Annotated in this window: 45 protein-coding genes (1 of these 45 running past the window's edge); 18 read left to right on the top strand and 27 right to left on the bottom strand. The window is 67.5% G+C overall.

The window, feature by feature from the left end:
• Positions 1-4,732 carry the 3' portion of a S8 family serine peptidase gene (locus KA419_03385; GenBank protein MBP7864969.1) on the top strand. 227 nt of this gene lie to the left of the window's left edge, so only the last 4,732 of its 4,959 coding nucleotides appear in the window; its start codon lies off the left edge, out of view; it ends in the stop codon at positions 4,730-4,732.
• A 471-nt stretch (positions 4,733-5,203) separates the two neighbouring features.
• Here the strand turns inward: KA419_03385 and KA419_03380 are convergent, their stop codons facing one another.
• From KA419_03380 to KA419_03320, 13 genes are all read right to left on the bottom strand, one after another.
• The gene (locus KA419_03380; GenBank protein ID MBP7864968.1) at positions 5,204-7,600 is read right to left on the bottom strand and encodes a xanthine dehydrogenase family protein molybdopterin-binding subunit; all 2,397 of its coding nucleotides are present in this window, start codon (positions 7,598-7,600) and stop codon (positions 5,204-5,206) included.
• A gap of 337 nt (positions 7,601-7,937) precedes the next feature.
• On the bottom strand, positions 7,938-8,405 hold the full coding sequence (locus KA419_03375; protein MBP7864967.1) for a (2Fe-2S)-binding protein: 468 nt from the start codon (positions 8,403-8,405) through the stop codon (positions 7,938-7,940).
• Between the two features lie 16 nt (positions 8,406-8,421).
• On the bottom strand, positions 8,422-9,312 hold the full coding sequence (locus KA419_03370) for a xanthine dehydrogenase family protein subunit M (protein ID MBP7864966.1): 891 nt from the start codon (positions 9,310-9,312) through the stop codon (positions 8,422-8,424).
• A 48-nt stretch (positions 9,313-9,360) separates the two neighbouring features.
• On the bottom strand, positions 9,361-9,816 hold the full coding sequence (locus KA419_03365; protein ID MBP7864965.1) for a GxxExxY protein: 456 nt from the start codon (positions 9,814-9,816) through the stop codon (positions 9,361-9,363).
• 7 nt (positions 9,817-9,823) lie between these two features.
• Complete coding sequence (locus KA419_03360; protein MBP7864964.1) at positions 9,824-10,642, bottom strand: cyclase family protein; 819 nt, start codon at positions 10,640-10,642, stop codon at positions 9,824-9,826.
• Positions 10,643-11,075: 433 nt separating this feature from the next.
• Positions 11,076-12,482, bottom strand: a complete 1,407-nt coding sequence (locus tag KA419_03355; protein MBP7864963.1) for a DUF1116 domain-containing protein — start codon at positions 12,480-12,482, stop codon at positions 11,076-11,078.
• Positions 12,483-12,499: 17 nt separating this feature from the next.
• Entirely contained in the window at positions 12,500-14,065 is a 1,566-nt protein-coding gene (gene fdrA, locus KA419_03350; GenBank protein ID MBP7864962.1) for an acyl-CoA synthetase FdrA, read from the bottom strand.
• A 154-nt stretch (positions 14,066-14,219) separates the two neighbouring features.
• Positions 14,220-15,041: a DUF2877 domain-containing protein gene (locus KA419_03345; GenBank protein MBP7864961.1), complete on the bottom strand. Its 822-nt coding sequence runs from the start codon at positions 15,039-15,041 to the stop codon at positions 14,220-14,222.
• Positions 15,038-15,385: an OB-fold domain-containing protein gene (locus KA419_03340; protein ID MBP7864960.1), complete on the bottom strand. Its 348-nt coding sequence runs from the start codon at positions 15,383-15,385 to the stop codon at positions 15,038-15,040. The genes KA419_03345 and KA419_03340 overlap by 4 nt, the downstream gene beginning before the upstream one ends.
• A 1-nt stretch (position 15,386) precedes the next feature.
• Positions 15,387-16,562, bottom strand: a complete 1,176-nt coding sequence (locus KA419_03335; protein MBP7864959.1) for an acetyl-CoA acetyltransferase — start codon at positions 16,560-16,562, stop codon at positions 15,387-15,389.
• Between the two features lie 2 nt (positions 16,563-16,564).
• A complete protein-coding gene (locus KA419_03330) occupies positions 16,565-17,314 on the bottom strand; it encodes a hypothetical protein (protein MBP7864958.1) in 750 nt (249 codons plus the stop codon).
• Between the two features lie 111 nt (positions 17,315-17,425).
• Positions 17,426-18,601: an ATP-binding protein gene (locus KA419_03325; GenBank protein MBP7864957.1), complete on the bottom strand. Its 1,176-nt coding sequence runs from the start codon at positions 18,599-18,601 to the stop codon at positions 17,426-17,428.
• A 105-nt stretch (positions 18,602-18,706) separates the two neighbouring features.
• A complete protein-coding gene (locus KA419_03320) occupies positions 18,707-19,834 on the bottom strand; it encodes a TonB family protein (protein MBP7864956.1) in 1,128 nt (375 codons plus the stop codon).
• Between the two features lie 323 nt (positions 19,835-20,157).
• Between KA419_03320 and KA419_03315 the strand changes: the two genes are divergently transcribed.
• Positions 20,158-22,014, top strand: coding sequence for a radical SAM protein (locus tag KA419_03315; protein MBP7864955.1), 1,857 nt, complete (start codon positions 20,158-20,160; stop codon positions 22,012-22,014).
• 368 nt (positions 22,015-22,382) lie between these two features.
• On the opposite strand, the gene KA419_03310 is transcribed toward KA419_03315, so the two are convergent.
• Positions 22,383-23,921, bottom strand: coding sequence for a right-handed parallel beta-helix repeat-containing protein (locus KA419_03310; GenBank protein ID MBP7864954.1), 1,539 nt, complete (start codon positions 23,919-23,921; stop codon positions 22,383-22,385).
• Positions 23,922-23,991: 70 nt separating this feature from the next.
• Entirely contained in the window at positions 23,992-24,573 is a 582-nt protein-coding gene (locus KA419_03305; GenBank protein MBP7864953.1) for a hypothetical protein, read from the bottom strand.
• Between the two features lie 780 nt (positions 24,574-25,353).
• Between KA419_03305 and KA419_03300 the strand changes: the two genes are divergently transcribed.
• Positions 25,354-28,134, top strand: a complete 2,781-nt coding sequence (locus KA419_03300; GenBank protein ID MBP7864952.1) for a carbohydrate binding domain-containing protein — start codon at positions 25,354-25,356, stop codon at positions 28,132-28,134.
• A gap of 41 nt (positions 28,135-28,175) precedes the next feature.
• Here the strand turns inward: KA419_03300 and KA419_03295 are convergent, their stop codons facing one another.
• Positions 28,176-28,511 carry a hypothetical protein gene (locus tag KA419_03295; GenBank protein MBP7864951.1) on the bottom strand — a complete coding sequence of 112 codons (336 nt, stop codon included), beginning with the start codon at positions 28,509-28,511 and terminating at the stop codon, positions 28,176-28,178.
• A 570-nt stretch (positions 28,512-29,081) separates the two neighbouring features.
• Between KA419_03295 and KA419_03290 the strand changes: the two genes are divergently transcribed.
• The 3 genes from KA419_03290 (at position 29,082) to KA419_03280 (ending at position 31,708) form a co-directional block, all read left to right on the top strand.
• Positions 29,082-29,843, top strand: a complete 762-nt coding sequence (locus KA419_03290) for a hypothetical protein (GenBank protein ID MBP7864950.1) — start codon at positions 29,082-29,084, stop codon at positions 29,841-29,843.
• Between the two features lie 9 nt (positions 29,844-29,852).
• Positions 29,853-31,004, top strand: a complete 1,152-nt coding sequence (locus KA419_03285; GenBank protein ID MBP7864949.1) for a hypothetical protein — start codon at positions 29,853-29,855, stop codon at positions 31,002-31,004.
• Between the two features lie 209 nt (positions 31,005-31,213).
• Complete coding sequence (locus KA419_03280) at positions 31,214-31,708, top strand: MgtC/SapB family protein (GenBank protein ID MBP7864948.1); 495 nt, start codon at positions 31,214-31,216, stop codon at positions 31,706-31,708.
• Positions 31,709-32,011: 303 nt separating this feature from the next.
• Here the strand turns inward: KA419_03280 and KA419_03275 are convergent, their stop codons facing one another.
• Together KA419_03275 and KA419_03270 are read right to left on the bottom strand one after the other, a co-directional pair.
• Positions 32,012-33,217 (bottom strand): beta-lactamase family protein, encoded by a 1,206-nt coding sequence (locus KA419_03275; protein ID MBP7864947.1) that lies wholly within the window; start codon positions 33,215-33,217, stop codon positions 32,012-32,014.
• 83 nt (positions 33,218-33,300) lie between these two features.
• Positions 33,301-34,038, bottom strand: a complete 738-nt coding sequence (locus KA419_03270) for a hypothetical protein (protein ID MBP7864946.1) — start codon at positions 34,036-34,038, stop codon at positions 33,301-33,303.
• A 267-nt stretch (positions 34,039-34,305) separates the two neighbouring features.
• Between KA419_03270 and KA419_03265 the strand changes: the two genes are divergently transcribed.
• From KA419_03265 to KA419_03255, 3 genes are read left to right on the top strand one after another with little or no spacing between them, the layout of a single operon-like run.
• The gene (locus KA419_03265) at positions 34,306-34,677 is read left to right on the top strand and encodes a GntR family transcriptional regulator (GenBank protein MBP7864945.1); all 372 of its coding nucleotides are present in this window, start codon (positions 34,306-34,308) and stop codon (positions 34,675-34,677) included.
• Positions 34,670-35,410: an ABC transporter ATP-binding protein gene (locus KA419_03260; GenBank protein MBP7864944.1), complete on the top strand. Its 741-nt coding sequence runs from the start codon at positions 34,670-34,672 to the stop codon at positions 35,408-35,410. The genes KA419_03265 and KA419_03260 overlap by 8 nt, the downstream gene beginning before the upstream one ends.
• Entirely contained in the window at positions 35,400-37,310 is a 1,911-nt protein-coding gene (locus tag KA419_03255) for a hypothetical protein (protein ID MBP7864943.1), read from the top strand. Before KA419_03260 ends, KA419_03255 begins: the two co-directional genes overlap by 11 nt.
• Before the next feature lie 163 nt (positions 37,311-37,473).
• Here the strand turns inward: KA419_03255 and KA419_03250 are convergent, their stop codons facing one another.
• The 3 genes from KA419_03250 to KA419_03240 form a co-directional block, all read right to left on the bottom strand.
• Entirely contained in the window at positions 37,474-38,154 is a 681-nt protein-coding gene (locus tag KA419_03250) for a tyrosine-protein phosphatase (GenBank protein ID MBP7864942.1), read from the bottom strand.
• Between the two features lie 294 nt (positions 38,155-38,448).
• Positions 38,449-39,810, bottom strand: coding sequence for an NADP-specific glutamate dehydrogenase (gene gdhA / locus KA419_03245; protein ID MBP7864941.1), 1,362 nt, complete (start codon positions 39,808-39,810; stop codon positions 38,449-38,451).
• Positions 39,811-39,962: 152 nt separating this feature from the next.
• Positions 39,963-41,000 carry an NDP-sugar synthase gene (locus KA419_03240; protein ID MBP7864940.1) on the bottom strand — a complete coding sequence of 346 codons (1,038 nt, stop codon included), beginning with the start codon at positions 40,998-41,000 and terminating at the stop codon, positions 39,963-39,965.
• Between the two features lie 329 nt (positions 41,001-41,329).
• Between KA419_03240 and truB the strand changes: the two genes are divergently transcribed.
• The 3 genes from truB to KA419_03225 all read left to right on the top strand — a co-directional run bounded on the left by truB (position 41,330) and on the right by KA419_03225 (position 43,255).
• Positions 41,330-42,223, top strand: a complete 894-nt coding sequence (gene truB, locus KA419_03235; protein MBP7864939.1) for a tRNA pseudouridine(55) synthase TruB — start codon at positions 41,330-41,332, stop codon at positions 42,221-42,223.
• Between the two features lie 253 nt (positions 42,224-42,476).
• Positions 42,477-42,737: a hypothetical protein gene (locus KA419_03230; protein MBP7864938.1), complete on the top strand. Its 261-nt coding sequence runs from the start codon at positions 42,477-42,479 to the stop codon at positions 42,735-42,737.
• Positions 42,704-43,255 (top strand): nucleotidyl transferase AbiEii/AbiGii toxin family protein, encoded by a 552-nt coding sequence (locus KA419_03225; GenBank protein MBP7864937.1) that lies wholly within the window; start codon positions 42,704-42,706, stop codon positions 43,253-43,255. Before KA419_03230 ends, KA419_03225 begins: the two co-directional genes overlap by 34 nt.
• A 177-nt stretch (positions 43,256-43,432) precedes the next feature.
• On the opposite strand, the gene KA419_03220 is transcribed toward KA419_03225, so the two are convergent.
• Together KA419_03220 and asnS are read right to left on the bottom strand one after the other, a co-directional pair.
• Positions 43,433-43,780 (bottom strand): PqqD family protein, encoded by a 348-nt coding sequence (locus KA419_03220; GenBank protein MBP7864936.1) that lies wholly within the window; start codon positions 43,778-43,780, stop codon positions 43,433-43,435.
• Between the two features lie 461 nt (positions 43,781-44,241).
• Complete coding sequence (gene asnS / locus KA419_03215) at positions 44,242-45,639, bottom strand: asparagine--tRNA ligase (protein MBP7864935.1); 1,398 nt, start codon at positions 45,637-45,639, stop codon at positions 44,242-44,244.
• Positions 45,640-46,301: 662 nt separating this feature from the next.
• On the opposite strand from asnS, the gene KA419_03210 reads away from it, so the two are divergent.
• Genes KA419_03210 through KA419_03200 form a run of 3 tightly spaced genes read left to right on the top strand, consistent with a single transcriptional unit; the run spans position 46,302 to position 47,371 of the window.
• Entirely contained in the window at positions 46,302-46,553 is a 252-nt protein-coding gene (locus tag KA419_03210; protein ID MBP7864934.1) for an AbrB/MazE/SpoVT family DNA-binding domain-containing protein, read from the top strand.
• On the top strand, positions 46,543-46,959 hold the full coding sequence (locus KA419_03205) for a PIN domain-containing protein (GenBank protein ID MBP7864933.1): 417 nt from the start codon (positions 46,543-46,545) through the stop codon (positions 46,957-46,959). The genes KA419_03210 and KA419_03205 overlap by 11 nt, the downstream gene beginning before the upstream one ends.
• 1 nt (position 46,960) lies before the next feature.
• Positions 46,961-47,371, top strand: a complete 411-nt coding sequence (locus KA419_03200; protein ID MBP7864932.1) for a hypothetical protein — start codon at positions 46,961-46,963, stop codon at positions 47,369-47,371.
• A gap of 84 nt (positions 47,372-47,455) precedes the next feature.
• Here KA419_03200 and KA419_03195 read toward each other — a convergent pair whose 3' ends face one another.
• Positions 47,456-48,565 carry a serine hydrolase gene (locus tag KA419_03195; protein MBP7864931.1) on the bottom strand — a complete coding sequence of 370 codons (1,110 nt, stop codon included), beginning with the start codon at positions 48,563-48,565 and terminating at the stop codon, positions 47,456-47,458.
• A 110-nt stretch (positions 48,566-48,675) separates the two neighbouring features.
• On the opposite strand from KA419_03195, the gene KA419_03190 reads away from it, so the two are divergent.
• Positions 48,676-49,464, top strand: coding sequence for a DUF169 domain-containing protein (locus KA419_03190; GenBank protein ID MBP7864930.1), 789 nt, complete (start codon positions 48,676-48,678; stop codon positions 49,462-49,464).
• Between the two features lie 17 nt (positions 49,465-49,481).
• On the opposite strand, the gene KA419_03185 is transcribed toward KA419_03190, so the two are convergent.
• Both KA419_03185 and rlmKL read right to left on the bottom strand, forming a co-directional pair.
• On the bottom strand, positions 49,482-50,240 hold the full coding sequence (locus tag KA419_03185) for an IPT/TIG domain-containing protein (protein ID MBP7864929.1): 759 nt from the start codon (positions 50,238-50,240) through the stop codon (positions 49,482-49,484).
• Positions 50,241-50,573: 333 nt separating this feature from the next.
• Positions 50,574-52,928, bottom strand: coding sequence for a bifunctional 23S rRNA (guanine(2069)-N(7))-methyltransferase RlmK/23S rRNA (guanine(2445)-N(2))-methyltransferase RlmL (rlmKL, locus tag KA419_03180; protein ID MBP7864928.1), 2,355 nt, complete (start codon positions 52,926-52,928; stop codon positions 50,574-50,576).
• A 344-nt stretch (positions 52,929-53,272) separates the two neighbouring features.
• Between rlmKL and KA419_03175 the strand changes: the two genes are divergently transcribed.
• The gene (locus KA419_03175) at positions 53,273-54,658 is read left to right on the top strand and encodes a radical SAM protein (GenBank protein ID MBP7864927.1); all 1,386 of its coding nucleotides are present in this window, start codon (positions 53,273-53,275) and stop codon (positions 54,656-54,658) included.
• Positions 54,659-54,822: 164 nt separating this feature from the next.
• Here the strand turns inward: KA419_03175 and hydG are convergent, their stop codons facing one another.
• A complete protein-coding gene (gene hydG, locus KA419_03170) occupies positions 54,823-56,205 on the bottom strand; it encodes a [FeFe] hydrogenase H-cluster radical SAM maturase HydG (protein MBP7864926.1) in 1,383 nt (460 codons plus the stop codon).
• Between the two features lie 767 nt (positions 56,206-56,972).
• On the opposite strand from hydG, the gene KA419_03165 reads away from it, so the two are divergent.
• Positions 56,973-57,671: hypothetical protein (locus KA419_03165; GenBank protein MBP7864925.1), on the top strand; the 699-nt coding region annotated here is incomplete at its 3' end.

The following is a 57,671-nucleotide window of genomic DNA, read 5'->3' as shown; positions in this document are numbered from 1 at the left end:
GGACCTGGACGCCTGGGTGCCCGACCGGATCAGCGGGCAGCCCCTGGACAAAAAGTACTACATCGTCCAGTGCAAGACCGTCCTGACCCCCGGCTTCCAGCGTCAGCTGACGGCGGCCGGGGCGCAGGTCCTGGACTACATCCCCAACAACGCCCTGATGGTGCGGATGAACGCCGCCGCCTACAATGCGGTCGTCGGCAACCCCGAGGTGCGCTGGGTGGGTGACTACCAGCCCGCCTTCAAGATGGGGCCGTACCTCGCCCTCAACCTGAACGAGGGCCTCACCGCCCTCCCGGGCGAGAAGGTGCGCTTCGCCGTCGCCTTCTTCACCCACGAGAACGTCTCCGACGCCGTCAACGAAATCGCCAACCGCTACCACGCCGACCGGAACTTCAACTACCGCCAGGACGCGCGGTGGACCGTGGTGTTCGAGGTCTCCCGCGAGGCGGCCGCCGAGTTCGTGACCTACCTGGCCAACCGGAACGACGTCCGGTGGGTCGAGCCGAACCTCCCTGCGAAGCTGATGAACGACAACTCCGTCTGGATGTGCCAGAGCGCCGATTCCGGGACCAAGGCGACCCCGATCTTCGCCCACGGCATCATGGGGCAGGGCCAGGTGGTGGCCATGTCCGACTCCGGCATCGACCGGGAGTCCTGCTTCTTCATCCACGCCGAAGGCGCCCCCCAGGTGAACAACCAGCACGTGACCCCTCCCGGGGTGCTCGCCATCGACACGGCCCAGCGCAAGCTGCTGGCCGTCAACATCATGGCGGATTCCATCGAGGACGACTCGGGCGTCCACTGGTACCACGGGACCCACACCTCGGGCTCCGTGGCCGGCAAGGACTACCACAGCACCCCGAACCCGGGCACGGGCGACGCCGCCCACCTGACCGGCGACGGCATGGCCCCCATGGCCAAGCTGATCGTGGAAGGCGGCGGCACTACCACGGGCGGGCTCAACTTCCCCTACCCGCTCTACGACCTGTGGCAGCAGGAACGCCTCAGCACGGCCCGCCTCGCCTCCAACAGCTGGGGGACGCAGATCGATTATCCCGGCTACTCCAACGAGTACCTCGACACCAACGCCTACGACGACCTTTTCGTGTGGCACAACGAGGACTTCCTGATCTGCTGGTCCACCGGGAACGTGGAGGATAACGCCCTCCTCAACAACTACTCCCTCGGCAAGAACGTCATCGCCGTCGGGGCCACCACCAACGGGAGCGCCGGCGCCAACGACGTCTGGGACTACTCCTGCAAGGGTCCCTCCGCCGACGGCCGCTACAAGCCCGACCTGGTCGCCCCCGGCATGGCCGTCCGCTCCGCGGCCGGCAGCACCGGCGCCGCCTGCAACACCAAGACCGGATCCGGCACCAGCATGGCCTGCCCGACGGTGGCCGGCCTGGCCGCCCTGGTCCGCCAGTACTACACCGAGGGCTGGTACCCCACCGGGACCAAGACCCCGGCCAACGCCATCACGCCCTCCGCAGCCCTGATCAAGGCCACCCTCGTCAACTCCGCGAAGAACCTGACGGGAGGCAACACGGGCGCCGTCGGCAACGAGGACGCCCCGGCCGGCGGGCAGGGGTGGGGCCGCCCCCTCCTCGACGACGCCCTCTACTTCGCCGCCAAGGCGGACGCCCGCAAGCTCTGCGTGGCGGACGTCCCCAACTCGGCGGGCCTCACCACCGGTGAAACCCGCGAGTACACCTACACCGTCGCGGCCGGGATGCCCTTCAAGGTCACCCTGGTCTGGTCCGACGCCCCGGCGTCCTACGGGGTCTCCCAAACCCTGGTGAACAACCTCGACCTGGAGGTCGAAGGGCCCGGCGGCATCCTCTACAAGGGCAACCAGTGGAACGGCACGCCCTCCAACAACACCAAGGAATCGGCCGCCAACCCCGCGGGGACCGACACCATCAACAACGTGGAAGGCGTCCTCCTCCGCACCCCCGCCGCCGGCACCTACAAGGTCCGGGTCAAGGGGACCAACATCCCGGGCTTCCAGTGCCGCTACACCCAGGGGTACGCCCTGGCGCTGACCGGCGACGTCGCCGGGGCGGATACCGCGGTGCTCAACATCGTCGGGATCGACATCGACGACTCCCTGGGGAACAACAACCACCTGGTGGACCCCGGCGAGGAAGTGCGGCTCAACGTCCGCCTCGGCAACTACGGCTCCGTGGATGCCGGCAGCGTCAATGCCGTCCTCTCCACCACCACGGCCGGCATCACCGTGACCGGGTCCAACTCCCCCTACCCGAACATCAACGTGGGCAAGTCCGCCGTCAACTCCACCCCCTTCACGTTCCGGGTGGCCGGCAACGTGCCGATGAACACGCTGATCCACTTCAACCTGGCGGTCAACACCTCGTCCTCCGCCGCCACGCTGCCCCTCACCGTCCGCGTGAAGCCCTCCAGCGCCCCCTCCCTGACCAACCTGGTCCTGACCGAGGGTGAGCGCTACGAGACGGACAACGGGGTCTACCCGCAGTACGTCTCGGTCCGGGTGGGCTTCGACTACGCCGACCCCGAGGCCGACTACGACAAGATGTACCTCTACACCCGCATCGGGGGCGTGGACTCGAACGCCCTGCCCGTCGTCCTCGACAACGACACCGCCGAGTTCTGGTACTACACCCCCGGGACGTCCGGGAACACGGAGTGGAACATCCGCTTCTTCTACCACGTGGCTTCCTCGAACCTGTCGGCCGGCCGGATCCAGGTGTACGGCTACCTGGTGGACAGCCAGGGCAACTGGAGCCCGATGGCCGTGTCCAACGAGCTGAACTTCACCATCGCCCAGACCGCCACGACCCCGCTCCAGCTCCAGGACGACGACGCCACGTATGTCGCCTTCCCCACCGGCTTCACCTTCCCCTTCTACGGGCAGACCTACTCGGGCTGCTGGCTCAACACCGACGGCAACATCACCTTCGGCGGCGGTTACGCCTGGATGGACCGCACCCCCAGCGCCTTCCTCAACGAGATGCCGCGCATCGCGGCCCTCTACACCGACCTGGCCAAGGACCCCGGGCAGGACCGGATCCAGGTGTCCTCCACCGCGAACACGGTCTCCTTCACCTTCGCCAACCTGCCCCAGTGGGCCCAGTCCGGCCCCACCGGCTCGCACAACTTCGTGGTCACCCTCCACAACACGGGGGCCATCGACGTCGCCTACGGGCGGTGCGACGTGACCGAGTCCCAGGAGGATTACCTCACCGGCCTCTTCTGGAAAGCCATCGTCGGCGTCTGCCCCGGTGGTTTCCCCTCCAACTTCCCCTCGACGGACCTCAGCGCCCTGGGCGGCAACATCACCATCCCCGCCGGTGACCCCATCTACCAGGGGTTCCAGGACACCGACTCCTTCGACCTGGCCAATTCCACCATCTTCTTCAACCCGCCGGCCTTCACCCCGGCGCAGACCCTCATCTTCCCGCGCCTGTCCTACAAGGGCGGCGACCGGAGCGAGGGCCTGGGCTTCGTGAACCCCACCGGCAAGGCCGCCCGGATCCGCTTCTCCGGCTACAACCTCACCGGCGGCGCCCTCGGGACCCAGAACACCATGTGGTGGCCCATCGACGGGCAGGGCGCCTACCAGGCGGAGAGCGTCCTCGGCCTGAGCGCCGACTCCGACGGCTGGGTCATGGCTGAAGCCGACCAGGTCGGCATCAAGGGCTTCTTCCTGTCCGAGAAGTTCGGCCCCGGCGGCCTGGCGGGCATGGACGGCGCCTCCGCCTTCCTGAGCACCGAGGCCATGGCCGACGGGTACTTCCCGCGCGTGATGTGCAGCGGCGGCTTCACCACCGAACTCTTCATCGCCAACCCCGGGACCGACGCCGCGGCCGTCACCCTGGTCGGCCTCAACGGGACCACCACCGTCAACGCCCCCGTCCAGAACATCCCGGCCAAGGGCGCCGTGAAGCTGGACGTGTCCACCGTATTCGGCCAGCCCTTCAACGGGGCGATCCACCTGACCGCCACCGGCTCCCAGGTCGTGGGCAACGCCCAGGTGCGCTTCGGGACCACCGCCATCAGCTCCTGCAACCTGATGCCCACCTCCGGCGCCGCCACCAACTTGACGGCCGCCCACATCACCTCCATCCCGACCGTGTACGCCACCGAGGTGAACCTCGTGAACACCGGCGGCGCGCCCGCCGTGGTGACCCTGACGCCCTACAACGCCGACGGGACCGCCATGACGCCCCCCTTCACCGTCAACGTCCCTGCCGGGCAGGTCGTCAACCTCAAGGACGCCCAGCTGGGCCTCCCCACCACCGGGTCCTCGGACGGCTGGCTCAACCTGGCCAGCGACGGGAGCCCGATCCTCGGCTGCCTCTCCTTCGGCAAGCCGGACACCTACGTCTACGAGTCCACCCTTCCGCTGCAGACGACCACCAAGACCACCCTGTACTTCTCCCAGGTGGCCAACGGCAACGCGGGCGGCGTCAACTTCTTCACCGGCCTCACCCTGGTCAACCCCGGCAGCACCTACGCCAACGCCGTGGTTTCCGTCTACGGCAGCGACGGGCGGCTCTACGGGCAGGCCAACGTGACCCTCAAGCCCAAGGAGAAGTTTGCGAGACTGCTCCAGACGCTGGAGAACATGGGGGCCATCCCCAACCAGGCCAGCGGCTACATCGAAATCACTTCCAGCCAGCCCATCTACGGCTTCGAGCTGTTCGGCGATTGGACGTTCAGCTTCCTGAGCGCCGTCACGGCCCAGTAAGCCTCCTCATCGATCCGCCCGCGGACGGGCGGATCGATCATAATAAAAGCCGCCCCCCCGGGCGGCTTTTTTTATTGGGGAGTGCGGGGACACGCCGCGGAACGTCAGGGCGCGCGCCCCAAGCCGGCGGCGTGGCGGCGGGTGTGTTCTTCGATATCGGATGTGCGTGGCGGGAAAGGACCTAAAGGACCTAAGGGACCTAAGGGACCTAAGGGACCTAAGGGACCCGAAGGATCCAAAGAGACCCTTAAAAACCAAAGGGCCCAAAGGACAGCGAGAACGACCAGAGACCGAAAGCAGCGGCTTTCAATGGCCCCCGCCGTCCTTCAGGCGCTTTAGCGGCGGCGTTTTACCAACGTGTTGTCGATCCCGGTTGCCTGCCGAAGCCGCTGTTGCCGGGCGACGCCTCGGGAAGAGCGCAGGTCCTTTAGCAGGCCTTTGGGTCCTTTGGGTCCTTTGTCCTTTGCCGCTCTATTTCGGGCCCGGCAACCCCACGGCGCACCTGGCGGGGGCGCTGCCCACCTCGCGGGGGGGCTTCGCCGCCGCCGCGTGGAGCGCCAGCGCCACCTTCTCCGCCGTCACCGGCATGGAGGTGATGCGCACGCCCACCGCGTCCTCGACGGCGTTGGCCACCATGGGCGCCGCGGGGATCATGGTGTGCTCCCCCACGCCCCGGGCGCCGAAGGGCCCGTCGGGCTGGGGCGTCTCCACGATGATGGGGACGATCTCGCCGGGGATGTCCAGGGCCGTGGGGATCTTGTAGTCGGTGAAGTTGGGGTTGAGCAGGCGGCCGCCCGGGTCGAAACGCATGTCCTCGTAGAGCACCGTGGCCAGTCCCTGGACCATGCCGCCGATCACCTGGGCGTTGACGAGGTCCGGGTTGATGGCCTTCCCGGCGTCCACGGCGAGGACGGCCTTCCGCACGTCCATCTTGCCCGTCTCCCGGTCCACCTCCACCTCCACGGCGGCGGCGCCGACGGTGTAGTGCACGTTGGGGTGCCCGCCCTGGCTCGTCTCGGGGTCGCTTTTCGCCGACGTGAACTCCGGCATGAACATGCCGCTGGAGAGCACGGGCCCGCCCTTGAAGGACCCGTCGGGGGTCTGGAGCCCCTGGATGACGAAGGTCCGCAGGGGCAGGGCGAAGTGGGGGTTCGTGCGGCACTTCACCGCCTCGTCCTCCAGGTAGAGGTCGTCCTTCTCCAGGCAGTGCACCCGGTGGACCATCTCGAAAATCTGCTCCCGGGCGGCCAGCGCGGCCCGCTTCACGGCGTTGCCGCACCCCCAGGTGACGTGGGAGCCCACGGTCTGCCACTCGTAGGCGTTGCGGTCGGTGTCGGGGGTCTCCACCCGGATCCGGGACACGGGCACGGCGAGGACCTCCGCGGCGATCTGGGCCATCACGGTCAGGTAGCCTTGGCCGATCTCCATGCCGGAGACCAGGATGTTGAGGCTCCCGTCCTCGTTGAACTTGAGGAAGGCCGAGGAAGCGGCGTTGGGCGGCATGGCCGGCGCCTTCCAGAAGAGGGAGAACCCCTTCCCCACCGCCTTGCGCGGGTCGGCGGGCGCCGTCTTCTTCCCCCACTCGATGGCGTCCGCCACCTGGTCGATGGCCTGCACCAGGCCCGCCGGGTTCATCTCGGCGCCGTAGGCCAGGGTGTCGCCCTCCCGGATGGCGTTTACGCGGCGGAACGCCACGGGGTCCATCCCGATGAGGGCGGCGACGCGGTTGATGTGGGACTCCAGGCCAAAGTGGAACTCGGAGTAGCCGAACCCCCGGTAGGGGCCTCCCGGCGGGAGGTTGGTGTAGACGCAGACCGAGTCGATGGCGATGTTGGGGATGCGGTACGGCCCCGTGGCGGAGAGCCCCACGGCGTTCACCACGTTGGCGCCGTATTCCACGTAGGCGCCGGCGTCCCAGTAGAGGGCGTGCTCCAGGGCGGTGAGGGTCCCGTCCTTTTTCACCCCGAGCTTGACCCGGGCTTTCACGCCCTGGCGCTGGTAGGTGTTGTAGAACTCCTGCTCCCGGGTCCAGCGCACCTTCACCGGGTAACCCTTGACCGCCACCGCCAGGGCCGCCCCGAGGATCTCCATGGACACGCCGGCCTTGCCGCCGAACCCGCCGCCGATGTAGGGCGTGACCACCCGGACGTCCTTGTGGGTCAGGCCGAGCGGCGCCAGCGACTCGGCGAAGAGGTTCCGCTGGGTGAAGGGGGACTGGGAGGCCGACCAGAGGGTCAGGCGCCCCGCGTGGTCGTAGAGCCCGACGATGACGTGGGTCTCGATGGCGCAGTGGGCGTAGCGGGGGACGGTGTAGGTGTCCTCCAGCACCACGTCGGCCTCGGCGAAGGCCTTCGCCGTGTCGCCGCGGCGGGTCTTGCGCCAGTGGGCGACGTTGGTCCCGCCCTTCGGGAAGAACCAGGGCACCCGGGGGTAGGCGGCCAGGTCCGGGTGCAGCAGCGGCGCTTTCTCCTCCAGGGCGTCCAGGGGCTCGAAGACCGCCGGGAGGTCCTCGTACTCCACCGTCAGGAGCCGGGCGGCCTTCCGGGCGGTGCGGGGGTCCCGGGCCACCACGGCGGCCACCTGCTCGCCCACGAACCGTACCCGGTCCTGGGCGAAGATGTGGCGGTCCTTCATGTACAGGCCGAAGCGGTAGGGGAAGTCCTTCCCCGTGACCACTTTGACGACGCCGGGGACCTTCTCCGCCGCCGCGGTGTCGATGCGCACGATCCGCGCGTGGGCACGGGGGCTCTCCACGATCTCGGCGTGCAGGAGGTTGGGGCCGAAGTCGAGGTCGTCCACGTACTTCGCCGTGGCCGTCACCTTCTCCAGCCCGTCGATCCGAACCACCGACTCACCCACATATCGCATAGCGACCTCCTCAACTGTTTCAATCTGATTTTCAACCACGAACCACACGAACAAAGCCGGTCATCGTTCACTTTATTCATCCAACGGATATTCTCACTCAGAGATACCGAGGGGCCTCGTTCGGTCCGATTCTCCGTGCCTCCGTGCCTCTGTGAGAGATTTTCCGGAAATAATCTCACGGAGGCACAGAGGCACAGAGCCGGAAGCGCTATTTTCGGCAACCGTCACCCTTCCTGGCCCCGCGCAGAGGCGCTGAGACCAGGCTCGAACACCCCAAGAACCAAGTGGAGACCATGCTATCTTTCTCCGCGGCCCTGCGGCTCTGCGCGAGAACGGCTCATGTCTTCTTCCCGGCGGCGACGACGGCGTCGAGGATGGGCGTGTAGCCGGTGCAGCGGCAGAGGTGCCCGTCCAGCGCTTCCCGGACCGCCTCCCGGTCGGGGGACGGGTCCTGCTGCAGCAGCGCCGTCGCCGCCACCACGAACCCCGGGGCGCAGAAGCCGCACTGAAAGCTGTTGTGCTCCAGGAACTTCTCCTGGAGCGGGCTGAGGCCGTCCCGGTTGAGGCCTTCCACCGTGACCAGTTCCCGGCCGTCCGCTTCCACCGCCAGGATCAGGCAGCTCCGGACAGGCTTCCCGTCCAGGAGCACCGTGCAGGTGCCGCACTCGCCCCGCTCGCAGCCGATCTTGGGGCTCTTGATCCCCAGTCGCTCCCGCAGGGTGTCCAGCAGGATCTCCCACGGGTCGACGTCCAGGGTCCGGACCTCCCCGTTCAACGTGAACCGAATGCTCTTCCTGAAGCTCATGTTTTTCTCCTCCCGCTCAGATCAGGGGCGTGCCGTAGTCGGGACCCTTGCCTTCCAGCCGGGTTTCCGCCGCCCGGAGGGCACGCTCAAGCATGACGGCCGTCGCCAGACTCCGGTACTCCCGGGTCGCCCGGACGTCGGTGATGGGGGCGATCTCCTGCGACAGCAGGGTTTTGGCTTCCTCGACGAGGGCGTCTGTCAGGGGCTTGCCCGCCAGAAGCGCTTCCAGCTTGAGGGCCCGGAAGGGCTTGACCGCCACCGCTCCGAAGGCGACGCGCCGGACGTGCCCCGGCAGGGCCAGGACCGCCACGGAAGCCTGGGCCAGGTCCTCACCGCGGTAGCGCCCGAGCTTGATGAAACTTCCACCGTGCGGGCCCGACGGCAACGGCAGCCGGACGGACGTCACCAGCTCGGTGTCCGCCTTTGCGGTCCTGCGTTTTTCGATGAACCAGTCGGGGATGGCGATCGTGCGGGCCCCCGACGGGCCGGCCAGGTCCACCACGGCGTCCAGGGCCAGCAGGGAGGGGCCGCCGTCGCAGCAGGGGATGGCCGAGCAGATGTTCCCGGCCAGCGTGGCCCGGTTGCGCAACCCGCAGGAGCCGACGCGCCCCGCCGCCTCCCAGAGCACCGGGGCCTCGCGCCGGACCTCGGGTGACTCGCGGAGCTCGTTGAAGGTCACGGCCGCCCCGATGCGCAGGAAACCGTCCTGCCTCGCGATCCCGCGAAGCTCGGGAATCCCCTTGACGTCCACCACCATGCGGGGGGTGGCCAGCTCGTCGCGCATCCACCCCACCAGGTCGGTCCCGCCGGCCAGCACCGCGGCCGCCGCCCCGTGAACCGCCAACACCCCCACCGCCTCGACCACGGATAACGGTTTCACATAATCGAAATCGTGTAAAATGGGCATATCAACTCCTTAAACAACCACGAAATACACGGAATACACAAAACGAAATCAAAGGATGATCCGCTCAACCGTAGCTTTCGGATGATGACCGAAATTAACCAAAAGCCCCAATCGGAACCGACTCGCTCTCAGATAATTAAACAGCTGAGCCCTGTGTTCTTCGATGATTTCCTTTACCGCCTTCAGTTCGAGGATGATCTTTCCGAAACACACAAAATCCGGTTTGAATGTCTTCTGGAGAAGCTTCTTCTTGAAATATAGTGGAAGCTCCTTCTGCGCTTCGAACGGAATCCCTCTCTCCGACATCTCGGTCTCCATGCATTCCTGGTAGACCGACTCCAGAAAACCGTAGCCGATCTCTCGATAGACTTCAAAAACGGCTCCCTGAATCAGATACGTTTCATCCCTGTAGATCAGTGAATCGTACTCTTCTGCCGGAGCGCGAACCTCGACCAAGTCCGAGAATTCCGTTCGTTCGTGTATTTCGTGTATTTCGTGGTTCATTCACGTGTTATTCCGGGGGGAGGAGGGCGACGATGCGGCACATCGACGACTCCAGCTCGATCCCCCGGAGCGGGAAGCACCCGATCCACGCCCGCTGGTTGCGGACCTTGTCGATCTCGCCCCCCAGGTTCTCCGCGTGCACCAGTTTCTTCGGGAAGAGCTTCAGGTGCATGACCTGGTAGTAGGTCTCCGGGGGGAACATCTCGTCCCAGCCCTTGCCGTAATCCTTCTTCAGCTTGGCCTCGGCCTCGGTGAAGCGGGCGGGGTGCCAGTTCCGGATGATGGTGTTCATGGGGTGGTCCGCCGAGCCGCAGTCCACGCCGATCCACTTCAGTTTCATGTCCAGGGCCCACTCGTGGAACTCCGGCCCCGGTCCGGGGTGCTTGACGAAGTAGCGGATCTCGTCGGCTCCCGGCTGGTCCCAGGCGTAGCGGTGGTACCCGGTGTTGATGATGAGGATGTCGCCCTTCTTCACGTCCACCCGCTTGGTGATCATGTCGGGGCTGTAGAGGCCGTAGTCCTCCACGTCGTCGGAGATGTCGGCCACGGCGCCGGGGCCCACCCACTCGTCCAGGGGCACGTCGCCGATGGGCCGCCCGCTGGGGTAGAAGTGGACCTCGCCGTCCATGTGGGTCCCCACGTGGTTGCTGGTGGTGATGATCTGGCCGTTGGCGCCCTGCCCCATGTGGGCGCCGGCGATGCGCTTGAAGTACTGGATGCCCAGGGGCATGTAACTGGGCCAGGGGGGCGTGTGGACGCTCAGCCGCTGGGTGAGGTCGTACATCTTGACGTCGTTCATGAACTTCAGGAATTCCTTGGTTTTCATATGTCCTCCGGTGGGTTTCTAGGTTCTGTGTTTCGAGGGGTCGGGAGACGGGGGGAGAGGCCGGGGGTCAGGTGAACGGGCTTCGAGGGCCTGTCAGACCGGCGGGAGTCATGGGAGTTATGGGAATCATGGGAATCATGGGAGTCATGGGAGTCATGGGGATTATGGGGCTTGGGAGGTTTTGGGAACGGCTTGGCCGGGGACGGGAAGGTCGGGGGCGAAGGCACGGCATTCCCGGCAGCGACCGGAGCGGTACCGGGCTGCCGGCAGAAAACGAGGGGCTGCACGTCCCGCAGGCTATCCCGGGTTTGCTTCCCCGGGTCAAATCCTGTCTGCCCCATCTGCCCCCCCACGGCCCGAATTCCGACGTCTCCCTTCCAACATCCTCCTCCCGTCTCCCAAGTTCTTTATTCTGAATTCTGTATTCTGTCTCCTACCCCCCCAACGCTTCGCCGAATGCTTCGAACGCCTTCCGGAACGGTTCCATGGGGGCGCTCAGGACACCGGCCCCCACCTGCCCGACGCCGGGGTCCTTGTGGGCCACCCCGGTGTCGATGAAGGGGAGCACGCCCGTGGTTGCCACTTTGATGACGTCGATCCCGACGGGGGTTCCCCGGAAGTTCAGGGTCGGGATCTGCCAGGCGTTGTGCTCCGCCGCGGTGATCTCGTACATCTGCAGCGTGTAGCCGGCCGCGTCCGCGGCGTCCCCCCCCACGAACTGGACGATGGCGGGGGCCGCGGCGATGGCGAACCCGCCGAGGCTCCCCGTCTCCGTGATGGCGCTGTCGCCGATGTCGGGGTTGGCATCCGCCTTGGAAAAGCCCGGGAAATAGAGGGCGTCCGGCACCGGCGCCGGCCCCGTGAACCAGCGGGGGCCGGTCCCGGAGACCTTCACCCCGAAGTCGGTCCCGTTCCGGGCCATGACGGTCACCAGGCTGCAGCCGGGGATCCCCGCCAGGGGGTCGAGCAACGCTTTGCACGTGGCCATGGACAGGTTCAGGAAGAAGTGGTCGTTCCCCCCGATGAAGTCCAGGACCGCGGCGGCGATCTCCGGGTCCGGGGCCGTCCGCACCACGGCGGGCGCCAGGGCCCGGTAGAGGAGGGACGTGGCCGCCCGGTTCCGGTTGTGGACCTCGTCCCCCATGTGGAGGGCCTGGGCGATGACGGCCTTCAGGTCGATCTTCCCGAGATGCTCGATCGCCCGTTTCAGCGTGGGGTAGAGCGTGTCCTCCATCCACTTCAGGCGCCGGATCACTTCCTCGCTGTAGGCACCGTACCGCAGGACCTTGCCGAGCCCCTCGTTCTGGGTGGTGAAGGCGAGGTTGCCGGACGTCTCGTTGCGAAGGATGAAAACCGGCATGGAGGCTGACACCACGCCGGCCATGGGCCCGACAGCGCCGTGCTCGTGGCACGGGTCGAAGGAGATCGCCCCCGAGGCGGCCAGCTTCTCGGCTTCCCCGGGCGACGCCGCCATCCCCTCGTAGATCAGGGCGCCCATCACCGCGCCGCGCATGGGGCCGCACATCCGGTCCCAGGTGACGGGCGGGCCGGCGTGGAGCAGGAGGTCCTTCCGCATGCCGGGGACGACGTCCACGGCCTTGCCCATGCCCACCAGGAAGGGCGCACCGGCCAGGAAGACCTTCACCGCCCGGTCGTTGGCTTCACGGATGGTTTCCGCCCGGGCCCGGACGCGTTCCGTCGCCGCGGGGTCGAGGTCGGCGGGCGGACGCCAGTCCACGTGGACCGACTCCCCACCGGCCCGCCGGATGCTCTCCGCGAAGCTCTCCAGGCCGATGTTCACCACCTTCAACCCGTCTCCGAACAAGTCGCTGATCGCCATGATCTTCTTCCTCCTCGTCAAATCCGGGCGCAGATCGTGCCCGCGAACAGGGCCGCCGCGGCGTTGGACGGCATGACCAGCGCGCCCGCGCGCTGCAGGGCCTCCTCGACCGCCGAACGGTTCTGGGGGTCGTCGTCCGTCCCCGTGACCGAGCAAACCACCCGGACGTGGTGACGGGCGGCCTCCCGGATCCCGGGAACCAGTTCCCCGGCGGGGTCCTCGTGGGAGCCGTAGCCCAGGACCACGTCCAGGAGGATCACCGCGGTTTCGGGATCGGCGGCCTCCTCGGAGATCCGCCGCTTCCGGAGGTCGAAGTCGATCATCGGGTGCGGCCGCCCCACGGTGAAGACGTCCTCGCCGAGGTCCACGAGGGTGTTCTCCCGGCTGCGGAGCGGGTCCTCGAGCAGGGCGGCCCCGCCCGCCGGGGCATTGGACCACAGGGGCCCCAGCTTCCCCTGGAGGATGATCTGGGCTTCCGAGCAGAAAGTGCCCCCGCTGAACAGGCCCCGGAGATAGCGGCGCCCGGCGGGGATCGTCCGGGCCTCGCGCTCGGCCTCGTCAAACAGGACGATCTGCCGGGCGTACAACTCCTTCCGGACGGCCTCCACGGCGGAAGCGGCCGCCTGCGCCCCGTCGCGGGCGATGCGGGCCGCCACCAGGGCGCCCTCCTCGAGGGTGGCGGCGGCGTGGGTGGAGAAGGCGCCCGCCAGTTCGGGCGGCGCCCCCAGGAAGACCGAGACCACGGGCTTCCCGATCCCCCGGCAGACCCCGGCGACGCGCTCGAGCACCTCGGGGTGGGGGGGCTTGGAGACCAGCAGGATCACCCGGGTGTCCGGGTCCGCGGCCAGGGCCTTCAGCGCCTCCAGGAACATCAGGCCGCCCACGTCCTTCTTCACGTCGCGGCCGCCGGTCCCCAGGGCCTGGGAGACGCCGGCGCCGGCGCGGGAGACGATGACGGAAACCTCCTGGCACCCCGTTCCCGAAGCCGCCACGATACCCACCCCGCCCCGGGCCACCACGTTGGCGAAGCCCAGCGGGACGCCGTTGACGATGGCCGTGCCGCAGTCGGGGCCCATCACCAGGAGTCCCCGGTCCCGGGCGCAGCGCTTGAGGTCGATCTCCGTCTCCAGGGAGACGTTGTCGGAGAAGAGCATGACGTGAAGCCCGTGGTCGAGGGCCTTGCGGGCTTCCCCGCCGGCGTAGCGCCCCGCCACGGAGATGAGGGCCAGCCGGCTGCCCGGAAGGACTTTCAGCGCGCCCTCGAGGCTCCGGGGCGCCATTTCCGAGCCGGTCGAGGCCGCTCTCCGGCGACGGTTGGCCAGCAGGCCGTCCGCCGCCCCGAGGGCCCGGTCGGCCGCGGCCTCGTCCGCCGCCTTCACCGCCAGCAGGAGGTCGGCGTCCTTCGCGCCCTCGAATTCCGGGCACCGAAGGCCCGAGGTTTCCAGGATGGCGAGGTTCTCCCGCGTCCCCATGACCACCGCCGCGTCCAGCACCCCCTCCAGGCCGGCGATCTCCCGCCCGGCCAGCATGAGGGTCACGGAGTCGAAATACTCTCCCTGCTTGATCCTGCCCTTGACCGTCATAGCTTCTTTCCTTGCCAAAAAAATTACCAATTCACCACAAAACATCGGTATCGGTATCGCTATCGGTATCGCTATCGGTATCGCCATCGCTATCGAATCCGACAGCGACTGCGATCGCGATACCGATACCGATCTCAATGATCGGGACGACCCCTCAACTCACGTTCCGGGCGAGGGCCAGCCAGAGGCCCGTCGCCAGGTCGGCACCGGACGTGTCCCCCACCCCGAGAAGCCTCTCGGCCGCTGCCTCCACCGCCCCGGCCGACCCCGACATCAGGGCCCGCACCAGGCCCTCCAGGTGCTCGAAAACGCGCCCGTCACGGGCTTCCCGCAGAAAGGTCGCGGAGAAGGGGTTGTCCCCGCGGCTCTCGTCGTAGACGGCCCGAATCCGGGATTCCCGGCTCACCCCGTCCCAGGCTTGGGCCAGGCGCCAGCCGTGGAGGGCCCCCGCCAGCAGGTCGTCCCCCGAGGGGGTCAGCCCGCGGCCCACTCCGCGCAGGAGCCGGGCCCCTGCCGGCGGGTCCGCCCCGAGGAGGAGGGCGGCGCCTTCACCGAGGCGCCGGAAGAGTTCGCGATCGAAGGCCGACCCGGCGTCGTCGGGGGGACGCCCGCCCATCAGCCACACCAGGCTGCCTGCCGGGGCCCGGTCGGTCAGAACCCGCTGCAAAGAGCCGAGACCCGCCGACAGAAGGCCCGGGTCCGGGCATCCCCAGTCAGGCCGACTGCGGTAGATCTGCGCATCCGAAAAAACATGACAGCGGCCGGCGAAATACACCCGGCCGCTGTCCACCGTCAAAGGGCCCTCTCCGGTCTCCGGGAGCCGGTCCGTCACGAGGCGGTGCGGCCCGGCGCCGAGTTCGGGGAGGGCCACCGTCACCAGCGTCTCCCCGTCGAAGAAGTTGAGACAGCGCCGGAACCGGGAGTGGAAGGCCCACCTCCCCCTCCCGACCCCGTCGCCGACCCGCAGGAGCTTCATGCCGGGTAGAAGATCATGCCGTAGAAGTTGTCGTAGTCCGTCCGGCGCACCACGTCGACCTTGGCCTCCACGTTCATGCCCATGGCCGGGTTGGGGATGTGGAGCTGCCCCATCACACGGACGCCGTTCTCCAGTTCCACGATCCCGAGCTGAAGGGTCGCCACCGCGTAGTCGGACGGCAGGTTGTACAGCCGGGTGAAGGTCAGGAGCTTGCCTTTCGTCGGAAGGGCGACCAGTTCGAAGTCGGTGTACTCGGTCTTGCCACACTTCCGGCAGCGCATCCGGTAGGGATAGTTGATGTGCCCGCACTGAAGGCACTTGTAACCGTAAACGTTCCTCTTCATGTCACTCCTCCCGGATGAAGGTGAGGCAGACGACGTTGTTGCCGAAGCCGCCGAAGTTGCAGGTGAACCCCACCTTCGCGTCCTTGACCTGCCGCTTCTTCGCTTCGCCGCGCAGCTGAAGGATGATCTCGTGGGCCTGGCCGACGCCGGTGGCGCCCACGGGGTGCCCCTTCGCTTTCAGGCCACCCGAGGTGTTGATGGGGATCTTCCCGCCGATGCGGGTCTCGCCCCGTTCCAGGGCGAGGTGCCCCTGGCCCTTGGGGAAGAAGCCGACTTCCTCGCTCTCCACGATCTCCAGGATGGTGAAGGCGTCATGGAGTTCAGCCACGCTGACGTCGGACGGCTGGATGCCCGCCATCGTCATGGCCTTCTGGGCCGCGAGCCGCACGGCGGTCAGCTCGGTCGGGTCCTCCCGCTCGTGGACCGCGTGGGTGTCGGTGGCCTGCCCGACGCCCGCCAGGCGAACCATGGGCTTGCCAAGCTTCCGGGCCACGTCGGCCGACGCCAGGATGACGCAGGCGCCGCCGTCGGAGACGGGGCAGCAGTCGAAGAACCGCAGGGGCTCCGAGACGTACGGGTTGTTGGTGGAGGCTTCCGGCGAGTCGAGGATGCCCGCCAGGGTGATCTTCTCGTGCAGGTGCGCGAAGAAGTTGTCCAGGGCGTTGTCGTGGTTTTTCACGGCCACCATGGCCAGGTGCCGCTCGGTGACCCCGTACTTCTCCATGTACAGCCGCGTGAACATGGCCGCCAGCGACGGCAGCGTCACGCCGTAGACGTACTCGGCGATGGGGTGGGTGAGGGTGGCCACGAAGTCGGTGGTCTCGAGGTTGTTGGCCTCGCGCATCCGCTCGGCGCCAATGACCATGACCACGTCGTGCAGCCCGGAGGCCACGGCCATGTAACCGGTCTTGATGGCCGACGCGCCGGAAGCCGGGCCGTTCTCGATGACCTCCGCCCCGGCGGGGGTGAGGCTCAAGCTGTCCACCACCGCGCTGGCCAGGCCGGTCTGGTGGTTGAGACGGCCGGCGCCCATGTTGGCCACGTAGATGTGGTCAACGGTGCTCAGGCCGGCGTCGCGCATGGCCATCATGCCCGCGTACGCGGCGATTTCGGAGAGGGGGTACTCCAGGCGGGTGAAACTGGTGATGCCGATCCCGACGGCGTATACTTCTCTCATGGCTATTCCCCTCCCTGCAGTTTCCAGGCCTGGGACATCAGGGCCGTCCCCGTCCCGTCGTAGAGGGACCGGGTGGCGGCCAGCAGGTCCGCGGGCGCCTTGGGCGGGTCCGACGGCGGCAGGATTCCGGCCATGGCCTTGTCCAGCAGGTGCTTGGGCACCGGCCGGCGGCCAACCACCAGGCTGCCCCGCGCCGCCTCGAACAGGTCGCGGGTCAGGGACCAGGAGGGGCATCCACCCAGTTCGTGGGGAATCTCGAAGCGCTTTTCCAGCTTGTACTCGATCATCCAGCGGCGGAACCCGATGGGGGATTCGGCGACGATGAGCACTTCCTTCTGCCCCAGGATGTCCATGTGGTACTCCATCTTGGTGGCGAAGGCGTGGGCGCCCACCCGCAGCCCGCGGCGCAGGGACAGGGTGTGGTAGGACACCCCGACGTCCGCACTCAACCGGCGCCCGTTGACGATGGCGGCGATTTCGCCGTCGATCTGGGCGATCAGCACGTACTCGTCCTGAACCCGGTGCCGGTAGTAGCCCAGCAGCTCCGCGTAGACCCGGACGGCCACGATGTCGTAGAAGTCCCGTTCGACGTGGATCAGCGGTTCGACAAAGGGCAGAATGGACGGAATCTCTTCCGGGGTGACCTGGCGGACCACCATTTCCTCCCCCCCGGCAAGCGTCATGTACTTCGGCGGGAAAGGGGGCATGGGGGTGTCCGTCGGGCGAAGAATCTTCTCCAGATCGACCGACATGTTACCTCCTATGAAATGATTGGGATAGTCCAAGGGTTGTTTGAACCCGGACGGCAGACCCGGTGGGGAGAGCCGATATTGTGGAAATATAACACTCCGGGGCAAACAGGATCAAGGGGAATTTCCTTCGGACCCGTCCGGTGCCCCCCCCACCGTCAGGAGCCGGACGAGACCGTCCAGATCCACGAACTCGATCCGGAACGGACCGTCCCTTCGAAGGAAGGGCCGGGTCACGTCCATGGCGACGACCCGAGCGAGGGACTCCGGGTACCGGTGGAGGAAGGCCCTGAGCCCCTCGGGTTCGAAGGAGGATGCGGAAGCCTTGCACTCGATGGCGACCAGGGGCTGTCCGGGCGAGGTGACCACCAGGTCGACCTCATGCCCGGACTTGTCGCGCCAGTAGCCGATCCGCATCCTCTGAAGCCTGCCCTGAATTTCATTCAGCACGAAGTGCTCCCAGAGCAATCCCCGGTCCTCGTTGCGGAGGGTATGCCAACCGCGGTGATAGCACACGAAACCGGTGTCGAAACCGTAAACCTTGGGCGCGGAAACGATTTCAGACATTCTTCGGCTGTTGAAAGGCCTGAGGATGTGCGCAACCCGGGTGGCTTCCAGGATCGAAAGGTAATGGGCGACCGTGGGCCGACTGATTTCGCAGGGTCCGGCATATCGGGTGGCTTCGAAAATCCCCCCGCTGTTCGCCATGACCATCTCGAAAAACCGCTGAAAGGAATGCCGCCGTCCAAGCCGGAACATCTCTTGAATGTCCTTGGCCCAGAAACCGTCCATCCAGTCCTGATAATCCGCTTCGTGAACGGTCTCTCCCAGAAAGAAAGGGGGCAATCCCCCCCGGTGGAAGCGGCGGTCCAGGTCCGTGATCCCAGAATCCCTCAGGTCCGTGGTGATCATGGGGGTGAGCCACAGGTCGTGCTTCCGCCCGGTCAACGTGTCGCGAAAGCGGCGGGAAGGGCCCAAAGTGGAAGGCCCCGTGGCCAGGACGCGGATGTCCGGGAAATGGTCGGCGGCAATCTTCAACACCTCGGATGGGTTGCCAAGGCGGTGCACCTCGTCGAGCACGACTCTCTTGCCCCGCAGTCCCCCCCAGAAAGCTTCGGGGTCCTCGACCTGCCGCCGAACGCGGGGCAGCTCACAATCGAAGTACTCTGAATCCGGCCACATCCGACAAAGAACCGTTTTCCCCGAACGCCGGGCCCCGTACAACCAGACGATCGACCGCCGGTTGAAAAGGATTTCCAATTGCTTCAGCCAAAAGCTTCTTTCCCACATGCAATCATTCTTGCATATGGTTTAACTATATGCAAGTGCATTTTCTTTTGGTTAAACCTTCGTGTGGTTCGTGGTTCAACTCCGGATTGTCCGGGTTGGGCCCGGTCACCGGTCGAAGTTGATCTCGATGGTCTTGTTGACGGGGACCTTCACGCCCCGGACGGTCCCCGGGGTGTAGCGCCACTGTTTCACGGCCTCGACGGCGGCGCCCCGCAGGATCTTGGGCCCCTTGGTCACCTTGATGTCGGACACCTTCCCCGACGGGGTGATCACCACGGACAGGACCACTTTCCCGTAGACCTTGGCCGTCTTGGCGGTATCGGGCAGCCGGGGGCTCACCCGCTCCACCAGCCGGGGCTGGGTGGTGAGGGCCACCTCGTCCACGGGGACGGCGGGGTCCACGGCGACCGCCGGGGGTTCATCGGGGGCGCCGGTTGCGGGGGGCTGGGCAGGGTCCGGCTGGGCCGTCGTTTCACCGGCCGCAACCTCCGGGGCGGCGGCAACCGGGACTTCGGCCACGGCCGAGGGCACCGCGGCCGGGTTCGCCCCCCCCTCGCGGGCGGAGAACGACCGGCGGCCCAGGGCCATCAGGTCGGCGTTGCGGCCCTGCGCCTGGTCCGCCGCGAACTTCTGCACGAAGTCCTTGTAGCACTCGTGTCCGCCCGCCGTGTAGAACCAGCACTCCTCCATCTCACGGTAGACCTTGTCGAAGTCCCAGCCGTAGTAGAGGATGCGGTAGACCGCGACGGCGCCGCCCGTCCGGTGCTTGCCGCCGGCACAGTGGACGTAGACGACGTCCGTGCTCTCGGGCGTCCCGATGTACTCCACGATTTTCCGGACCTCCTCGTCGGAGGGGTAGCGGGTGGAACTCATGGGGATGTTGAGATACTTCAGCCCCGCTTTCTCGGCCTCGGCCTGTTCCCACTCCTTGAAGTCCTCGCGCAGGTTCAGGACGGTGGTGACGCCGGCTTCCTTCAGCAGCTTGAACTGGCTTTTCTGGACCTGCCCGCCCCGGCAGAGACGGTGGTCGACCCAGTGGAAATTCTGTATGGCGTCGATTTTGGGCGGCAGCTTCTTCGACGAGACCGCGCTCGATCCCGCCGGCAGGGGGTTCGCCAGGGCCCGCGCGGGGCCCCCCGGGAACCAGGCCAGCGCGGCCAGGAAGAGCGCCCACTGGAGACGGGCCGTCCAAATGGCTTTTCCCCTGAATATCTTGCACAATGTGTCTCGCATGTGTTCTCCTTTTCCGGCCGGTCTTCCCGCGTCAGCCGGATTATCGCCCCCCCGGGCCGACCGTGTCAAGTTTTCGAGAGGAGCCGCATCGGGCGGAAGCCCCGGCCGGCCCCGGCGGTCTTCGCCCCCGCGGGGGCGGCGGTTTCCAGAACCCATACGCGGGAGACCGTTGAAGGTTCCCGGCGAAATACCGTTGCCACGCGCCCCCCCCGGCGATATGATGCCGGGCGGGCCGGTTCGGTTCAGGGCGATGAAGCGCCGGACAGGTTCCCCGGGAATCGGGGGGCCCGCCGGGGCCGTCCGGTCACGGCCCCGAGGTGACCATGAGAGGGCGACGCATCCTCTGGATCCAGCTGGGCGTCCCCGACGCCGAGTACTCCTACGCCGAGAACAACCTGCCCACCGCGGCGGGGTACGTCCTCGAGCACGTGCGGCGGCACGGTCTGCTGGAGGGTTACTCCTTCACGCTCCTCGACCAGTCTCTCGCCGACCGGGCCGGGGACGCCCGCCTCCTCGACGCGTGCCTCGCGGGCGAGCCCGACGTGGTCTGCCTCACCTGCCAGGCGTGGAACGTCGAACGGAGCCTGCACCTGGCCGCCCGGTTGCGCGCGGCGCGCCCGGGGACCCGGGTGATCGCGGGCGGGCCCGAGATCACCCCCGACGGCCCCTGGCTCGACCGGCCCGAGGTGGACGTCCTGGTCTTCGGCGAGGGCGAGACCGGCTTGCCGCCGGCCCTCGAGGCCCTCGACCGCCCGGCGGGGGAACGTCCCCGGGTGATCCACGCCCCGCCGCTGGAGAGCCTGTCCGGCGCCGTCGATCCCTACTCCGTCGGCCTCCTGGCCCCGGGGCCCCACCGGAACTGCCTGCTGGAGACCACCCGGGGCTGCCCGTTCCGGTGCAGCTACTGCAACTACGCCAAGCGGGTCCCCACCGTGCGGCGTCACGACGACGCCTACCTGGCGCGCTTCTTCGCGTGGGCCCGCCGGGAAGGCGTCGAGGACGTCTACCTGCTGGACCCCTCCTTCGGGGCCGACCCGGCGCTGGCCGAGCGCCTCGGGAACCTGGCCCGGTGGAACGCCGGCGGGATCCCCCTCCACTCCGAGACGCGCCTGGAGAACCTCACCCCGCCTCTGGCCGCGTCCTTTTTCCGGGCGGGGTTCCGGTCCGTGGAGGTGGGGCTCCAGTCCGTCCACGCCGCGGCGTGCCGGAGCGTCAACCGCCGGCTCGACCTGGGAGCTTTCGAGGCGGGGGCGAACGCCATGCGCGATGCCGGCGTGGGACTCGAGGTGGGGGTCATCCTGGGCCTCCCGAAGGACAACCTCGGCGGGTTCCGGTCGACGCTGGAGTGGCTGGCGGCGCGCGGCCTGGGCGACGCCGCCGAGGTTTTTCACCTGAGCCTGCTCCCCGGGACGGCGCTGCGGGAGACGGCGATCGCGCGGCGGTGGCGCTTCATGCCCAGGCCGCCCTACTACCTGCTCTCCGGCGGTTCCTGGGACGAAGCTTCGCTTCTGCAGGGGATCTACGAAGTCGAGGACGTCCTCGACCGGGGGCACTTCCTGGACATTCCCCCCTGGTTCGAGACCCCTCCCGACACGGATTTCGTCCACCACCTGCGCCTGGGCCTGTCGAACCCGGACGATCAACTGGAGGCGGTCCTGGGCGGGATGCGGAACTGGGCCGCCGTGGTCACCCTGGACCTGGTGGGCGACCCCTCCCGCCCCGCGGCCCGCAAGGCCCTCGAGCGCCTGGCCCGCGCCGCCCTGGACACCAACCCCTACGGCCTCTTCCGACTGGTGCTGCGCACGGAGCGCCCCGTCGCCGAGCGCGAGGTGATGCGGATCCGGGAGGCCTTCACCGTCGGCGACCAGTACTGGAACCGCCTCAACCACTTCCGGGACGACCCCTCGGGGGTCTTCTCCTGCCGGGTCTTCCAGTACGTGCCCGCCGGTCGGCACCTCGATTTCATCCCCGAACTGGCCGACTCCGCCGACGTGGTCTTCGCACTTCCGGGCTCACTGGACGCCTACGAGGACCTGGCCGACCGGGCTGAGTCGTCGGGGATCACCGGCCAAGTCTACGCCGCGTGCGACGGCCCCGAAACGGATGTCGCGCGGCTCTGCCGGGAACGCGACGTCGAGGAGCGGAGGGTCTTCCTGCGGCTGCTCCGGGAGCCGGGTTGAGGCGGAGGGCGCTCTCTGCCCGGCTGGGCATGCAGAAAGGACGAAAGGACCAAAGGGACCCAAAGGACCAAAAGGACGGCCGGAAGAACAGTGAATACCGGCTGGGTAAACAGGCGGCAACCGCATTGTGCTCATTCGCCATGGCCCCTTTGAAAGTGAGACCGTTGACTCCGTTCGTGTGGTTCGTGGTTAATTTTCCGGCTGATCCCGGTGGGGATCGGCGAAAAGGGCCTCTCGCAAAGCAGCGAAGAGGTAAAAACTCACAGAGATATTCATTTCCCCGGCTCTCCTCTGCGAGGCTTGGCGGCTTTGCGTCTTGGCGTGAGGCAGAGACGACCTGACTCCCCCCCCGTTTCCGAAGAGACCCCTCAAGCGCCCGTCGCGGTCCGGAGGAGGGCGACGAGGTCGAGGATGTCGATGCGGCCGTCGTCGTTGAGGTCGGCCTTGGGGAGCGTCACCGTGTACGCGATGGGCTTCGCCGCCAGCCAGGCCGCCAGGAGCGAGACGTCCGCCGCGTTCACGACGCCGTTCTCGTCGATGTCGCCGCGGAGGGGGCCCGCCGTCGTGTACTCGTAACAGCCGATGTCGCAGGTCCCCTCCTGGGGGCGCGCTGTGCCGTCCAGGTCGGTGGTGACGCCCGTCTCGCACAGGCCGTGGTTCCGGGCCCAGGCGGCGGCCGGCAGGTGGTGGTCCGACGCCGGGTCGACGAAGGTGGCGGCGGCGCCGTGGTCCTGGCTGTGCAGGTCCTGGCTCCGCTGGGCCTGCCACTGGGCCAGGGACAGGATGGTATCGTCGTAGCTGACCTGGTGCTGCACGTTGTAGTCGCTCACCAGGCCCGCGATGGAGGCGGCGTCCGTTTCGAGTCCGCCCCGGCTGCCGTCGTGGATGAGAAGGTTGTTCCGCACGGTGTTCCCCGTGCTGCCGTTGATCATGTTGAGGGCCCACCGGCCGTTGGACGGCATGTGCACCGTGTTGAAGAGGATGCGGTTGCTCTTGCATCCCCATTCGTTGCCCTGCCCGTCGTCCCACAGGGCGATGCCTCCGGCGCGGTTGTTGTAGAGCAGGTTGTTGCAGATCAGCGAATTGCGGACCGACGCCAGGTTGATGGCCGCCCCGCCGGCCGCCCCGTTCCCGTAGGCGACGTTGAAGGAGACCTCGCACGCGCTGGAGATCCCGTCGCCGCCCATGGACGGGTCGGCGTTGATCTGGATGCCGCCGGCGTTGTTGTCGTGGGCGACGTTCCGGCGGATCACCGCGCGGTCGCCGCTGTTGCTGTGGTAGATGCCGTGCTCCACCGCGGAGTGGTCGCACTCGTTGTCCTCGGCCGTGAAGTCGTCGGCGAAGGAGGTGAAGATGCCCCATTTCTGGTTGTGATGGCAGTGACACCGGCGAATGGTGACGTTCGTTATGGGCCGGGTGTCGTAACCGCGGATGTCGATGCCCGCAGACGAGGTGGCGCCCGTCACCTCGAAACCGTCGATAACCCACCAGCCGTGGGCGGCGTCCTCGTCCCCCTCCAGGCAGATCACGCTCCCGTGCCAGCTCTGCGGGCCCGGCCCGCTGACGGTCACCGTCGCCCCCGTCTCGGCCTGGAACGTGATGGGGAGCCCGGAAGACCCGCCCCGCTTGGAGCGGAACCCCGCGTAGGTCCCGGCGCGGACGATGACGGTGTCACCGGGTTGGGCGGCGTCCGCGGCTTTCTGGAGGGTCAGCCAGGGCTGGGCGCTGGAACCGGGGTTTCCGTCGCTGCCCGTGGTCGCCACGTACCAGGTGGCCGCCCTGGCCCAGGAAAACGCCCCGGCCAGGAGGAGGAGGCCCAACCAGGCCCCCGTCCGGGAACGGCGGCGCTTCGGGGACCGGAAAACGACCGGCGTCAGGGTTTCGGAAGCTTGCGAATTGATCGGCATGGGGACTCCGTCCAAGCAGGATGAGGGGAAGGATACCGTAAATCGGGCCCCGAATCCAGCACGCAGGCCATCAGCAGACGCCCGGCACCGGGGCGAACGCGCTGCCGGCAGGAGCCGCCAGGGTTTCGGGGCCGGTCCGGCCAGCCGCCGGGAGGTACACATCGAAACGGGCCCCCCGTCCGGGACGGGACAAGACCCGGATGAACCCGCCGTGCCGCCGGACCACCGAGTAGCAGATGGACAGCCCGAAGCCCCTTCCGACGCCACGGGTGGAGAAGAACGGCTCGAAGAGGCGCGGGAGGTTCTCCGGCGGGATCCCCGGCCCGTCGTCCCGAACCCGGATGCGCAGGTAGGTCCCCGGTTTGAACGACAGCCGTCCCGGGCAGCGGATCACCAGGAGTCGTGCCGTCAGGCCGGCGGCACGGTCGCAGGCCTTTTCGATCTCGTCCACCAGGTTCATGACGCCGGGTTGATCGTCCTCCAGGACCCGCATCAACGACAGGCTCCCCAGGATTCCCGCCAGGATGTCGTTGAAGTCGTGCGCCACCCCGCCCGCCACCTGGCCCATCGCCTGGAGGTTCCGGTCGTGAAGCTTCTCCGCCTCCGCCAGTTTCCGCGACGTGACGTCCACGATGATGCCCTGGACACCCATCACCGCCCCTCCCGAGCGAATCGGGCCCGCATAGACCATGACGGGGAACAGGCGGCCGTCCTTTCGCCGGGCGAGATACTCGGCCCCCCGCGATACCTTTCCGGCAAGGACCCTCCCCAGGTTTCGCCGCACGCGTTCCCGGTCCTCCTCCGCCACCACCTCGGCGGCGTGGATCCCCCGGCGCAGGTCCTCTTCCGACATGCCGAACGTCTTCAGGCCGTGGGTGTTGGCATAGGTGAAGAACCCCTCGGCATCCGTCTCGAACACCGTCTGCGGCAGGTGCTCGGCCCAGTGGATGAACGCCGGCCGCGTGTGCACGCGGGATGGACGATACCCCTGCTTCTTCGGATGAACGGCCTCGCCGGACAACGGGCTTTTCATGGTGCCTCCCCGAAGTCCCCGGCCGTTTCACGGGCAACCGGGACCTCCCTCTCATGCTTCCAGTATAGGGGGGTGGCGAAGCGCGTAAAGTGTGAATTTTCCCTGATTCGCTGTGAAGGAATCCCGATGCCGCCGCCGTCCGGAAAGGACCGGCTCCGGATCGTTCCCCCATCCCCCGGGGCCCCGGCGAGAGGCCGACCCGGCCCCGCCGCCGACGGGTCCGCCCGACAGGGCATTTGTCACGGTCGATCGGTAATTTGTCCCGGTAGACACGCGCAGGTTTCCGAAGGAAAATCGCCGCATTCTGACCGGCCGGGGGTTACGTCGCGGGGGCCTGGCGATCCGGGTTGAACGGCGTTCCGCACGATTTCAGGCATGGCCGCGTCGGGGAGGCACACCTTGACCAGTAGTTCCACCCATCCGTCGATCACCTTCCGCCTGACGATCCGGGCGGCCCTGGCCCTGGGCCTTCTCGGGGCGCTCGCCTCCTTCGCCCCCGCCGGAGGGCGGCGCTACGGGGAGGGAGACCCGTCCATCCACCAGATCCAGGCGGCCGAGAACCGGGACGTCGTCCCCCCGCCCGCACCGCCGTTCGCGAAGAACCGGACCCGGTGCTTTTCGAGCACGCCGGCCGTGAACCGCATGGTGATGGGCTTTTACACCTACTGGAAGACAGGGACCGCCAACCTCCGGTGGGACCTCCTCACCCACCTGGCCTACTTCTCCGCGGAAGCCACCACCGCGGGCGACCTGAGCGCCCTCCACGGCTGGCCGGGCTCGGCCCCCATCGCCGAGGCCCACGCCCACGGGGTGAAGGTGCTGCTCACCGTCACCCTGTTCGGGTCCACTTCCATCCGGACCCTTCTCCAGAGCAGCACCGCCCGGGGCGCCCTCGTCGACAACCTCCTCGCCCAGGTTTCGGGCGCGGGCGCCGACGGCGTGGTGGTGGACTTCGAGACCCCCGCGAGTTCCGAGAAGGCCCTCTACGCCGCCTTCGTCGGCGAACTCGCCGCGGCCTTCCACGCCGCGCTGCCGGGGTCCCACGTCTGCGTCTGCACCCCGTCGGTGAACTGGGGGGACGGCATCCCCCTCCGGGACCTGGCCGAGCGGGCCGACTCCCTCTTCATCATGGGTTACGACTACTACTACTCCGGCGGCAACCCGGGGCCGGTGGCGCCGCTCTCCCACCCGTCCGGCTCGCCCTGGGCCACCTGGGCGGGGATCGAGCAGACGCTCCAGGACTACCTCTACGGCGACGTGGGCGTGGGGGACGCCTACCGCGGCAAGCTGATCCTGGGTGTCCCGTACTACGGCATCGACTGGCCGACCACCGGCACGGGGGTCCCGACCGCCTCCGCCGGCACCGGGACGGCCCGGGTCTACACCTCCGCCGCCGCGGCCGCCGCCACGTACGGGCGGCTGTGGGATCCGTGGTCCTCCACCCCGTATTACGGGTACTTCGACGCCTCCCAGCCCCACCAGTGCTGGTTCGACGACGCCGAGAGCCTCGGGCTCAAGTACGAGCGGGTGAACGCCCTGGACCTGGGGGGCACCGGGATGTGGGCCCTCAATTACGACGGGTCGCGAACCGAACTCTGGGATTCACTCCGGGAGCACTTCACCACCCAGCCGAACCAGCCGCCGGCGCCGGCCCCGGACCTTGCCGTCGTCACGGCCGGGCAGTCGGTCCGGCTGGCCGTGCTGGCCAACGACACCGACCCCGACGGGGACCCCCTCACCCTCGGGGGGATCCTCCAGCGGCCGAAGATGGGGATCGCCAAGGCCGGGGCCGACGGGACGGTCCTCTACATCGCCGGGGGTTCGCTGGAGGGCGCCGATTCCTTCACCTACCGGGTCGTCGACCCCGAGGGCGCCTGGGGGGAAGGGCGGGTGGTGATCGACTACCGGGGCCCGGCCCAGCTTCCCCTCCCGCCCCGGCCGGCGGACGCCCTACCGGGGTCGGGGCTCCACCCGGCGATCCGCTCCCTCTCCCTCGCGGACCGGGAAGCCCGGATCCAGGCGGAATTCGAGGCGGGCAACGTGCCGGACTTCATGCGGAAACTGGTCCCCGTAACCTCCCAGGCGATGGTCGGCGGCCAGCTCCGCACCCTGGTGTTTTACGTGACGCCCGACTATTTCTGCCTGGGCTCGAACACCGACTTCCTCCGCGTCCCGGTCTCCGCCCACCTCGCCCAGCGGATCGCGGACCGGGCGGGCTGCCTCCTCCCGACCCGGAAGATGGTGAACGCCATCTGGGCGCAGGCGGAGGTCAAGCTGGCCCCCTACACCTTCAACCCCGCCGATTACGACATCACGTCCCCGGACATCTTCTACCAGCACAACCAGCAGATCGAGATCCAGCGGGCGAACCAACCCCTGGGCGCCCTCGTGGCCGGCATCAAGAAGGACATCTGCATCACGCCGCTGCTCCCGACGATGCCGTCCCCCGCCCGGGTGGCCATCTACGGCTGGCACCAGCTGAACGGGGCCCCCATCCAGCCCCTCAGCCTGGTCCATCAGCAGGACTACATGGACTACAGCCACGGCGCGAGGCTGGTGCGGTGCGACGTGCTCCTGGACGGCCGGGTGGCGCCCATGGCGGACCTCCTGGCCGACCCGGACCTCGCCTCCCTGCTGAGCGACGAGGGCGCCTTCACCGAGGGGGTGCGCTACCCGGTCCCCCTGCCCTCGCTGGTGACGAACGGCAGTTTCGAGGGCGCCTACACGGACGGCGTTTCCGAAGGCTGGACCGCCTGGACCGCCCCGGGTTCCGCCGCGCTCACCTTCGGGCGGGCGTCCATCAACCACCACGACGGCGCGTACTCCCAGTACTGGAAGCGGACCGACACCGCCGCCGCGGACGGCGCCGTCCACCAGCGCCTGGCCGTGGTCCCGGGGAAGACCTACGCGCTGTCCCTCTGGATGAAGCGCCAGTCCACTTTCTCCGGGAGCTTCCTCAAGGCGGGGATCGACCTCACGGGGGGAACGGACCCGTCCGGGGCCGGCGTGGTCTACACCGACTTCACGGGGAGCACCGACAACGTCTGGCAGTCCTTCACCGCGGACGTCACCGCCACCGGCCCCTGGCTGACGATCTTCGCCCGGGCGGGGCACACCGGCACCACGGGGGGCACGACCGCCTACTTCTACGTGGACGAGGTCACGCTGGTGGAAGAGTAGGCTGAAGGCTGTTAGGCTGAAGGCTGTTAGGCTGAAGACTGTTAGGTCAGAGGGGAGTTCCCATCGGTATCGGGGTCGGTATCGGTATCGGGGTCGGTATCGGGGTCGGTATCGGGGTCGGTATCGGTATCGCAATCGCCGTCGCAATCGCAATCGCCGTCGCAATCGCCGTCGCAATCGCAATCGCCGTCGCAATCGCAATCGCCGTCGCAGTCGCCGTCGCAGTCGCCGTCGAAGTCGCTGTCGCTGTCGCAATCGCACTCGACGCCGCAGTCGCCGTCGCATTCGAAGAAGGGGCCGTCACCGGGAAACCGGCGTCCCGTCACACGAATCCAGGCAGGAGTGCCGCGTGATCCATCGAAAGAGAACTCTCGCATGGATCGTTTTCCGGAGCCTCGCCCCCCTGTGGGCAGCAGCGCGGCACTGCGCCGTCATCGGCCCGCCGGCTTCGACTTCGATCCTTGACGGTCCCTCGTCGGAACCGCCCGCCTCCCCCGCCGACCGGGGGGAAGCACACCCCCCCCGGCCGATCGACGAAAACGCCCCGGTGGAACCGGCCGCGCCGGTGACGGTCAACCCGCCGGGGACAGCCGACCCCGCCCAGCCCCACCTGATGTGGGGGATGTACACGCACCCGCCCCTCATGCGGCTCGCGGCCCTCTACCGGGGGGTCTCCCCCCACCGGGCCGACGTCATGGCCCTCGCCGCCGACCAGCCGGACGTCTACCAGGCAGGGGTCGACAATTACTACAACCAGCAGTGGTCCCACGCCTGCATCGTGGGCCCCGGCAACGTCTGGGTCTGGGGGGACGCCGACGACGACTTCCACGACAACCTCAACGGCGGCATCGGTGATTTGTCCGACCAGATCGGAAATTTTTCACGCTTTTCGCCGCCCTCCGCGGATGTTAGTCTGAAGTTGCGATCATTTTCAGCTGGAGGTTCCCATGACACGACGCACCCCTGTCCTTCTGTTTATGCTGTGGCTCCTCCCGAGCGCCGTCCCCGTTTTCGCCGAGGACGCCGACCGCCAGTTCGCCGGCTACGTCTCCGACCAGGAGACCCGGTTCAAGGACTACGTCTGGAACTTCGTGGACGAGTTCGAGGACACCTGGGCCCGCTCGCAGTATTACTGGGCCCGGAGTTACATGTTCGGGTCGTCTCACCTGAGCTTCTGTGACAGCGTCGACCTGACCTACTTCGCGGGGCACGGCAACGCCTCCACCATCTGGCCCAGTTCCGCCGACGGCGCCTGCTACCTGGGCGACAAGGCCTGGGGCAGCCACTCCACCGCCTCCCGCGCCGGCGACCTCGAGTACGTCGTCTTCCACAGCTGCAAGGTGCTGGAGATGAGCGGCGACTGGCGCGGGCGGTGGCGAAACACGTACGAGACCCGCTCCCAGCCGCGGCCTTTCGCGGGCCTCCACCTGGCCATGGGTTTCCGGACCAACCACTACACCGGCGCCGGGGCCGGCCCCTGGGCCGCCGACGAGTTCGCGGAGAACCTGGAGGACGGGGACGCCGTCCGGACCGCCTGGGTCGAAGCCGTGGAGGACTCCCTCTGGCTCGTCGGCTGGGACAGCTCCAAGAACCGGGCGGCTGTTTTCTACATCCGCCCCCACGCCAACGAGACCCGTTCCCAGAACGGCAGCGCGGACCGGCGCTACGGCGACGCCGACTACCTGCTGGACGCCTACTACATGGAATAGGAGGGCACGATGCAACGCAGATTTCTCCCGAAAGCCATTCCCGGAACCTCCCTTTCCGTCCCGGCCTCCCGGCGGGCCCTCCCCGGCGCTCTCCGGGCGCTGTGCCTGGGGCTCGCCCTGGCCGCGGTCGGGATCACGGCCACGGGGGCGCCGGCAGCCGGCGGGATGGTGACCGTCGCGCCGAAAGCGGCGGACGCGGTGCTCCGGGCCCTCGAGGCCCCGGTTCGCGTTGTCCCGCTGGTTCCCGGCGCCGAGGACCAGTCCCGTCACCTTTTTTCTCTCTGGGTTTCCGGGTCCGTCGAGCTCGACCAGGCGGAAGTTCGGTCGAGCACGCGCTTCCCCGGCCGGGTCCTCTACCGGCAGGCGACCTCTCCGACCCCGTCACGCCGACTGGGCGAGCGCCTGGTCTTCCGGCGCACGCCCTCCGGGGTCACGGTGACCCTCGACCCCCAGGCCCTCCGGGTGGACGCCGGGGAACCCTCCGCCGACGTCCGTTGCCGGGTGGGCGGCGGGCAGTTCCTCTTCCGCAAGAACGTGGAAGCCCGTCACGACGGTCCCGTGGACCGGGTGAAGCTGGTCGACGAGGTCCGGGGCTTCCTCCGGGAGAACCGCTTTGTGCGGGAGAGCGACGCGGACCGGCAGGGCCCCGCGGAGGTCGTCCTCCGGCGGGTGAACCAGGAGGGAGCCGACGGCGGGGCGCCGGAGGATTTCGTCGTCCAGGCGGACGTGGTCATCGGCCGGGCCTTCGAAGGGAAGCCGGTGGTGAACTCGAAAGCGGTCCTCGGGGTGTCGCCGTCCACGGGCGAGATCGTCAAGTTCGGGCTCTTCGACTGGGTCCCGGCCCGACCGGAGAAAGCCCGGGTGGTCCTCGGCCGGACCGGCTTCGATGCCGCGTCCGAGCTGTTGAACCGGATGGAAGCCAAGGTCCGGGAACGGCGGGGCGCCTTCGTTCGGGCCGAGGTCGTGCGGGCCGAGGCGGCGTGGGTCCAGACCGCCGACGCCCTGGTCCCCGTGATGGTCTTCGAGGTGGAGGCCGAGTACGCCTACCCCGACGGGAGCACCGTTCGCCAGCCCGGGCTGGAGATTCTCAGCCTCGCCGGCGGAGACGACGTGGTCGATGGCGAGCCCGGCCGGGACGGTGAGAACCCCCTGCCCCACTGACGGGCGAGGACCGTTCTCACCGCTCAACCCCTTTCGCACCCGCTCACCGAACACCCCCCCGCCCCCGGGGGGGGTGTATTCCATTTTCGCCCCGCTGTTCGCCCCGGTCGTCCCCCCCCATCCCCGCGGTGCATCGCGCTTGATTCCCGCCCTGTTCTCGATTACAGTGAAGGGGATCTCGCCACGAAGGCGACACCAGGAGAGACACCATGTTCAGGGAACACCTTCCGATCGGCGAAGTGGCCCTGCGCCTCGCGATCGCCACGGCCGCCGGGGCCCTCATCGGGCTCAACCGCTGGCTTCGCCGGAAAGCCGCCGGGCTGTGCACCCACGCCATGGTCGCGTTGAGCGCCGCCCTCGCGACCCTCGTGGCCGTTGTTGCCCCCGGCGCCGACGCCCAGGCCGTGAGCCGCGTCATCCAGGGCATCGTGGCGGGCGTGGGGTTCATCGGGGCCGGCGTCATCCTGCACCTGAACCGCGAAAACAAGATCCAGGGGCTCACGACCGCGGCGAGCATCTGGACCGCGGCCGTTTTCGGGATCGCCAGCGCCGCCGCGGACTTCCGGGTGGTCACGCTGGGCGTCTCCTTCGCCCTCATCGTCCTGGTGCTGGGCAAGCACTTCGAGCGGCTCATGAACCGGGTGATCCGGCACCGCCCGGAGCGAAAGCGACGCCCGCGTCCCGACGCTCCGGACCGCAGCTGATGCGGCGGCGAGCGCCGCTTTGACCGCGCCGCGCGGGTTTCAGGAGCGGTGCACCCGGCTGGTGACCTTGCGTCCCCCGCGAGGGTGACGCGGCCCCGCAACTCCACACGCAACGTTCGCATTGCCCCTTTTCCGGCTTTCTGCGTATTCTGGGGTTCCCGTCCTTCCGCGGTGAAGTCGTTTCCGTTTAATCCGTGCTTATTCGTGTTCACCCGTGGTTTGCTTCCGCTTTATCCGGGTTGGGTCCCCTCGGCCCTTTGATGCCTCCTCTCCAGCGGGAAGCACTTTCCCCGGAATTACCTTTCAGGGAACCCGGCACGACGAACCGCTTGAACCCAGGGCCCCGGCGACCTCCACCAGGAGCGGGAAGAGGGCTCTCCCCCGGCGGCGGGGGACGCTGGAGTTCGCCTGGACTGCCACCGCCACGCGGAGGTCGGGGAAGTACGCCATGTCCGTCAGGTAGCCGGGGAAGAAGCCGCTGTGGCCCCAGGTGATCCCCCGGCTGGAAGGGCGGATCAGCACCCCCAGCCCATAGGTCACGCCCGGCCCCATGTCGGTGGCGACCCCCTCCAGCATTTGGGCCCGCAGGGCGGGGTCGATCAGGGGGCCCGCGTACAGTTCCCGGGCCCAGCGCGCCAGGTCCCGGGGCGTGGAGACCACCCCCCCGCCCGTCCACTCGTTCCGGGGGTTGAAGGCGAAGCGGCCGTTCGTGATCATGGCGTCGGTGCCGCCGAAGGGATTGGCCTCCCCGGCATACCCCTGGACGAGCCCCGGGATGACCCGGGACTCGGCAGGGAGGGTGTCCTTCAGCCGAAGGGGCTCGAGGAACCTCTCCCGGAGCATGCCGAACCACGCTGTCCCCGTGATTTTCTCCAGGACCATGCCCAGCACGATGTAGTGCGTGTCGGAGTAGGCCCACCCTTTCCCGGCGGGGAAGAGGGGCCGGTCGTCCAGGACGTAGGCCACCAGCTCCGCCGGTTTCCAGGCCCTGTCGGGGTCCCGGGTGAGGGCGGTGGTGAACGCTTCCTTGAACTCGTGGCGCTCCAGGCCGGCCGTGTGGTTGAGGAGCATTCGGACGGTGAGGTCCCCGGCATTGGGAAGCCGGGGGAACCAGGGGGCCTCGCCGAGATAGTGCCCGACCTTGGCGTCGAGGTCCAGCCGGCCCTCTTTCGCGAGCTGCAGCGCCGCCGCTGCGACGAAGGTCTTGCCGACGCTCCCCGCCGGCATCCGGTCCGACGGTTTGAGGGGAACGCGGGTGTCCCGGTCCGCCACCCCGGCCACGGCGGTGAGGATCGTCCCGTCGGGCAGGGACGCGGCGAGGCTGATGCCGGGGTAGTCCCCGTCCTTCACCGCCGCGTCGGCCACCGCCTGGAGACGCGCCTGCACACGGTCCCGGAGCGACGGGGCAGCGGCCGGGGAAGGCGTCGGACAACCCAGGGTGAAGGCAATGATCAGGGGGATCAGGGGGATCGAACCGGCCGGGAAACGGGGGGATCGGGGATTGGGCACGACGCGGCCTCCTTTCGAAAAAGGAGAATACGGTTTTTCCCGGGCGCTTTCTCACCGGCCGATCGGAAAACCGCCTGCAGGTCTCACTCTCTCCAGTGCCGGGCCCCGTCGCCCGACTCGAAGACCACCACCACCAGCCGGCCGCGCTTGCCGGACTGGGGCTTGAGCTTCCAGGTGAGGCGCCAGGCGAAGCGCGCCTCCGTGCGGACCCGCTCGTTGGTATACGGAGCCGTCATGTCGTAACGGGACGTGTCGACGTGGTACCGCTCCAGGTAGGCCGCCGCCGCCGCCAGGGCGGCCTCCGCCGACTCCACCCGCCCCGCGCCGGGGGACGGGGCGGGTTTTCCCCCGGACCGCGCCGCGTCGATGAGGGCCTTACGGACCTCCGGGTCGAGCCGGGCCCCGCAGGCGAGGGCGACGGACCAGCAGCCGCGGCCGTCCGCGGCCGGGACCCGGTCGAGCCAGGTCTCCCAGTAGCGCCGGTAGAGGGTCTGGGGCATGACGGAGGGCCCCTCGCACGGGCCCTCCCCACGGGTGAGGGTCAGGAGAAATCCCCCGACGTTGGGTCCCTCGACCCGGTCGGTCTGCGGAAGGAACTCGCCGGTCTTCGCCTGGCGGTGGACGGTGAAGACCAGGGTGTGGCGGCGGGCGGTCAGACCGTCTTCCCGAACCTCCACGGCCGCGTCCGGCGCAACCCTCCGCACGGTCTCGGCGACGCCCGCCAGGAAGGCAGTGTCGGGATCGGCTCCCAGGGCGGGAAGGACGGCTCCCGCCAACAGCGCACCCACCAACATCGTCACCAGCAAGGTCGCCCTTTGCATCAGGATTGACTCCTGTCTTTGTGCCACCGCTGCCGGATCGCTTCCAGTTCCAGGAGGTCCTGCCGGTCCTTCGGCCATCCCGGGTTCCCTCCCCGTCCCGCCCGCGCGAACCGGCGGTTCTGTCGGGCCCGTAACCGTGGGGACGCCGGCCTCCGGCGATCCCGCGCCTGTCCGGATGGTAACACAGGAAGGCGTTTTTTTTCGTCTTCGAAAAAAAACCTTGACAACCCGATTTCTGCGTACTAGTGTACTAGTATGATAGTACAGATGACCCTCAACCACAAATCCCCCGTCCCCCTCTTCGAGCAGCTCAAGGAGCAGATCCGGCTCCGGGTCCTGGCCGGGAGCCTCGGCCCGGGTGACCCCGTCCCCTCCATCCGGCAGCTGGCGGTCCAGCTGACGGTGAACCCCAACACCATCGCGAAGGTGTACCGGGAGCTGGAACTGGAGGGCGTCCTGGAGAACCGCCCCGGCAAGGGGTGCTTCGTGACGTCCACCGGCCGGTCCGAGGACGACCTCCGTCGTGAGCGGGAGGAGCGCGTGCGCCGGGAGGTTCGGGAGGCGGTGGTCCGCTGGAGGGCCTTGGGCTTTGACCCGGGCGAGATCGCCCGTTTCATAGAGGAGACCAACCATGAGTGAAACCGCCATCCACCTTGAAAACGTCCGTGTCGGCTACGGCCGCCGCCGGGTCCTCGACGGTCTCGATCTGAGGGTCGAGCGGGGGACCGTCAACGGTCTTCTGGGACTCAACGGCTCCGGGAAGACCACCCTGATGCGCCTTCTGAACGGCCTGCTCCCCCCCTCCGGCGGCACGGTCCGCGTCCTGGGCCTGGACCCCTGGCGGCAACGGGTCGCGCTCCAGCGGCGGCTGGCTTTCATGCCCGAGCACCCCGCCCTCTACGACGACCTTGACGCCGGATCGTTCCTCCGTTTCTGCCGCCGCCTCCACCCCGCGTTCGACCTCGTCGGCGCGCGGGACCGGCTCGAAGCGCTGGGCGTGCCCCTGGGCACCCGGCTCGGCCGGCTCTCGCGCGGGCAGCGGGGGCTCGTCTCCCTGTCGGCCGCCCTGGCCCGCCGGGCCGAGGTCCTCCTCCTGGACGACCCCACCCTGGGCCTGGACCTCCCCGCCCGTCGCAACCTCTACCGGACCATCCTGGAAGACCTGGCGGAGCGTGACACGGCGGTCCTGTTCGCCACTCACCAACCGGCCGAGGTGGAAGGCATCCTGACGCACGTCGCCTTTCTTCGCGACGGCCGCATCGTGGCCGGCGGCCCCCTTGACGAGCTCAAGCGGGCCCGCGCCGGCGAAGCGACGGCCCCCGACCTCGAAGAACTGACCTTTCAGATCCTGGGAGGACAAGATGCTGCTTAAAGATCTCCGGCAGAACCTCTGGGCCGTGGGACTCGCCCTGTTGTTCCCCCTTTTCGCCTTCCTGGCGGGCTTCTTCCGGATCGGATGGGGAAGCGCGAGCCCGGCCTGGGTCTCGGAAGGGTTCTTCCTCGGCAATAGCGTGCTGGTGATCCCGCTGATCGCCTTCATGACGGGGAACGTCCTGTTCCGATCGGAGAACTGGGCCCTGATCCTGACCTTCCCGGTCCGGCGAAGCTCGGTGCTCCTCCGAAAGCACCTGTCCGGGCTGCTGCTGGTGGGGGCGGCCTGGGGGGCGTCCGCCCTGGCCGCGGCGGCCGGTTCTCACGACGCGGTGCCCCGGGGGATCCCGCCGGCAATCTACCTCTCCCTTCTCGCCGTGCTGTACCTTCTGGGCGTCTGGGTCGCCCTGGCGACGGACGCCTTTCCACGCGGCCTCATCCTGTTGGCGGCCCTTCTGGCGGTGGTCTCCCTGGCCGCCCATGCCCTGGGTTTCCGTGACCTCCTGGGATGGGCTTTCCTCCTGGTCGGCCCCGGAATCCTGGCGACCCTGGGGCTGTGGTTCCTCGTGGGCCTCGCCGCGGCCACCACCCTCCTGTTCGTCAATCACCGACTTTCTGCGCCCTTGCGCAACGCCCTGCTGGCATCGGGCCTCCTCCTCGCCGCCGGGATCGCGTCGGTCGCCGGCGCCACGATCATGGCCCACCGCGGCCTGCACGTCACGGACCTCGACCGGTTCACCGCCTACCGGGCCCGCCTGGCCGGACCGGGCCGCCTCCTGGTCGAAGGGGGAAACCGGATGTTCGCGGGGGATGCTTTCCGCTCCGGCCCACTGTTCCGTGAGGCGCCGGCGGTCCTTCTCGTGGGCGAAGACGGCGCCTACCGGCAGATCTTCAGCGGGGCCGCGACCGACGCGTTCGGAGCATCGGGGGATGGCCTGCGCCTGGCCCTGACCACCCACGACCCCCAGACCGGGGAGTGGCGGCTGTCGGTGTTCGCCCGGGAGGGGCGGGAACTCAAGCGCGTCCGGCTCGAGGGGCGGGCCGAGATCCGGTGGCGCCCCGGCACCCACGACCTCTGGGTCCTGGACAGCTGCTCCCTCTTCCGGGTGAACGCCGACGACGGGCGGCTCACCGTGATCCCGCTCCCGGCCGTGCCGGCCTGCGGCATTTGGCTGCACGCCTTCGGCCTGTTGCCGGAAGGGGTATGGTATTGCCGGATTTTTGGTGACGATGCCGTGGAGGTCTTCCGCATGGCGGGCATGGAGGGGCGATGGACGCGGGTCCTCACCGAAGGCGAACCCGGCGCCGGACCGTACGGGCAGCCCTTCGCCCAGGGCGAGGCGGTGACCCGGTGCGGGGCGGGGACCTTCCGCCTGTGGACGCGGGAATCCCTGCTGTTTGTGAACCTTTCCGGTCCGGCCGTCCAGGTTCGGCGCGAGCCCCTTGACCCCGCGCAACACGGTTTCCACCAAGGGATCGCCATCGCCTCGACCACCGGGGCGCTGGTATCTCTCCCCGGCCGGCGGTCCCTGGTTATGAAACCCTGGAACGGGGACGAACCGGTGTGGCGCATCGACCTCCCGTTTGACGTCCAGGATGCGTGCGCGTGGGGAGACCAGGCCCTGGTGTTCGGGTGGTCCCCCGTCGAAGCGGGCGACCGCCGCGGCCAGACGCTCCTGTTCCGGCTGGACCTGGGGAGCGGTCGACTGACGCGGATCAAGGCGGGAAACGGGGGCGTCATCCGAACGGATCTCCGCTGGGGGGGGATGCTCTGCGACGTCGACGGCCCCCGGGCCCTTTTCCAGGTTTTCGGTGCGCCGGAAACCCGGTGGGCGTGGTACCGCGCGGACCTGCAGGCCGGGACCGTCGAGCCGGCCCTGGCGAAAGAGGTCGGGAAGTAGTCCCTTTATCCGGTTCCGACGTTGCGAGGATTGGAGGCTTCGCGACGTTGCGCCAGGTCGAGACCGCCTGGTTCATTGTTTCCGGAGAGTCCGGATGATCCGGTTCATCCGTAGTACTCTACCGGTTTATCCGGGTTAGGCTCGGGGCCGCTCCGGCCCTGGTTCAGAACCCCGCCTCCGCCCGGATTTTCCCGATCTCCAGCGTCTGCAGGTAGTGGACCAGGTTGCCGTAACCCCGGTGAAAGCCGTACCCCCCCGCGGTCATCTCCCGGATGGCGTCTTCCCGGGACCAGCCCTGGACGACGACCCGGTAGACGGCGCACAGGGTGCCGGTCCGGTCGGCCCCGTGGGCGCAGTGGACGAAGAGGGGCCGTTTCGACGGGTCGGCGACCGCCCTCAGGAACGCGACGACCTCCCGGTCCCCCAGGAGAAGCGTTTCGGTGGGGATGTGGATGTAGCCCAAGCCGGTCGATCCGAGAAGGTCACGGTCGCTGTGGGCCCAGCGGAGGTTCACCACCGTCCGGATCCCCAGCGCCCGGAGCCGGGCGAACCCTTCCGCCGTGGGCTGGGCGCCGCGGTAGAGATCGGGGCTGACCTGGTGGAAGTTCCCCACGCCGGGGGTGGGCGGCATGGGGCGGGCCCAGCGGGCGTCCCGGACGGCGGCGTCCGGATGGTGAACCGCCGCCAGGAGGTCCGAGAGGTCCACCCCCCGGAGCGCCAGGCAGGCGTGGGCCTGGGCCGCCGCCGCCGCGAGGAGAACGGTCACCAGGCACAGGACCAACCCGGAAGGGGTGATCCGGAACTGCGCCGGCCGAGGGGTGTCGGGTTTTATCTCGTTTTTCATGGGAAGAGCCGCCTTCGGGTTTTCGGGTCTCGGGACATCGGCCTCACCAAGGCGTGAAAGGACTCAAGGACCAAAAGGACACAAAGGACATAAAGGACGGCCGGAACGGAAACCCCCTGCTTGTTTGGTCCCACGGTCCTTTTGGTCCTTTGGGTCGTTTTGGTCCTTTTGTCCTTCGGGCTAGCCCTTGCCGGGTGGCCGGCCCGATGTGGAAAGAAAAGGCCGCCCGGCAAAAACCGGACGGCCCGAAAGCGTTCTCCCGGGCGCCGCGGGACGCCCGGGAGGAAAACGGGACTAGATCACGCCCTGGTCCAGCATCGCGTCGGCGACCTTGACGAAGCCGGCGATGTTGGCGCCGTACATGTAGTTGCCGGGCTTGCCGTAGGTGGCGGCGGCGTCCAGGCAGGCCTTGTGGATGCTCTTCATGATCTGGTGCAGCCGGGCGTCCACTTCCTCGCGGGGCCAGCCCAGGCGCATGCTGTTCTGGGACATCTCGAGGCCGGAGGTGGACACGCCGCCGGCGTTGGCCGCCTTGCCGGGGCCGTAGAGGACGTTGTTCTCGATGAAGACGTCGATGCCGTCGGGGGTGGTGGGCATGTTGGCGCCCTCGGAGACGCAGTAGCAGCCGTTGTCCACCAGGCCCTTGGCGGTCTCGCCCGTGATCTCGTTCTGGGTGGCGCTCGGGAAGGCGGCGTCCACCTTGATCCCCTCGGAGGTGATCACTTCCCAGATGCTCTTGCCGGGGTAGAACTGGGCGCTCTTGTAGGTGTCGGCGTACTCCTTGGCCCGGCCGCGGCGCACGCTTTCCAGTTCCTGGATGTAGGCCAGCTTGCCGGCGTCGATGCCGTCCATGTCGACGATGGTGCCGCCGGAGTCGCAGATGGAGATGCACTTGCCGCCCAGCTGGGTGACCTTCTGGATGGTGTACTGGGCCACGTTCCCCTTGCCGCTGACGGCCACGGTCTTGCCTTCGAAGGTCTGGCCGCGGGTGGCCAGCATCTCGGCGGCGAAGTAGACGGCGCCGTAACCGGTGGCCTCCGGGCGGATCAGGGAGCCGCCCCACTTGATGCCCTTGCCGGTGAGCACGCCGGTGAAGACGTTGGTGATGCGGCGGTACTGGCCGAACATGAAGCCGATCTCGCGACCGCCCACGCCGATGTCGCCGGCCGGGACGTCCGTGTCGGCGCCGATGTGGCGGTACAGCTCGGTGATGAAGGATTGGCAGAAGCGCATCACTTCCATGTCCGACTTGCCCTTGGGGTCGAAGTCGGAGCCGCCCTTGCCGCCGCCCATGGGGAGCGTGGTGAGGCTGTTCTTGAAGATCTGCTCGAAGCCCAGGAACTTGAGGATGCCCAGGTTGACGCTGGGGTGGAAGCGCAGGCCGCCCTTGTAGGGGCCGATGGCGGAGTTGAACTCCACGCGGTAGCCCTTGTTGACCTGGATCTGGTTCCTGTCGTCCACCCAGGGCACGCGGAACAGGATCGTGCGCTCGGGTTCCACGATGCGTTCCAGGATCTTCCCTTCGCGGTAGCGGGCATTCTTCTCGATGACCGGCTCCAGGGTCATCACCACCTCCCGCACGGCCTGGTGGAACTCCGGCTCGTTCGGGTTCTTCGCGATCAGGTACGCCATGAAATCATCGACAAACTTGGACATCTCGCCACTCCTTATGGGAAATTTAACAAACTGTCAAAACCATCTCGAAGAATGATTTGCCGCATACGCGATCGTGGCGGCCAAGGACCTTTCCCGAAAACACACGGCAAAAATAGTATGAGAATGCGCGAAGGAAAGCAACGAAAATCTGCTTAAAAGGTACTGTAATCCGTGACGGTGCTCTTATCGCCGAAGACCGCGCCCCGGGACACGCTCACCCCCTCGCCGATGACGCAGTGCTTGCCGACGATGCAGTAGCGGAGGCTGGCCCCGGCCTTGACCCGGGTGCCCTGGAGGAGAACGGAATCGCGGATCATGACCCCGTCCTCGAGGCGGCAGTTGGGCCCGATGACGGAATTCTCGATGTCCACGCCAGGCTTGATCATGCAGGAGGGGTCGATGAGGGACGTGCCGTCGATCCGGGAGTTGGCGGGCGCGGTGACCGGTTGTTTCTCATAGAGCCCGAAGAATTTGGGCAGGGAAACCTTCCCCGCGATCACGTCGAGGTTGGCCTGGAGGTAGCCGGCGGGGTCCCCGATGTCGGTCCAGTAGTCGTTGGTGCAGAACGCGTGGATCGGGACGCCGGTCTCGATGAGCCGGGGGAAGAGGTCCCGCTCGAGGGTGTAGTGGGTGTCCGCGGGGATCCGGTCCAGGACCGCGGCGTTGAAGACGTAGATCCCGACGTTGACCTGGTCGCGGGGCAGCATGCGGTCCCGCGGTTTCTCCGTGAAGTCGGTCACCGTCCCCCGGGCGTCGAGGTTCACCACGCCGAAGTGGGAGGGGTTGGCCGCCCGGCCGGTGACCAGGGTCACTTGCGCGCGCTTGTGCTGATGCTCCTTGATGACCTTCCCGAGATCGATGGACGTCAGGATGTCGCCGTTCATCACGATGACCTTCTGTTCCAGCATGTCCGCGGCGTTCCGGAGGGCGCCGGCGGTGCCGAGCGGAACGGTTTCCACGGCGTAACGGATCACCATCCCGTAGTTGGCGCCGTCGCCGAGGATGTCCTTGATCCGCCGGGGAAGATAGCTCAGCGAGAGAACGACTTCCTTGACCCCCGCGCGCTTGAGGCTGTCCAACTGATAAAAGATGAAGGGGATGTTCCCGACGTGAACGACCGGTTTGGGCACGTTGGCCGTCAGCGGAAGCAGTTCGACTCCCTTGCTTCCAGCCAGGATCAGCGCCTTCATGGTTTTCCCTCCTCCCGGGCGGCGTCTCGGGGCGGGCCCTTGCTCGACCCGCGGGGGGCCGCGTCCGAATCGTGCATTATACCCGAATTCCCGGGAAAGCAGCCTTGAAAAATGGGGGGGGCGGGCCCGGGCTCCCCGGGCGGAGTGATCCCTGGCGTGTCGCCGCCCCTTCCCCCTTGACATCCCCCCGCCGGCTTGTCTATGGTGCACGGGGGACGCGCCCGGGAAACAGGCCCCCGCACGCGCCGGCGGCCGCGGGTGCGCCTTGGCCGCGTTCAACCCCGTCCGGGGGCGGCAAACCCCCGGCCAAGGCCCCCGGAGGACAACGTTTGAACCCTGGCCTGCACCTTGCCCACAAACCGGTCGGCCGCACCAGTTTTTCGTTGGTTCGGGCGTTCCAGGCCGAGGCCGCCGCCGCGGGCGGCCGGCCGCTGCGGGTCTGCCACGGGGGGACCCTGGACCCCTTCGCCGAGGGGCTGTTGCTCGTCCTTATCGGCCAGGCCACCCGCCTCATGGACCTGCATCACCCCATCCCCAAGCACTACGAGGCCGAGGTGGTCTGGGGTGAGGAGACGGACAACGGCGACCCCCTCGGGCGCGTCGTCGCCCGGGGCGACCCCGCGGCCCTGGGCCCGGCCGCGCTGGACCTCGCCCTTCAGGCCTTCATCGGCTGGCACGACCAGGTCCCGCCCGAGACCTGCGCCAAGAAAATCGGGGGCGAACCCGCTTACCGGAAGGTGCACCGGGGCGAAACCGTCGTCCTGCCCCCCTGCCGCGTCTACCTCCACGCGGCCCGCTGGCTCGGCCACGACCTGCCCCGCTCCAGCCGGCTGGAACTGGTCTGCCGCGGCGGGTTTTACGTCCGGGCCCTGGCCCGGGACCTCGGGCGCGCCCTCGGCTGCGGCGCCCACCTCCGCCGGCTCCGGCGCACCCGGATCGGCCCCTACGCCGACCCGGGCCCGGAAGGAGCGGCCCCGGTCAGCGGGGAGGGCCTCCTCCCCTGGTGCGCCTCCCGGGCCCTCGCCGACGACGAACTGGGCCACTTGCGCAGGGGCCGGGGCATTCCCCGGGGCCCCGTCGCCCCGCCGGCCTGGCGCCCGCCGCCGGGTTTCCCCGACCCCGCCGCCCCGGTCCGGGCCTTCCACCGAGGGCGCCTCGTCGCCCTCCTGCGCGAGGAAAACGACGACCTGCACCCAACCACCCTCCTGCCCGGCGGGCTGTGACGCCCGTACGCCGGGCGAGCCGTTCCGTACGCCGGGCGAGCCGTTCCGTACGCCGGGCGAGCCGTTCCGTACGCCGGGCGAGCCGAGCCCGGCGCTGACTCTCGCCGGGTAAGGTGGCACCACCCCTTTGGACGGAAAGGAGTTTGGTTGCAGTCGGAATCTGGAGTGGGGTAAGATGGAAGGGACCGATGAGATTTCTTCAGGATCAAACGGGTGAACAACCTGTGGTTCGGGCGGTGACGAGGAAACCGGAATGCGTGACTGGCAAGCGGGAAAAGAGGCGAGAATAGCGGAAAGCGAAGTCCGTGAACCGGGAACGCTCGAGAATCGGTTGGCGGCGAACCTGGAGCGGTCCCTGGAGATCCTGGAGGCCCTGCGGGAGATGAAGGCGGGTTTGTACCGCTCACTGCACCCGGAACTTTCAGACGAAGAAATCCGAGACCGGATCGCCTGGGAAGCAGTCCGGCGAAAGGAGGACCAGTGGAAGTCCACCCCGGCCTCGCCGACGGCCTGACCCGCCTGGCCGGCCTGCTCGAGAACCTGGGAATCCCCTTCTGCGTGGCGGGCGGTTGGGCGGTGGGGATGTGGGCAGCTCCCCGGGCCACCGAGGACATCGACCTGCTGGTCATCCTGGGGGCCGGCGACCGGGAGCGGGTCAGGGAAGCCCTTGAGAGGGAGATGCGCCTGGTGCAGAGCCACGATGCCCCTTTCTCCCTTGGCATCGTTTCGGTCTGGCGGAACGTTGTTTTCCTCGAGGGGGGGGCGGAGCCGGTCGTTCTCGACTTCATCCTGGCCGAACACCCGGTCCTGGCAGGAATGCTTGCCCGGCGGGTACGGATTCCCTTCCGAGGCATCCCGCTCCCCGTCATTTCCCTGGAGGACCTCATCCTGCTGAAAGTGCTCTCGTCGAGGCCCCAGGACCGCCTCGACGTGGAGGCGCTGGTCGCGGCGGGGCACCCGCTGGACCGGGGCTACCTGGCGTCCGCGGCACGGGGCCTGGGCGTGGCTCTGCCGGGACCGCTCGCCCCCTGAGGGACGACGGGCCTTCTGAAAGTACGCGCCGCCTGCCGGGCGGCGCACGGTCCCTCGAGGGATGCCCGTGGCGCCTTCCGGCAGAAGGCGCCTACGGTACGCGCCGCCTGCCGGGCGGCGCACGGGTTCATGCGGGCCGCCACGGGCGCCTCCCGGCAGGAGGCGCCTACAGGGCGCCTACCTTGTCTCCAGCCTCACCGCGCGGGCGTCGAGGAGGCGGCGGACGAAGACGGCGGTGCGCTCCTCGGCGGGTTCCACCTTGTCCGTGAAGCGCTCCCGGGCGTCGGCGGCGATGGCGCCCACGGTGGCTTTCCCGTCGCAGCGGGACCAGATGAAAGTCCCCACGTCATCCAGGCGGATCTTGAAGTTCGGGTGCTTCATGTGGGTGAGCAGGCTCCGGAAGGGCCAGCGGCGGAACTTGGGCACCAGCAGGACCGTCATCCCGTCCTCGGCGGTCTCGGTGGAGACCTGCGGCACGGGGACGAAGTCGAGGAAGTTGGCCTTGCGGTCGATGCGGGGTGTCAACAGGGGCCTCCAGGAGGGATTTCAACCACGAAATACACGAAAAACACGGACGGATAAGGAACCACGAACCACACGAACCACACGAACGAGGAAGAAAGAAGACCGGTGATGGCGTTCGGCCTTCTCAGAGCAATCGGAGGCGCATCATCTCCGTGCCTTGGTGAAAGGAAGTCCGGATGGTTCTCTCACGGAGGCACAGAGGCACGGAGAGGCGAGGCCGGAAAAAAGTGTCCTCAACCGGGGACTCTTCCCGTCCCGCACCCGGCCGGTGGTTCAAACGGTCGGCTCCCGATGGCTGATGCGGTTGGGCAAAGATCTTGAACCGAAGGGATAAATCCCCGCCGAGATTCCGACTGCGGCCCCGATCCCGATTCCGATTCCGATTCGGGCCCCGATTCTGTTGCCGCCCGGCTCGAACCTCCGGACCTAACAGCCTTCAGCCTACAGCCTAAACCCCTTTCCTAGAACTCCGCGTTCTGGGGGGTCCTCGGGAACGGGATCACGTCGCGGATGTTCTTCATCCCCGTCACGAACATCATGGCGCGCTCGAAGCCGAGGCCGAAGCCGGCGTGGGGCGTCCCGCCGAACTTGCGCAGCTCCAGGTACCACCAGTAGTTGCGCTCGTCGAGCCCCGACTCCCGGATGCGCTCCAGCAGCACGTCGTGGCGCTCCTCGCGCTGGGAGCCGCCGATAATCTCGCCGATGCGGGGCACCAGGATGTCCATGGCCCGGACGGTCTTCCCGTCCTCGTTGCAGCGCATGTAGAACGCCTTGATCTCCTTGGGGTAGTCCGTGACGATCACCGGCTTCTTGAAGTGGGTCTCGGCCAGGTAGCGCTCGTGCTCGGTCTGGATGTCCATCCCCCAGCGGGGCGGGAACTCGAAGGTCTGGCCCGAGGTTTCCAGGATCCTCACCGCCTCGGTGTAGGTGACCCGCTCGAAGGGCGTGTCGGCTACCTTCCGCAGGGCCTCCACCAGGCCCTTCTCCACCCACTGGTCGAAGAAGGCCAGGTCCTCGGCGCAGTTCTCCAGCACGTAGGACGTGAGGTAGCGGAGGAAGTCCTCGGCCAGTCTCGCGTCGCCCTCCAGGTCGCAGAAGGCCGCCTCGGGCTCGATCATCCAGAACTCGGCCAGGTGCCGGGGCGTGTTGGAGTTCTCGGCGCGGAAGGTGGGGCCGAAGGTGTAGACGTTGGAAAGGGCCAGGGCGAAGATCTCCGCCTCCAGCTGGCCGCTGACGGTCAGGTACGCCGGCTTGCCGAAGAAGTCCTTCCGGAAGTCCACGGCCCCGGTCTCGGTGCGGGGCAGGTTCTGGAGGTCCAGGGTGGTCACGCCGAACATGCAGCCGGCGCCCTCGCAGTCCGAGGCCGTAATGACGGGCGTATGCACCCAGAGGAAGCCCCGCTCCTGGAAAAAGCGGTGGACGGCGTAGGCCAGGGCGTTGCGGACGCGGAACACGGCGCCGAAGGTGTTGGACCGGGGGCGCAGGTGGGCGATCTCCCGCAGGTACTCCAGGGAGTGCCGTTTCTTGGACAGCGGGAAGGCGGCCGGGTCGGCGGGGCCGACGATCTCCACGGACGCGGCCTTGAGTTCCACGGCCTGGCCGGAGGCGGGGGAGGGGACCAGCGTCCCGCGCACCGTCACCGCCGCGCCGGTGGTCATGCGGGCGACCGTCTCGGCGTCGATGACCCCTTCCTCGAGCACGGCCTGCAGGTTGCGCTGGCAGGAGCCGTCGTTGATCTCGGCGAAGGAGACGCGCGCCGAGTCGCGGCGGGTCCGCACCCAGCCCGACACGCTCACCTCGCCGCCGGGCGCCGTCGCCAGGGCGTGCTTCACCAGGGTCCGCTCGAGTCCGTCCGTCATGGTTCCCTCCGGGGCCTGCCGCGTACTTCGGGCCCGATTCCGTGGGCCCCGCGGCGGAAGTCGCCCATGATAGCAACGTTTCCCGCGGGCGGTCAAGGGCCAGCATGAGGAGTTCAGGCAGTAGGCGCTTTAGCGGTTGCGTTCTTACCAACATGTTGTCGTTTCTGGTTGCCTGCCGAGGCCACTTTTCCGGGCAAAGTCCCGGAAAAAGCCCGGGCGCTTCGAAGTAAGATTATTGGTAAATGAGCAAGATTTGAGATCGTCGGTGGGCTCCCACCGCTTTCAGAGCGGGGAAACCCGATGCGGGGACGGAGGAGGGAATCCCGGCCGCGTCGTCCGGCATGCCCCGGGGCTAAAATGCCCCACTGGTGCTGATCCGGTTCCGGAATCGACGTATCCGGTCTCTCGCAAGGACGTCCGGACGCAAAGCCTCGCAAAGGAATCCCCCTTTTCCGCTTCCGGCTTTGCGAGGCTTTGCGTCTTTGCGCCTTTGCGAGAGGTAAAGACCGCCTGATTTTTCTTCCTCGCGCGCGGCTCCGGCTTGTTTCGGTTTGAGTGGACGACAACCCCGCTGCCCGCACAGAGAACGATTTATTGACAAAACCAGATTAATCGGAGAAAATGTTTTTGACTGATAAATTCTGGATTATATGGAGAAAGAGATGATCCAGACAAAAATCGGCCGCAGGGGCCAGCTCACGATCCCGAAAGAAATCCGTTTGCGCGTGCACCTGGACGAGGGAGATGCTGTCGCGTTCATCGTGGAGGGCGATCAACTGCGGTTGCACCCGATTCGAAAAACGCTGCTGGACCTTCGTGGAAGCATCACGGTTTCCGGCGAGCAGGATTTCGACGCCATCCAGGCGGAAGCGACCCGATCGCGTGCCGAAAAGAGAGGTCGTGATGCACGGTGAGAAGGTTTTTGCCGACACGAACCTTTTCCTTCGGTTCCTGACAAACGATGTCCCGGAGAAGGCCGAAGCGGTGGAGTCATTGTTCCGGAATGCCGGGAGAGGGCATCCGGAGTTGGTCACCACCCCCTTGGTCATCGTGGAAATTGTCCGGGCTCTGGAGAGCCACTACCATTGTACGAGGCCCGACATCGCCGGAAAAGTCCTCGCCATCCTGAACACGCCGGGGCTGGAGGTGGAGAATTCGGATCTCCTGATCCGGGCGGCGGTCTGGTATTCTGAGAAGAACATCGATTTCATAGATGCTTACAACGCTGCCTGGATGATAAAAAACGGGATTGCCGAGGTGCGAACCTTTGACCTCCGGCATTTCAAGCGGATCGAAGGCATCGACCCGAAGGAGCCCTGACGTGAAGGTCGTTTCCCTCGATTCCGGCAGCCGAATTACCGTGGAGCGGCACGAGGACCCCGGTGGATACGCCTCCTTCGCGGTGGAGGCGCAGGTGGACATCGGGCACGGGCAGTTCCGGGCGTGGAACGCGGATGTCCACTTTCTCAATCTCGAAGCGTTCGCGGCCGAACTGGACCGCTTCGTCCTCGACCGAAGCCTCGCACCGCGCCTGGAGGGGACCTACGACACCTTCCTGGCTTTATCCGCCTCCGGCAACGCGGTCTTCCTCGCCTTCCAGGTGGGCGACGCCTTCTGCGGGCGGAAGACCGTGGACTTCCGTCTCTCGGGCGCCTTCGAGATCGACCCGGGGACGCTGACGGCGCTGGCGGAGGAATTCCGCGTCTGCCCTAAAGCCCGGAACTCCCGGTAAAGTCACCCCGGCAAAAGCCCCCCCAGAGCAGGAAGCTGTCGGACTTGTCAGACTTGTCAGACCTGTCAGACTTGTCAGACCCGGCTACTTCTTTTTCGTTTTCTTCTTGGAACCCTTGGCGGGCGTCTTCGGGGCCTTTTTCTTCGAGGCCTTGGGCGCGGCGACGGTGAGCTTCTCACCCGCCAGCCACTTGCGGACGAGCACGGTGTCGGAGAAGCGGTGGGAGGAGCGGGGAGCGTTCAGGAGCGCGCAGGCCACGGCGCGCCCGTTCACCCGGAACACCGTCACCAGGCAGTATCCCGCCTCGATGATGTAGCCCGTCTTGCTCAGCTCGATGCCGTACTTCCCCCCGTGAACCAGCCGGTCCGAATTCCGGAAGGTCCGGGCCCGGCCGCCGGTCTGCGATTCGAAGACACCGCCTTCGGCCGTGGACCACTCCCGGATCCGCTCGTAGGCGTAAGCGGAGGTCAGCATCCGGGCCAGGTCGGCCGCCGTGGAAACGTTCCCCGCGTACAGGCCGGTCGGGTCCTCGAAGTGGGTGTGGATCAGCCCCAGCGACCCCGCCTTGTCGTTCATGGCGGCCACGAAGGCGTTGACCCCGCCGGGCCAGGCGCGGGCCACCGCGTGGGCGGCGCGGTTCTCCGACGACATCAGGGCCAACTGCACCAGCTGCTCCCGGGTGAGGCACCACCCCACGGGCAGGTGGGACCGCGAGTGGCGGAGCGTGTCCACGTCGTCCGCCGTGATGGTGATGGGCTCGCCGGGGGGGAACTTCGCGTCCAGGACCACCATGGCGGTCATCAGCTTGGTGATGGAGGCGATGGAGGAGAGCTTGCCGGCGTTCTTCTGGTACAGCACGCCGCCGGTTTCGAGGTCCACGACGCAGGCGCACTCGGAACGCAGCCGGAGGAGCGAGGGGTCGCACCGGCCGGGGAACGGGTCCGGGGACGGCCGGGCGGGCGTGACCTGGTTTCCGGTGGCGCGGTAGGTCAGGACGGGCCCGGTGTCCCGGGCCGCGGGCCGGACGCCGCCCTGGGCCTTGGGGTCGGTCCCGCAGGCCAGGGTGCCGGCGCCGAGCAAAAAGACGGTCCCCGCCGCCAGGAAGCGCCGAAACGCGCGCGGGCGGCCGAAGGCCCTGCCCTGCTCTTCGCACGGAAACGGATCGCTCGGAACGGTTGGTCTTTTCGATGTCATCCGGCTCCCCCGCAAACGTGCCTTTATAACAAATGCCCCGGCATCCTTCAACCCTTAAGCGCTCCCCGGTGGTATGATGGGTTAAACGACCGACAAGGAGGTCACCGACCATGGATCCTCAACTGAAAGCGCGCTTCACCGAGCGGTGGGAACGCTACTTCCCCGGTGCGGAACTGCCGCTGGCTTACGCGTACGCCGAGGACCCGGGGGACGCCGAGCCGTCGCCGGTCTCCGACGAGTTCCGCTGCATGGTGGCGGCGCTCAACCCGGTGCGGGCCGGTCACTCCCGCTGTTTCGACCTGGACCGCATCGCCTGCCCGGGCGGCAGACGCTACACGGGCTTTTCCCAGTCCCTCATGCCGGGGATCGAGCACTTCCTGTCCTGCGGGATCCCGGGCCGGCTCGAGGGTGAGCGCTACAAGAAGTCCCCGGAACTGGCGGCGGAATTCCTCAAAACGGGCCCGGCCCTTCAGGCGCCGGCCCGCTGGCTGGTCTTCAAGCGCTGGGACCACCTGGGGGAATGCGACGCGCCGGCGGCGGTCCTCTTCTTCGCCCCCCCGGATGTCCTCGCGGGGCTCTTCACCCTGGCCAACTACGACGAGCCGGGGCTCGACGCCGTCCGCGCGCCCTTCTGCGCCGGGTGCGGCAGCCTGGTCCTCTACCCGTGGCTGGAGAACCTCTCGGAACACCCCCGGTGCATCCTGGGGATGTTCGACCCCTCCGCCCGGCCGTGCATGCCGGCGGGCGTCCTGAGTTTCGCGGCGCCCTGGCGGAAGTTCGTGCGAATGGTCGAGAACATGGAGGAGAGCTTCCTGGTCACGCCCACGTGGGAGGTGATCCGGAAGCGAGTCCGGAAAGAGGGAAAGGCGGTCCTGCCGGAGAGCGGGGAATCACGCTGATTCCGGCAGGCCCCGGCTCAGTCCTCCAGGAAGGCGTAGTGCCGCTTCCGGGGTTGGTCGGGCGGGTTCGAGCCGGGGACGGGGGACGAGACGTTGTCGTAGTACCAGTCCCGCCGGTCCTGGAAGCTGCCGTAGAAGTCACCGGGGAAGACCATGACGTCGTCCATCCCCGTGTAGAGGTGGTACATCCCCATCATGGGCCCCGAAACCATGAAGTAGTCGAAGAAGCCGTCGCACCGCGGGCCGCGCGCGATGTCCCACCGGTTCGCGGACCGGTAGTAGCGGGGCCGGTATCCCCGGTAGTAGTAACCCGGGTAGGGGTTGAAGCCGCGGCTGAAGAAGATCGCGTCGGTGCCGGCGTTGTCGCTCTTCTCCAGGAAGGCGTAATCGTGGCGGAGCGGCGTGCTCTCCCCGTCCTCGTTGGTGATCTCGAAGTGGTTCCCCAGCAGCACGATGCCCGAGGGCAACGAGAGGCGGACCGGCCCGGACTGGGCGTCTTCGGGCACCGTCACCACGATCATGTTGTCCTGCCAGAGGCGGACGTCCGCCAGCGCCCCGGCGAAGTCTACTCTCCCCGGGGGCGCCGCCTGGCTGGTGTTGGACGACCACACGGTGTTCGTGTCGCCGTTGATGAAGCCGTGCCCCTTCAGGATCACCGAGGTCCCCGGGGGGCCGGAGTCGGGGAAAACGCCGTCGATGGCCACGGGGGCCTTCACGGCGAGGCAGAATGCGCTGATGGCCGTCAGGAGCAGGATGCCGAGCATGGTTCTTTTCATGGTTGTCATCTCCTCGAACAAACGTCTTCACTCCTTCGATGGGTCGAATCCGAAAAACGTTCACCGGTGGATGCGCGTTGACCGGTGCGCGGGTTCCACCCTCATTATACCCCAAGCCGGATCATCCGGAATTGACAACCACGAACCACACGAACCACACGAAAACAATCCGGACGCACACGGACGATCGTTTTCGAAACGACAGCCCTTTCTGGAAGCGGATCAGTGAAGTCAACCACCCTCGCCGGCAGGAAAGGGTTACCTTCCTGCCGACGAACCATAAAACGCAGGATCCTTTGCGAGGCTTGGCGCCTTCGCGCCTTCGCGAGAGGCTCAACGCCGCCCGACAGTCGGTTCCGGGCGCAGGATCTCCCAGCACTGGTGGACCTGGGGGTCCCGGGCGAAGTCCTCGGGCAGGGTCTCCCGGGTGATGTCCCGCGGCGCCAGGTCCGCCAGGGCCTCGGCGTCCAGGCGGAAGCGGCGGTTGTGGGTGGAGAAGAACAGCGTGCCGCCGGGCGCCAGCAGCCGGGCCGCCTTCCGGACCAGCCCGGCATGGTCCCGCTGGATGTCCAGGGTCCCCGCCATGCGTTTGGAGTTGGAGAAGGTGGGCACGTCCATCAGGATGAGGTCGAAGGACTGGGTGCACCGGGACAGGAACTCGCCGCACTCCGAGCGGACCAGCCGGTGGAGCGCCTCGGAGAACCCGTTGAGGGCCAGGTTTTTTCGCGCCCAGCCGAGGTAGGTGGCCGACAGGTCGATGCTGGTGGTGTTGCGAGCCCCGCCCGCTGCGGCGTGCACCGTGGCCGTAGCCGTGTAGCAGAAGAGATTGAGAAAGCGTTTCCCCCGGGCCATCTCGCGGATCCTCAAGCGAAGGGGGCGGTGGTCCAGGAACAGGCCCGTGTCCACGTAGTCGGAGAGGTTGACCAGGAAGCGGCTGCCGCCCTCCGCCACCTCCAGGAGCCGGCCTTCCGACGCCTGCTTGGGGTACTGGTCGAACGGTTTCTGCCGGCGGCGCTCCTTGACGTAGATGCGCTCGGGGGGGACGCCCAGGACGCGCACCATCTCCCACAGGGCCTCGTCCAAGCGCCGGCGGGCGGCCTCGGGGTCCACGGTGGCGGGCGGGGCGTACTCCTGGACGTGGAGGTAGTCCCCGTAGCGGTCGAGGGCGAAGGCGTACTCCTTCATGTCGGCGTCGTAGAGACGGTAGCAGGTGACCCCGTGACGGTGGGCCCACTTCCCGATCTTCTTGAGGTTCTTGACCAGGCGGTTGGCGAACATCTCCGCCCCGGGGCCGGCGGGCGAGGGCGCGGCCTGCGGTGGGCGAGCACTGACGGACGGGTCATGGCCGGAAGGCTCGGCCGGCCCGCCGGGGGCTTCGGGAATGTCGGACTTGTCGGACCTGTCAGACTTGTCCGACTTGTCCGACTTGTCCGACTTGTCTGACTTGTCTGACCCGTCGGGCGCGGGCGTCGCTTCCTCGGGGGCCGGGGCAATCTCCGCCGGCGGGCCCGCCACGAACCACTCCGGCTCCACGTCGAAGAGCAGGAGCTTGCACGGGATCGGGCCGTTGAACAGGGCGTAGACCTTCTTCGCCCGCAGGCCCATGGTCTTGCCCAGGTCGGGGTTCCCCGTGAGCAGGGCGGCCTTCCAGCCGGTGAAGTGCTCCTTGAGTTTGTCGCCGAAGTGGCGGTAGAGGTGCGCCAGGGCCTCCGCGTCCCCCAGGCGCTCGCCGTAGGGCGGGTTTGTCACCAGCAACCCCGGCACGGCGCCGGCGTGGACGGGACGGGACAGCCTCGACAGTTCCCGGACGGAAACGGACACCTTGTCGAACCCGGCGCGCCGGAGGTTCTCCCTCGCGGCGCTGACCATCCGCGGATCGGCGTCGTAGCCGCGCAGGTCGGGGAGCCCGCGGGCCATCCCCTTCTCCCGCCGTTCACGGGCCTCGGCCAGGAGGTTCCGCCACAGCAGGGCCGGGTTGGGACGCCACTTGTCGAAGCCGAAGTGGCGGCGGATCAGCCCGGGAGCGGTGTCCGTAGCCATCAGGGCCGCCTCCGCCAGGAAGGTCCCCGAACCGCAGAGAGGGTCCACCAGGGAGCCGCCCCGGGCAGCGATCTCCGTCCAGCCCGCCCGGATCAGGACCGCCGCCGCCAGGTTCTCCTTCAGCGGCGCCTCTCCCCCCTCCCCGCGGTAACCGCGGCGGTGGAGGCTGTCGCCGGAGAGGTCGATGCCCACCGTCACCTCGCCCTGGTGGAGCCGGACGTTGACGCGAACCGAGGGGCGATCCAGGTCCACCGAGGGCCGGATGCCCGTCTCGTCGCGGATGCGGTCCACCACGGCGTCCTTCACTTTCTGGGCGCCGAAGAGGCTGTTGGAGATGTTCTCGGACGTGCCCCCGAAATCCACCCGCAGGGTGCCCTGCGGCGGGAGGTGCTCCCGCCAGGGGATGCCCCGGACGCCGTCGTAGAGCTCGGCGGCGTCGGCAACAGGGAAGCTCGCCAGGGTCAGGATGACCCGCGAGGCGGTGCGGGACCAGAGGCAGGCCCGGTAGGCGCTCTCCAACGCCCCTTCGAAGCGGGCGCCCGCCAGGGTCTCGCGGACGCCCCCGGCGCCGAGCGCGGTCAACTCTGCGGCCAGGAGCGGCTCGAGCCCTTTCGGGCAGGTGGCGAAGAAGGTGTGCGTGGTGTCCATGGGGCCTCGGGAAAGGTGGATAGGCTGAAGGGGTTCAGGCTGAAGGCCATCCACCCGCCCACCCCATTTCAACACAAACGCAGGGTGGAAAGAAACGAAATTTCTCGAACCCGGCTTCATCCGGACCCGTCGGACTCGTCGGACCCGTCGGACCGGTCAGATGAACCCGTGACTCCGCACCCGGTGCTTTCACCATCCCCGACCTCCGACGGCCTTTACGCCCTTCCCGTCGTTACCGCCTCCCTACTGACTCCTTTCCTTTCGTGTCTTTCGTGTGGTTCGTGGTTCAAAATATCTTGTCTCTTCGTTGTTTCCGCCGCTACAATGCGCCGTTCGAGGTGAACGTGAAGGTCCTGCTGATCAAGCCGTGCTCCGATTTCCCCACCCGGATCCCCCCGCTGGGGCTGGGTTACCTGGCCGCCGCCCTGCGCGCCGCGGGCCACGAGCCCCGGGTGCTGGACGGCCCGCGTCAGGGGTTGGACCGGAAGGCCGTGGCGGAAATTCTGGCGACCTGGAAGCCGGATGTCGCGGGTTTCCAGACCTTCACCGCGGACCTGCCGGTGATCCGCGACCTGTGCGCGGACGCCCGCCGGGCCCTCCCCGGCGTCGTCCTCGTCCTGGGCGGGCCCCACCCCAGCTGCCTGCCGGAGCACTGCTTCCGCTACATCCCCGAAATCGACTATGTCTTCCTGGGCGAGGCGGAGCGCAGCCTCGTCCGGCTGGCCGACGGCCTCGCAGCGGGCGATCTCGACCCGGCGGCCGTCCCGGGCCTGGCCTGGCGGGAGGGCGGCGCCGTCCGGACGAACCCGCCCGCCTGGGAGAAGGACCTGGACGCCCTGGGCCTCCCCGCCTGGGACCTCATCCCGCCGGACCGAAAGAACCTCTCGCCCCACGGCGCCTTCGTCCGCCGCCTCCCGGTGGCCCCCCTCGTCACCACCCGCGGGTGCCCTTTCCCCTGCACCTTCTGCGCGGCGCGGAAGATCAGCGGCAAGCCCGTGCGGAAGCGGTCGGTGGAGGGCATCCTCGGGGAGATCCGCCACCTGAAGGAAGCGTACGGGGTGCGGGAGATCCACGTGGAGGACGACAACTTCACCTTCCACCGGGACTTCGCCGAGGCTTTCTGCCAGGGGCTGCTGGACGCGCGCCTGGACGTCGCCTGGTGCTGCCCCAACGGCATCCGCCTGGACACCCTGGACGAGGACCTGGTTCGGCTCATGCGGCGCTCGGGCTGCTACTCCGTGGCCGTGGGGATCGAGTCGGGCGCCGACCGGGTGCTTCGCCTCATCCGCAAGCAGCTGGACACCCGGGAGATCCGGGAGCGGCTGCAGCTGCTGCACCGCGCCGGGATCAAGACCACCGGTTTCTTCATCATCGGGCTCCCCGGCGAAACCGAGGCCGAGATCCGGGAAACGGTCCGCTTCGCCCGCTCCCTCCCCCTGAACCGGGCCCAGTTCAGCACTTACCTCCCGCTCCCCGGCACGGACGACTTCGACGCCTGGATCGCCGGCCGGGACCTCGACACCGTGGACTGGACGCAGTTCTACACCACCGAGGTGGTCTACGCCCCCGAGGGGATCACCCTGGCGCGCATGCGAAAGCTCCAGTCGAAGGCCTTTCTTTCCTTCTACCTGCGGCCGCGGATCCTGTGGGGGATCCTCCGGGAGGTCCGCAGCCCCCGCCACTTCCGCCACCTCCTCGGCCGCGCCGCCGCCGTCTTCCGCAAGGGGTGACCCCCGGCGGTGCGGTCTGGCGGTGTGCTACGTGGGAAGGCGCTGCGTCTCGTCCGAAAGAACCGAAAAAATTCAGATTCCTTCGCGAGGCTTTGCGTCTTCGCGCCTTTGCGTGAAGCCGTCCACTCCGATCCGTGATGGGGTTCGTCCGTGGAACGGGACGGTCACAGGTACAGGTCCCGCTCCCCGCCGCGGATGCGCGCCATGTGCTCGCGGACCCGGGTGCGCATGACTTCGGGCAGCTCGTCGGTCTTCCGTTCGATCAGGGGCCAGACCACCCGGGCCGTCTCGTTGGAGGCGTAGTCCAGGAGGTACTCCACGGTGGTCAGGATGGCGTTGGGGTCGCAGAAGCGGTGGATCTCGCCCGGCTTGGCGAATTCCATGAAATGCTCGCCGGTGCGCCCCAGGCGGTAGCAGGCGGTGCAGAAGCTGGGCAGGTAGCCGTCGGCGGCGATGTCGCGGATGACGTGGTCCAGCGGGCGGCAGTCGCCGATGTGGAACTGCTCCTCCGCGGGCCGCCCGGACTCGGCGCCCCGGTAGGCGCCCGGGAAGGTCCGGGACCCGGCGCTGATCTGGGAGACGCCCAGGGCGATCACTTCCCGGCGGAGCGCCGCCGACTCGCGGGTGGAGAGGATGATGCCCGTCCAGGGCACCGCCAGGCGAAGGACCGCCACGATCTTCTTGAACTCGCTGTCCACCACGGCGAAGGGCGGGTGGTTGGCGGCGGGCGCGTTGAGGGCGGGCTCCAGCCGCGGCACCGAGATGGTGTGGCACCCCACCCCGAAGGTCTCCTCCAGGTGCGCCACGTGCTGCAGCAGGGCCAGCACCTCGAAGCGCGGGTCGTAGAGGCCGAAGAGGACCCCCATCCCCACGTCGTCGATGCCGCCCTCGAAGGCGCGGTCCATGGTGTGGAGTCGCCAGCCGTAGTCCGCCTTGGGGCCGGACGGGTGCATCCGGCGGTAGGTCTCCAGGTGGTAGGTCTCCTGGAAGGCCTGGAAGGTCCCGATGCGAGCCTCGCGCAGGCGGCGGAAACCCTCCGCGTCCAGGGGGGCCATGTTCACGTTGATGCGGCGGATCTCGCCGTTGCCCTCCCGGACGGCGTAGAGGTCCCCGATGATCTCGCAGACCGCCTCCACCGCCTCCGGGCCGCCGTACTCGCCGCAGACGAGGAGGAGGCGCTTCTGCCCCTGGCGGACCAGCATCAGCGCCTCCTCCGCGGCCTCCTCCCGGGTGAGGGTGTGGCGGACCAGCGCGGTGTTGTCACGCCGGAACCCGCAGTAGAGGCAGTTGTTGACGCAGCGGTTGCTGAGGTAGAGGGGCGCGAAGACCACGAGGCGCTTGCCGTAGATCCGCTCCTTGATCTCCCGCGCCGCGGTGAACATCTCCGCCATCCGTTCCGGGTCGGTGCAGCGGAGCAAGGCGGCCGCCTGTTCCAGCGAGAGCCCGCCGGCCTCCCGGGCCAGGGCGATGATGTCCCGGACCCGTTCCGTTTCCACCGCGGGGGCGGTCAGGACCTCGTTGATCTTCTCCTCGTCGATGAAAAACACGGCACATCTCCTCGTTTCTTCAGCGTTCGTCCGCGTCGTCCCGACGCGGACCGTTCCCGGCCCCCCGGAAAGTCCGTCGAACCCCACACACTCCCAGTATACACCCCCGCGCCGGAAAACGGGCGATCGGATGCACCCTCCGGGCCACCGGGATCAAAGTCGCCCCCGCCCCGCGGAGTGCAGCGCGAAGGCCGCCGGAGCGCCGGCATCGTCCTGTGTGTGGCACGAAGGCCGCCGGAGCATCGGCATCGTCCTGTGTGTGTCGCGAAGGCCGCCGGAGCGCTGATTACCCGGGTTGGCCACCCCTTTCGGGCGCGCTTCTCGTGCGGAATATCCGTCGCCTCCTCATGCCGAACCGCGCCGCTCCGCGGACTCCGCGGCGCGGTCAAAGCGGCGCTCCGGCAGCCTCCGCGCCGCACTCCACAGAATCCGTCCCCCGCCCTTCCCACCCTTCTCACCTTTCTTACCCTTCCCACCCCTCCCAGACTTCCAACCCTCCCCTCCCGAAACCCGACACCCGACACCCCGCCCCACCCTTCTCACCCTTCCCACCCCTCCCAGACTTCCAACCCCGCCCTCCCGAAAACCCACACCCCCCCCCCCCCCCCGCACCTTTTCCAAGGGAAAAATTTGGCTTAATTCACCCCGCCCCGATTCGGCCATTAGCCCCCGGAACCCCCGGGGTCACCCCCCAAATCATTCTTTCAATATCAAATACCTTTCCAATTGGTGAAATAACTGAAGCCACCTGTAGTTATAGTTCAAACATGGTGACTGTTAGAGGGAACGCTTACGATCCTGATGAACAAGATAAACAAATATATATCTATGTTGACGAAAACGGCACACGTCATTATAGTCAAACAGATGCAAATGGAGATTTTGAGATTTCGTATACACCGATAAATTTGAGCGAGAAAAATATATCTCTGTATGGCGAAGATACATTGAATAGCCAATATCACTTATTGGATTCACAGAACGGAATTATTTGCCAAGATAATTCATTGCTTGGCACATTATCAGTTCAAAAAAATGACTATACGCCCAACTCAAACATAGTATTAGCCGGCACTTCAAATCTCGAACTTGGAAGATTTGATCTGACAGCGACTGGTGAAGACATGATTGTTCAACAACTTGGGATAAATATCGGTGATGACAATTTGGATAAACAAGCGATAGAAAATGTTTATATTAATTACGAAGGTAATAATATAGCTGCTAATGCTTTCTATCCAGATAATTCTGCCGACAATGAAGCATTTTTTGGTTATTTGGCAATAACTGTTCCAAAAGACAATACAGTTACTTTTAAAATAATGGCTGATTTGAGATCAATGGACAGTAACGGTCTATATAGTGGTAAAAATATAAACGTCGGAGTCAACGATGATATTTATCTACAATTTACCGGACAGACTTCCAGTGCAATCGGCACCGTGTTCGCCAACCATGTGGATGGC

The organism is Acidobacteriota bacterium (genome assembly GCA_018001935.1).
Taxonomy (GTDB): Bacteria; Acidobacteriota; JAAYUB01; order JAAYUB01; family JAAYUB01; genus JAGNHB01.
This window is presented reverse-complemented; position numbering and strand designations above follow the sequence as displayed.

Bases quoted from the DNA above. Each gene is read 5' to 3' on its own strand.
- KA419_03380 (MBP7864968.1), bottom strand. From the start codon at position 7,600: ATGCGATATGTGGGTGAGTCGGTGGTTCGGATCGACGGGCTGGAGAAG.
- KA419_03375 (MBP7864967.1), bottom strand. From the start codon at position 8,405: ATGAGCTTCAGGAAGAGCATTCGGTTCACGTTGAACGGGGAGGTCCGG.
- KA419_03370 (MBP7864966.1), bottom strand. From the start codon at position 9,312: ATGCCCATTTTACACGATTTCGATTATGTGAAACCGTTATCCGTGGTC.
- KA419_03365 (MBP7864965.1), bottom strand. From the start codon at position 9,816: ATGAACCACGAAATACACGAAATACACGAACGAACGGAATTCTCGGAC.
- KA419_03360 (MBP7864964.1), bottom strand. From the start codon at position 10,642: ATGAAAACCAAGGAATTCCTGAAGTTCATGAACGACGTCAAGATGTAC.
- KA419_03355 (MBP7864963.1), bottom strand. From the start codon at position 12,482: ATGGCGATCAGCGACTTGTTCGGAGACGGGTTGAAGGTGGTGAACATC.
- fdrA (MBP7864962.1), bottom strand. From the start codon at position 14,065: ATGACGGTCAAGGGCAGGATCAAGCAGGGAGAGTATTTCGACTCCGTG.
- KA419_03345 (MBP7864961.1), bottom strand. From the start codon at position 15,041: ATGAAGCTCCTGCGGGTCGGCGACGGGGTCGGGAGGGGGAGGTGGGCC.
- KA419_03340 (MBP7864960.1), bottom strand. From the start codon at position 15,385: ATGAAGAGGAACGTTTACGGTTACAAGTGCCTTCAGTGCGGGCACATC.
- KA419_03335 (MBP7864959.1), bottom strand. From the start codon at position 16,562: ATGAGAGAAGTATACGCCGTCGGGATCGGCATCACCAGTTTCACCCGC.
- KA419_03330 (MBP7864958.1), bottom strand. From the start codon at position 17,314: ATGTCGGTCGATCTGGAGAAGATTCTTCGCCCGACGGACACCCCCATG.
- KA419_03325 (MBP7864957.1), bottom strand. From the start codon at position 18,601: ATGTGGGAAAGAAGCTTTTGGCTGAAGCAATTGGAAATCCTTTTCAAC.
- KA419_03320 (MBP7864956.1), bottom strand. From the start codon at position 19,834: ATGCGAGACACATTGTGCAAGATATTCAGGGGAAAAGCCATTTGGACG.
- KA419_03315 (MBP7864955.1), top strand. From the start codon at position 20,158: ATGAGAGGGCGACGCATCCTCTGGATCCAGCTGGGCGTCCCCGACGCC.
- KA419_03310 (MBP7864954.1), bottom strand. From the start codon at position 23,921: ATGCCGATCAATTCGCAAGCTTCCGAAACCCTGACGCCGGTCGTTTTC.
- KA419_03305 (MBP7864953.1), bottom strand. From the start codon at position 24,573: ATGGGTGTCCAGGGCATCATCGTGGACGTCACGTCGCGGAAACTGGCG.
- KA419_03295 (MBP7864951.1), bottom strand. From the start codon at position 28,511: ATGCGAGAGTTCTCTTTCGATGGATCACGCGGCACTCCTGCCTGGATT.
- KA419_03290 (MBP7864950.1), top strand. From the start codon at position 29,082: ATGACACGACGCACCCCTGTCCTTCTGTTTATGCTGTGGCTCCTCCCG.
- KA419_03285 (MBP7864949.1), top strand. From the start codon at position 29,853: ATGCAACGCAGATTTCTCCCGAAAGCCATTCCCGGAACCTCCCTTTCC.
- KA419_03280 (MBP7864948.1), top strand. From the start codon at position 31,214: ATGTTCAGGGAACACCTTCCGATCGGCGAAGTGGCCCTGCGCCTCGCG.
- KA419_03270 (MBP7864946.1), bottom strand. From the start codon at position 34,038: ATGCAAAGGGCGACCTTGCTGGTGACGATGTTGGTGGGTGCGCTGTTG.
- KA419_03265 (MBP7864945.1), top strand. From the start codon at position 34,306: ATGACCCTCAACCACAAATCCCCCGTCCCCCTCTTCGAGCAGCTCAAG.
- KA419_03260 (MBP7864944.1), top strand. From the start codon at position 34,670: ATGAGTGAAACCGCCATCCACCTTGAAAACGTCCGTGTCGGCTACGGC.
- KA419_03255 (MBP7864943.1), top strand. From the start codon at position 35,400: ATGCTGCTTAAAGATCTCCGGCAGAACCTCTGGGCCGTGGGACTCGCC.
- KA419_03250 (MBP7864942.1), bottom strand. From the start codon at position 38,154: ATGAAAAACGAGATAAAACCCGACACCCCTCGGCCGGCGCAGTTCCGG.
- gdhA (MBP7864941.1), bottom strand. From the start codon at position 39,810: ATGTCCAAGTTTGTCGATGATTTCATGGCGTACCTGATCGCGAAGAAC.
- KA419_03240 (MBP7864940.1), bottom strand. From the start codon at position 41,000: ATGAAGGCGCTGATCCTGGCTGGAAGCAAGGGAGTCGAACTGCTTCCG.
- KA419_03230 (MBP7864938.1), top strand. From the start codon at position 42,477: ATGCGTGACTGGCAAGCGGGAAAAGAGGCGAGAATAGCGGAAAGCGAA.
- asnS (MBP7864935.1), bottom strand. From the start codon at position 45,639: ATGACGGACGGACTCGAGCGGACCCTGGTGAAGCACGCCCTGGCGACG.
- KA419_03210 (MBP7864934.1), top strand. From the start codon at position 46,302: ATGATCCAGACAAAAATCGGCCGCAGGGGCCAGCTCACGATCCCGAAA.
- KA419_03205 (MBP7864933.1), top strand. From the start codon at position 46,543: ATGCACGGTGAGAAGGTTTTTGCCGACACGAACCTTTTCCTTCGGTTC.
- KA419_03195 (MBP7864931.1), bottom strand. From the start codon at position 48,565: ATGACATCGAAAAGACCAACCGTTCCGAGCGATCCGTTTCCGTGCGAA.
- KA419_03190 (MBP7864930.1), top strand. From the start codon at position 48,676: ATGGATCCTCAACTGAAAGCGCGCTTCACCGAGCGGTGGGAACGCTAC.
- KA419_03185 (MBP7864929.1), bottom strand. From the start codon at position 50,240: ATGAAAAGAACCATGCTCGGCATCCTGCTCCTGACGGCCATCAGCGCA.
- rlmKL (MBP7864928.1), bottom strand. From the start codon at position 52,928: ATGGACACCACGCACACCTTCTTCGCCACCTGCCCGAAAGGGCTCGAG.